The 49,567-nt window shown below is 68.9% G+C and carries 45 protein-coding genes and 7 pseudogenes (1 of these 52 cut by a window edge); 19 read left to right on the forward strand and 33 right to left on the reverse strand.

Annotation, left to right across the window (positions count from 1 at the left end; all coding sequences use genetic code 11):
- Window positions 1-1,767, reverse strand: the 5' portion of a protein-coding gene (locus ACWBNA_RS28270; RefSeq protein ID WP_482707325.1) for an ATP-binding SpoIIE family protein phosphatase. Its footprint begins 396 nt before the window's first position; only the first 1,767 of its 2,163 coding nucleotides appear in the window; its start codon is at window positions 1,765-1,767; its stop codon lies beyond the left edge, outside the window.
- 410 nt (window positions 1,768-2,177) lie between these two features.
- Window positions 2,178-2,392, reverse strand: a pseudogene (locus tag ACWBNA_RS28275) (ATP-binding protein); the annotation flags it as partial.
- On the opposite strand from ACWBNA_RS28275, the gene ACWBNA_RS28280 reads away from it, so the two are divergent.
- Window positions 2,337-3,170, forward strand: a complete 834-nt coding sequence (locus ACWBNA_RS28280) for a DinB family protein (RefSeq protein WP_482707374.1) — start codon at window positions 2,337-2,339, stop codon at window positions 3,168-3,170. The pseudogene ACWBNA_RS28275 and the gene ACWBNA_RS28280 sit on opposite strands and share 56 nt — an antisense overlap.
- A gap of 1,227 nt (window positions 3,171-4,397) precedes the next feature.
- On the opposite strand, the gene ACWBNA_RS28285 is transcribed toward ACWBNA_RS28280, so the two are convergent.
- Both ACWBNA_RS28285 and ACWBNA_RS28290 read right to left on the reverse strand, forming a co-directional pair.
- Window positions 4,398-4,664 (reverse strand): metal-sensitive transcriptional regulator, encoded by a 267-nt coding sequence (locus tag ACWBNA_RS28285; RefSeq protein ID WP_482707326.1) that lies wholly within the window; start codon window positions 4,662-4,664, stop codon window positions 4,398-4,400.
- A 94-nt stretch (window positions 4,665-4,758) separates the two neighbouring features.
- Window positions 4,759-6,915, reverse strand: coding sequence for an MMPL family transporter (locus tag ACWBNA_RS28290; RefSeq protein ID WP_482707327.1), 2,157 nt, complete (start codon window positions 6,913-6,915; stop codon window positions 4,759-4,761).
- 112 nt (window positions 6,916-7,027) lie between these two features.
- On the opposite strand from ACWBNA_RS28290, the gene ACWBNA_RS28295 reads away from it, so the two are divergent.
- Both ACWBNA_RS28295 and bla read left to right on the forward strand, forming a co-directional pair.
- The gene (locus tag ACWBNA_RS28295) at window positions 7,028-7,414 is read left to right on the forward strand and encodes a DUF302 domain-containing protein (RefSeq protein ID WP_482707328.1); all 387 of its coding nucleotides are present in this window, start codon (window positions 7,028-7,030) and stop codon (window positions 7,412-7,414) included.
- Window positions 7,415-8,158: 744 nt separating this feature from the next.
- A complete protein-coding gene (gene bla, locus ACWBNA_RS28300) occupies window positions 8,159-9,130 on the forward strand; it encodes a class A beta-lactamase (RefSeq protein ID WP_482707329.1) in 972 nt (323 codons plus the stop codon).
- A gap of 742 nt (window positions 9,131-9,872) precedes the next feature.
- Here bla and ACWBNA_RS28305 read toward each other — a convergent pair.
- The 3 genes from ACWBNA_RS28305 to ACWBNA_RS28315 form a co-directional block, all read right to left on the reverse strand.
- On the reverse strand, window positions 9,873-10,313 hold the full coding sequence (locus ACWBNA_RS28305) for a tetratricopeptide repeat protein (protein ID WP_482707330.1): 441 nt from the start codon (window positions 10,311-10,313) through the stop codon (window positions 9,873-9,875).
- Window positions 10,313-11,422 carry an LLM class flavin-dependent oxidoreductase gene (locus tag ACWBNA_RS28310; protein WP_482707331.1) on the reverse strand — a complete coding sequence of 370 codons (1,110 nt, stop codon included), beginning with the start codon at window positions 11,420-11,422 and terminating at the stop codon, window positions 10,313-10,315. The genes ACWBNA_RS28305 and ACWBNA_RS28310 overlap by 1 nt, the downstream gene beginning before the upstream one ends.
- Before the next feature lie 85 nt (window positions 11,423-11,507).
- Window positions 11,508-11,969, reverse strand: coding sequence for a MarR family winged helix-turn-helix transcriptional regulator (locus tag ACWBNA_RS28315; protein WP_482707332.1), 462 nt, complete (start codon window positions 11,967-11,969; stop codon window positions 11,508-11,510).
- Window positions 11,970-12,345: 376 nt separating this feature from the next.
- On the opposite strand from ACWBNA_RS28315, the pseudogene ACWBNA_RS28320 reads away from it, so the two are divergent.
- Window positions 12,346-12,420 (forward strand): annotated as a pseudogene (locus ACWBNA_RS28320) (hypothetical protein); the annotation flags it as partial.
- 84 nt (window positions 12,421-12,504) lie between these two features.
- Here ACWBNA_RS28320 and ACWBNA_RS28325 read toward each other — a convergent pair.
- From ACWBNA_RS28325 to ACWBNA_RS28345, 5 genes and pseudogenes are all read right to left on the reverse strand, one after another.
- Window positions 12,505-13,131, reverse strand: a pseudogene (locus tag ACWBNA_RS28325) (PP2C family protein-serine/threonine phosphatase); the annotation flags it as partial.
- Window positions 13,128-13,439, reverse strand: a complete 312-nt coding sequence (locus ACWBNA_RS28330) for a hypothetical protein (protein ID WP_482707333.1) — start codon at window positions 13,437-13,439, stop codon at window positions 13,128-13,130. The gene ACWBNA_RS28330 and the pseudogene ACWBNA_RS28325, both read right to left, overlap by 4 nt.
- Before the next feature lie 67 nt (window positions 13,440-13,506).
- Complete coding sequence (locus ACWBNA_RS28335; protein WP_482707334.1) at window positions 13,507-14,439, reverse strand: PAS domain-containing protein; 933 nt, start codon at window positions 14,437-14,439, stop codon at window positions 13,507-13,509.
- 134 nt (window positions 14,440-14,573) lie between these two features.
- A complete protein-coding gene (locus ACWBNA_RS28340) occupies window positions 14,574-14,708 on the reverse strand; it encodes a hypothetical protein (protein WP_482707335.1) in 135 nt (44 codons plus the stop codon).
- A 410-nt stretch (window positions 14,709-15,118) separates the two neighbouring features.
- Window positions 15,119-15,643, reverse strand: a complete 525-nt coding sequence (locus ACWBNA_RS28345) for a GtrA domain-containing protein (protein WP_482707336.1) — start codon at window positions 15,641-15,643, stop codon at window positions 15,119-15,121.
- Between the two features lie 115 nt (window positions 15,644-15,758).
- Between ACWBNA_RS28345 and ACWBNA_RS28350 the strand changes: the two genes are divergently transcribed.
- A complete protein-coding gene (locus ACWBNA_RS28350; protein ID WP_482707375.1) occupies window positions 15,759-16,163 on the forward strand; it encodes a MarR family winged helix-turn-helix transcriptional regulator in 405 nt (134 codons plus the stop codon).
- A 302-nt stretch (window positions 16,164-16,465) separates the two neighbouring features.
- On the opposite strand, the gene ACWBNA_RS28355 is transcribed toward ACWBNA_RS28350, so the two are convergent.
- A complete protein-coding gene (locus ACWBNA_RS28355) occupies window positions 16,466-16,933 on the reverse strand; it encodes a MarR family winged helix-turn-helix transcriptional regulator (RefSeq protein WP_482707337.1) in 468 nt (155 codons plus the stop codon).
- Window positions 16,934-17,191: 258 nt separating this feature from the next.
- Here ACWBNA_RS28355 and ACWBNA_RS28360 point away from each other — a divergent pair, with 258 nt between their 5' ends.
- The 4 genes from ACWBNA_RS28360 (at window position 17,192) to ACWBNA_RS28375 (ending at window position 19,548) form a co-directional block, all read left to right on the forward strand.
- Window positions 17,192-17,332 carry a hypothetical protein gene (locus tag ACWBNA_RS28360; protein ID WP_482707338.1) on the forward strand — a complete coding sequence of 47 codons (141 nt, stop codon included), beginning with the start codon at window positions 17,192-17,194 and terminating at the stop codon, window positions 17,330-17,332.
- A 35-nt stretch (window positions 17,333-17,367) separates the two neighbouring features.
- The gene (locus ACWBNA_RS28365; RefSeq protein ID WP_482707340.1) at window positions 17,368-17,958 is read left to right on the forward strand and encodes a TetR/AcrR family transcriptional regulator; all 591 of its coding nucleotides are present in this window, start codon (window positions 17,368-17,370) and stop codon (window positions 17,956-17,958) included.
- A gap of 183 nt (window positions 17,959-18,141) precedes the next feature.
- Window positions 18,142-18,519: a DoxX family protein gene (locus ACWBNA_RS28370; RefSeq protein WP_482707341.1), complete on the forward strand. Its 378-nt coding sequence runs from the start codon at window positions 18,142-18,144 to the stop codon at window positions 18,517-18,519.
- Between the two features lie 57 nt (window positions 18,520-18,576).
- On the forward strand, window positions 18,577-19,548 hold the full coding sequence (locus ACWBNA_RS28375; protein WP_482707342.1) for a pirin family protein: 972 nt from the start codon (window positions 18,577-18,579) through the stop codon (window positions 19,546-19,548).
- A 643-nt stretch (window positions 19,549-20,191) separates the two neighbouring features.
- Here ACWBNA_RS28375 and ACWBNA_RS28380 read toward each other — a convergent pair.
- Entirely contained in the window at window positions 20,192-21,892 is a 1,701-nt protein-coding gene (locus tag ACWBNA_RS28380; protein ID WP_482707343.1) for an MFS transporter, read from the reverse strand.
- 560 nt (window positions 21,893-22,452) lie between these two features.
- Between ACWBNA_RS28380 and ACWBNA_RS28385 the strand changes: the two genes are divergently transcribed.
- A complete protein-coding gene (locus ACWBNA_RS28385) occupies window positions 22,453-22,761 on the forward strand; it encodes a hypothetical protein (protein WP_482707344.1) in 309 nt (102 codons plus the stop codon).
- A 256-nt stretch (window positions 22,762-23,017) separates the two neighbouring features.
- Here the strand turns inward: ACWBNA_RS28385 and ACWBNA_RS28390 are convergent, their stop codons facing one another.
- Window positions 23,018-24,427, reverse strand: a complete 1,410-nt coding sequence (locus tag ACWBNA_RS28390; protein ID WP_482707345.1) for an ATP-binding protein — start codon at window positions 24,425-24,427, stop codon at window positions 23,018-23,020.
- 380 nt (window positions 24,428-24,807) lie between these two features.
- Between ACWBNA_RS28390 and ACWBNA_RS28395 the strand changes: the two genes are divergently transcribed.
- The gene (locus ACWBNA_RS28395; protein ID WP_482707346.1) at window positions 24,808-25,692 is read left to right on the forward strand and encodes a pirin family protein; all 885 of its coding nucleotides are present in this window, start codon (window positions 24,808-24,810) and stop codon (window positions 25,690-25,692) included.
- A gap of 214 nt (window positions 25,693-25,906) precedes the next feature.
- Here the strand turns inward: ACWBNA_RS28395 and ACWBNA_RS28400 are convergent, their stop codons facing one another.
- The 11 genes from ACWBNA_RS28400 to ACWBNA_RS28450 form a co-directional block, all read right to left on the reverse strand.
- Window positions 25,907-26,905: a sugar phosphate isomerase/epimerase family protein gene (locus ACWBNA_RS28400; RefSeq protein WP_482707347.1), complete on the reverse strand. Its 999-nt coding sequence runs from the start codon at window positions 26,903-26,905 to the stop codon at window positions 25,907-25,909.
- Between the two features lie 28 nt (window positions 26,906-26,933).
- Entirely contained in the window at window positions 26,934-28,130 is a 1,197-nt protein-coding gene (locus tag ACWBNA_RS28405) for a Gfo/Idh/MocA family protein (RefSeq protein ID WP_482707348.1), read from the reverse strand.
- Window positions 28,131-28,245: 115 nt separating this feature from the next.
- On the reverse strand, window positions 28,246-29,742 hold the full coding sequence (locus ACWBNA_RS28410; protein WP_482707349.1) for a CoA-acylating methylmalonate-semialdehyde dehydrogenase: 1,497 nt from the start codon (window positions 29,740-29,742) through the stop codon (window positions 28,246-28,248).
- 29 nt (window positions 29,743-29,771) lie between these two features.
- Complete coding sequence (gene iolD, locus ACWBNA_RS28415) at window positions 29,772-31,655, reverse strand: 3D-(3,5/4)-trihydroxycyclohexane-1,2-dione acylhydrolase (decyclizing) (RefSeq protein WP_482707350.1); 1,884 nt, start codon at window positions 31,653-31,655, stop codon at window positions 29,772-29,774.
- On the reverse strand, window positions 31,652-32,566 hold the full coding sequence (iolB, locus tag ACWBNA_RS28420) for a 5-deoxy-glucuronate isomerase (protein ID WP_482707351.1): 915 nt from the start codon (window positions 32,564-32,566) through the stop codon (window positions 31,652-31,654). Before iolB ends, iolD begins: the two co-directional genes overlap by 4 nt.
- Window positions 32,563-33,435, reverse strand: a complete 873-nt coding sequence (locus ACWBNA_RS28425; RefSeq protein ID WP_482707352.1) for a Cgl0159 family (beta/alpha)8-fold protein — start codon at window positions 33,433-33,435, stop codon at window positions 32,563-32,565. The genes iolB and ACWBNA_RS28425 overlap by 4 nt, the downstream gene beginning before the upstream one ends.
- A 4-nt stretch (window positions 33,436-33,439) precedes the next feature.
- Window positions 33,440-34,408 (reverse strand): 5-dehydro-2-deoxygluconokinase, encoded by a 969-nt coding sequence (iolC, locus tag ACWBNA_RS28430; RefSeq protein WP_482707353.1) that lies wholly within the window; start codon window positions 34,406-34,408, stop codon window positions 33,440-33,442.
- A 77-nt stretch (window positions 34,409-34,485) separates the two neighbouring features.
- Window positions 34,486-35,343: a sugar phosphate isomerase/epimerase family protein gene (locus ACWBNA_RS28435; protein ID WP_482707354.1), complete on the reverse strand. Its 858-nt coding sequence runs from the start codon at window positions 35,341-35,343 to the stop codon at window positions 34,486-34,488.
- Between the two features lie 72 nt (window positions 35,344-35,415).
- Window positions 35,416-36,321 carry an ATP-binding cassette domain-containing protein gene (locus ACWBNA_RS28440; protein WP_482707355.1) on the reverse strand — a complete coding sequence of 302 codons (906 nt, stop codon included), beginning with the start codon at window positions 36,319-36,321 and terminating at the stop codon, window positions 35,416-35,418.
- A gap of 8 nt (window positions 36,322-36,329) precedes the next feature.
- Entirely contained in the window at window positions 36,330-37,406 is a 1,077-nt protein-coding gene (locus tag ACWBNA_RS28445; protein ID WP_482707376.1) for an ABC transporter permease, read from the reverse strand.
- The gene (locus tag ACWBNA_RS28450; RefSeq protein WP_482707356.1) at window positions 37,406-38,425 is read right to left on the reverse strand and encodes a substrate-binding domain-containing protein; all 1,020 of its coding nucleotides are present in this window, start codon (window positions 38,423-38,425) and stop codon (window positions 37,406-37,408) included. The genes ACWBNA_RS28445 and ACWBNA_RS28450 overlap by 1 nt, the downstream gene beginning before the upstream one ends.
- A gap of 273 nt (window positions 38,426-38,698) precedes the next feature.
- Between ACWBNA_RS28450 and ACWBNA_RS28455 the strand changes: the two genes are divergently transcribed.
- Complete coding sequence (locus ACWBNA_RS28455) at window positions 38,699-39,730, forward strand: LacI family DNA-binding transcriptional regulator (protein ID WP_482707357.1); 1,032 nt, start codon at window positions 38,699-38,701, stop codon at window positions 39,728-39,730.
- Window positions 39,731-40,147: 417 nt separating this feature from the next.
- Here the strand turns inward: ACWBNA_RS28455 and ACWBNA_RS28460 are convergent, their stop codons facing one another.
- Window positions 40,148-40,303: a hypothetical protein gene (locus ACWBNA_RS28460; RefSeq protein WP_482707358.1), complete on the reverse strand. Its 156-nt coding sequence runs from the start codon at window positions 40,301-40,303 to the stop codon at window positions 40,148-40,150.
- A gap of 137 nt (window positions 40,304-40,440) precedes the next feature.
- Between ACWBNA_RS28460 and ACWBNA_RS28465 the strand changes: the two are divergent.
- Window positions 40,441-40,660 (forward strand): annotated as a pseudogene (locus tag ACWBNA_RS28465) (hypothetical protein); the annotation flags it as partial.
- 57 nt (window positions 40,661-40,717) lie between these two features.
- On the opposite strand, the gene ACWBNA_RS28470 reads toward ACWBNA_RS28465, so the two are convergent.
- The 5 genes and pseudogenes from ACWBNA_RS28470 to ACWBNA_RS28490 form a co-directional block, all read right to left on the reverse strand.
- The gene (locus ACWBNA_RS28470; protein ID WP_482707359.1) at window positions 40,718-42,280 is read right to left on the reverse strand and encodes a long-chain-fatty-acid--CoA ligase; all 1,563 of its coding nucleotides are present in this window, start codon (window positions 42,278-42,280) and stop codon (window positions 40,718-40,720) included.
- Between the two features lie 49 nt (window positions 42,281-42,329).
- Entirely contained in the window at window positions 42,330-43,187 is an 858-nt protein-coding gene (locus tag ACWBNA_RS28475) for an SDR family NAD(P)-dependent oxidoreductase (protein ID WP_482707360.1), read from the reverse strand.
- On the reverse strand, window positions 43,180-44,028 hold the full coding sequence (locus ACWBNA_RS28480) for an alpha/beta fold hydrolase (protein ID WP_482707361.1): 849 nt from the start codon (window positions 44,026-44,028) through the stop codon (window positions 43,180-43,182). The genes ACWBNA_RS28475 and ACWBNA_RS28480 overlap by 8 nt, the downstream gene beginning before the upstream one ends.
- Window positions 44,029-44,329: 301 nt before the next feature.
- Window positions 44,330-44,587: pseudogene (locus ACWBNA_RS28485) on the reverse strand (IS5/IS1182 family transposase); the annotation flags it as partial.
- Window positions 44,588-44,703: 116 nt separating this feature from the next.
- Window positions 44,704-44,895, reverse strand: a pseudogene (locus ACWBNA_RS28490) (IS256 family transposase); the annotation flags it as partial.
- A 105-nt stretch (window positions 44,896-45,000) separates the two neighbouring features.
- Here ACWBNA_RS28490 and ACWBNA_RS28495 point away from each other — a divergent pair.
- The 3 genes and pseudogenes from ACWBNA_RS28495 to ACWBNA_RS28505 all read left to right on the forward strand — a co-directional run.
- A pseudogene (locus ACWBNA_RS28495) lies at window positions 45,001-45,408 on the forward strand (aldehyde dehydrogenase family protein); the annotation flags it as partial.
- Window positions 45,409-45,629: 221 nt separating this feature from the next.
- Window positions 45,630-46,094: an aldehyde dehydrogenase family protein gene (locus ACWBNA_RS28500; protein ID WP_482707377.1), complete on the forward strand. Its 465-nt coding sequence runs from the start codon at window positions 45,630-45,632 to the stop codon at window positions 46,092-46,094.
- 103 nt (window positions 46,095-46,197) lie between these two features.
- Entirely contained in the window at window positions 46,198-46,782 is a 585-nt protein-coding gene (locus ACWBNA_RS28505) for an SDR family NAD(P)-dependent oxidoreductase (RefSeq protein ID WP_482707378.1), read from the forward strand.
- Between the two features lie 120 nt (window positions 46,783-46,902).
- Here ACWBNA_RS28505 and ACWBNA_RS28510 read toward each other — a convergent pair whose 3' ends face one another.
- Entirely contained in the window at window positions 46,903-47,025 is a 123-nt protein-coding gene (locus tag ACWBNA_RS28510; RefSeq protein ID WP_482707362.1) for a hypothetical protein, read from the reverse strand.
- 464 nt (window positions 47,026-47,489) lie between these two features.
- Between ACWBNA_RS28510 and ACWBNA_RS28515 the strand changes: the two genes are divergently transcribed.
- From ACWBNA_RS28515 to ACWBNA_RS28525, 3 genes are all read left to right on the forward strand, one after another.
- The gene (locus ACWBNA_RS28515) at window positions 47,490-48,101 is read left to right on the forward strand and encodes a TetR/AcrR family transcriptional regulator (protein ID WP_482707363.1); all 612 of its coding nucleotides are present in this window, start codon (window positions 47,490-47,492) and stop codon (window positions 48,099-48,101) included.
- The gene (locus tag ACWBNA_RS28520) at window positions 48,098-48,508 is read left to right on the forward strand and encodes a DUF6069 family protein (protein ID WP_482707364.1); all 411 of its coding nucleotides are present in this window, start codon (window positions 48,098-48,100) and stop codon (window positions 48,506-48,508) included. Before ACWBNA_RS28515 ends, ACWBNA_RS28520 begins: the two co-directional genes overlap by 4 nt.
- Before the next feature lie 935 nt (window positions 48,509-49,443).
- Window positions 49,444-49,567: SDR family NAD(P)-dependent oxidoreductase (locus tag ACWBNA_RS28525; protein WP_482707379.1), on the forward strand; the 124-nt coding region annotated here is incomplete at its 3' end.

Here is a 49,567-nt window from a genome sequence, read left to right on the forward strand (position 1 = left end):
GAGCAGCAGGGTCACGTCGTCGCGTCGGCGCACCGGCGCGAGCACCGAGACCAAGCGCCGCGCGGCCTGCTGCAGGGAATCCCAGGGGTGGACCGTGGACAGGGCGTCCGCCAGCCTGCCGATGCCCTCGTCGATCGATGCGTCGGGATCCTCCACAAGGCCGTCGGTGTAGAGGGCCAGCAGCGAGCCCGGGGGTGCGGCGAACGCGTGCACGTCGAACGGCTCCCGCAGCGCAAACTCCGCGCCCAGGCCGGGGTGGGGGCGGACCGCGAGCTGGACGGCCGGCCCGTTCGGGCGCATCAGGATTGGGGGTAGATGGCCGGCGCTGGACAACACCACGTGGCGGCTGACCGGGTCGTAAACTGCGATGCAGCAGGTCGATCCGAGGGCGCTGTAGCCCGCCGCCAGCCCGGACTCCGCGTCGTCCAGCAGCGTTACGGTCTCGTCCAAGTGCTCCAGCACTTCGTCGGGCGCCAGCCCCGCTGACAGCAGCGCGCGGGCCTCCATGCTCAGCTGCCCCATGGTTGCCGCAGCTCCCAGGCCGTGCCCGACGACATCGCCGACCACCAGCGCGGTACGGCCGTCCGGCAACGGAAAGCTGTTCACCCAGTCACCGCCGACGCCCGCGCTGTCGGGGGTCGCGGGCTGGCACAGGCTGGCAGTCTCGACGGTGTCGTCACTGGTCCGCGGCAGCAGCCGACGCTGCAACGCCAGCACCTGCGTGTGCTCCCGCTGGTGCTGACGGGCCAGATCGACGTGGTGAGAGGTCCTGGCCACCAGTTCCTGCAGGTCGAACAGCTCGCTGTCACCGAACGGGCAGTCCGCCCGCCGCCAGACTTCCGCCACGCCCAGAACCACCGGCGGCGGGCCGTCCAGGACCAGCGGTATGCACGCCACACCCGCCGCCCGGTCACCGGGCACCACGGCACGTACCAGCCGCGGATTGCCGAGTACCCGCTCGATGGCCTCCCGGTCGGGTATGACGACGGCCTGCGCGGCATCGTCACGCCTGATCGTTTGCGACAGCAAGCGACTCGCATCGCTGGGTAGATCGTCGCCCGGAGTCACGAAGCCCTCGGGCCACGCCCGGTCCGGCACCAGGGCCGCACGTCGCAGTCGGATGCGCCCCTGCGGCTGCTCGGCGACCCCCTCGCCCGTCCACACGGCGAAGTCGAGGTCGACGGCGGCCACGTCTCCCCAGGCCAGCAAAGACTCCGCCAGCGACTGCGCGGTCTCGCCGATGTCCAGCGAGGTGCCGATAGCGGTCTCGGCGGCATACAGGTGCAGCCTCCTGGCCATGGCGATCAGGGAGACGGTCAGTCCCTCCTGAGGCGCCGCGGCGGCCAGGATGCTCATCGAGACCACCAGTTCCGACCCGTCGCTGCGCCGCAGGCGCTGGACCCGGGCGACGTGCGCCTCACCGGTCTCGAGGACCTGCCGCAGCCGCCGTGTGACCGTCGGTACGTCCCCGGGAGGCAGAAGATCGGCCAAAGGGCGCCCGGACACGGCGTCCAGCCCCGCGAATACGGGGGCGTCCAGATTGCAGCGGGTGATTCTCAGATCCCGATCCAGGTTGACCGCGCCGAGGATCTGCTCCTGAGGGCCGGGGATCGGATTGGCGTCTCCGCCTTGGCGGACGGTGCGGTCGCCCTGCGAGTCGGCACAACCGGCGGCCGCCGCCGTCGCGCCGCGCGGGATGTACTGCCCCAAGGCGCTACTGACCATGTCGAACGGCGACGAAGACGAGGGGGAGGATGTGGAGTCCATGCGGCTCTCTCAGTTCGCTCACCAACCCCGGCACAGCGCCGGGGCCGTGCCAGAACCCGTGCGATAGGGTCCCGAGATTCCTGAGCGCACACCTCATTCAATACCACCCGGCGCCGCTTGCCCACACCGGCAGACCGCGCAGTGAACGCAACTGCGCATGCGCAAAGGCCACGCGATCATGTCGTACCCGCCGTCGCATCCATCCCCCTATGCACATACGGTGCGGTGATCGCCCCCCAGCCGCTCACACACCTGCCGCCACAGGCGATTCAGCGCCAAGCTGCAGGCCCGACCGCGCGCCCCCACCGGCCCCGACCACACGCACTCCAGCCCCGACCACGGCAGGTCACACGGGCGGCGACGTCCGCGACGTCGACCCGTTAGCCCGCGCGGCGCGGGCTGGGCGCCAATCATCGAGCGCGCCGAAGGGTCTGGGCGGGGCGGGGCGGGGCGGGGCGGTAGGAGTGTGTGCCGATCTCGATGATGTTGCCGCCGTAGGTGAGCCGGTCGACGATGGCCCGCGCACAAGCGCGCGTCGGCGAAGGTCTTCTTCACCGGAGAAGGATTCGTTGCAGGCGATCGCGACGCTGTTGCGTTCTTCGCGCTCGGTCAGGACCTGGAAGAGGCCAAATCAAGCCGGGGAGGCCCGCTTGTCGGTGCTCGGACCTAGTATGCGGAGCATGACGCGCTATGTCGACGAGGATCTGCACGGTGCGGAGTTCCGCGAGTGCGATCTGACCGGGGCACGCCTGATCGGCGTCGTCATGCAGGATGCCGTGATCGACGGGCTCATCACCAACCTCGTGGTGAACGGTGTCGAGGTCAGCGAGTACGTCGAGGCAGAACTCGACCGGCGTCACCCGGTGCGGGTGCTGATCCGCTCCCAGGACCCGGCCGATCTGCGCGAGGCATCGCGTCAGCTCCATGCCGGCTGGACCGCCACGATCGAGCGAATCCGCCGTACGCCCGGCATCGAGCGCCGCAGCGTGAACGACGAGTGGTCGGCGGCGCAGACGATGCGCCACCTGGTCTTCGTCCACGACTCGTGGTTCCGCCGCTGCTGCCTGGGCTCGACGGAGCTGTTCACGCCGATGGGCATCGGGACGACCGTCGAGCCCTACCGTGGAGCTCACGGGCTTGACCTCTCGCTCGATCCGGCCTTCGACGAGATCGTGAGCGTGCGTGACGCACAGGCCGCCGAGCTCGAGGCCTGGCTCGACGAGGTCACCGCTGTGCAGCTCGCATCGCGAGCGCCGGTGCCCGACGACGATGTCTGGCCGCCGTACGCCCGGGGCCGCTTGGTGCGGCAGTGCCTTGGCACGGTACTCAACGAGACCTTCGAGCACCACCGCTTCTGCGTCCGCGACCTCGACCTGATCGAGGCACAGGACGCTGATGACTAGGTGTTTTGATCCCTGGTCGTGAGGTGCGTGTGCCTGGATGATCTGAGTTGCGGGATTTGGTGGGACGGCTCGGCAGTTTTGCCGGGAGTGTGGTGATCCGCTGCCGCAAGCGATGGCGGCGAAGGCGGTGTTCTGCTCGGGTCGGTGCAGGTCACGGCAGCGGCGGAGGCATCAGCGGACCCGGCAGAGGGTGGCCGCGATACAGCGGGGAGAGCAGGCGGAGTGCCCAGTGTGGACGGTGGAGGTGAAGCGGTCGAAGGCGGCGGTGTACTGCTCGGACCGTTGCCGGGTGCGGGCCTGCCGCCAGCGGCGGCGTCACGGAAGCGCCGTAGCCGAACGCCTCGCGAACACCTCGAACACCTCGAACACCCGAGGTTTCGTAAAGTAGTTGGGAGCGAATACGAGCGCTTCGAGCGCCCCTGGCGCAGGCCCTGCCCCGGCGTGCCGCGCGCGCGACCGACGTCACCGAGCCGAGCCCGACAGCCAGTTCGATGCGAGAAGCGCCTACTGATATGCCGGTTGAGGAGGCCGACGCACTCACGCAGCGCAGACGTCGGGCAATCGGCACGCTCTGGTCTCCTGGTCGAGAGTCTCCCCCCGTCCGGCCCGCCGAGGCGTCATCTGGCTACGGCGCTACCCTGCGCTCCCTACGGGACCGAAACCACGAGAACAGGGACCCGGCGGTTACCACCGACGCGGACGTCACCGCAGTGGTCAGCCAACCCCGGTAATCGCCCGTGAGATCAGTGACGAAGCGCATGATAAGGGTGAAAACAACCCAAATCGCCAGCCATCGAGCCGTCTTGGCCATTCGCCTCTGCACTCGCACAGTGTGAGCGTACTGGTGGGCCTTAGGGAGAACGCCAGTCCTCGATCTGTCGTGCTCCACACGAGCCACAGACGGTCTCCCTGTCGGGAAACTGCCGACGACATCCGGGGCAATGAAACGCTGGCGGCCCTGCGTCTGCCTGATCACTCACCGCCACGTCCAAAGGCTTTGTCAGGGCCAGCTAAGCCGGGGGTATCCACGAAAGGGACTCCGCTGAACGGCTGTCCCTCGCGAACCCCGCGCGATCGAGCACGTCACCGGGTCAGAAAAGGCCGGAGTAGCCATCCAAGCGGGCCCGGCTCGTTGTCCGCAGACCGCGATCACGTGAGCCCCGTCGCGCTTCAACGCCCGACTCCATCCGGACTCATCCTCCGGCGTCCGCCCTTCGTCGGTCCGTGTCAGGCGAGGGTGAGGAAGAGTTTTTCGAGTTCGGCTTCGCTCATCGGGGGTGTGTCCTCGTCCGCGGCGGCCATGCACTGGCGCATGCCGCTGGCGACGATTTTGAAACCGGCGCGGTCCAGGGCGCGGGAGACCGCGGCGAGCTGAGTGACGACGTCCTTGCAGTCGCGGCCGGCCTCGATCATGGCGATGACACCGGCGAGTTGCCCCTGGGCGCGGCGGAGGCGGTTGAGAACGGCGGTGCTGGCTTCCTCGTCGACCTTCACGGGCGATCCTCCTGGTGGATTTCTACGCTCGATCGTACCCCCTGGGGTATCGGTGGCCCCGGCGCGGGGCTGGGGCCACCAGGGGCGGGGGTGGTCAGTCGTGGGAGAAGCGGATGTCGGGCAGGACCCTGCGTAGCCACGCGGGGCTCCACCACGCGGCGCGGCCGGTGAGGCGGAGCAGGGTGGGGAGCAGTACGAGTCGGATGAGGAAGGCGTCGAGGAGAACGGCGGTGCCGAGGACGATGCCCATCTCCTTGGGCGGGAGCGGTTCGGCGAGGGCGAAGGTGAAGAAGACGGCGACCATGACGCCCGCTGCCGCGAAGATGACGCGGCCGGAGTGAGCGAGGGCGGCGGTCATGGCCGTACGGGGGTCGCCCGTGTGCTCGAAGTGCTCCTTGGCGGAGGAGAGCAGGAAGACGGTGTAGTCCATGGCGATGGCGAAGATCATCGCGAAGAAGAAGACTGGACCCCAGCCGTCGAGGAATCCCTGCGGGTCGAAGCCGAGCAGTCTGGAGCCGTGGCCGTTCTGGAAGATCAGCCGGGCGACGCCGAAGGCGGCGGCGGTGGCGAGGAGATTGGTGAGCACCCCGAGGGCTGCGATCAGCGGGGCCTGGAGGGCGATGAGCAGCAGGACGAAGCCGAGGGCCAGGATGACGCCGATGACCAGCGGGGCCTTGTCGTCCAGGGCCTGTTGGAGGTCGAGGTTTTCCACGGCCGCGCCGCCGACCGACGCCTCGCTGGGGAGTTCGGCCCGGAGGGTCTTGACGGTGCTCTTCAGTGACGCGTCGGAGGGGTCGACCGACGGCATGGCCTGGATCAGACTCCAATGCGAGCCGTCGGCGGCCGGCTGGGCGGGCAGGACGGCGGCGATGCCGTCGGTGGAGGTGAGGGTGCGGGCTGTGGCCTGCGCCTGGGCGGTGGGCGTGACGATCTGGAGCATGCCGGGGGCGCCCGTGCCGAGGGCCTGCTGCACCATCTCGTAGCCCTGCCGTGAGCTGTCGGCGGCGGGGACGACGGTGATGGACGGCATCGCGGTCTTCAGCCCGAACACCGGGACAGCGAGCGCGAACAGGACCAGCAGTGCGGGTACTCCGTAGCGCAGCGGGTGCCGCCATAGCTGCTCGCCCCAGGCGCCGAAGCGCGGGGAGACGACCTGATGGGTACGGGCCCGGGGAAGGGCGAGCTTGTTGACGCGCGGGCCCAGCTTGCCGAGGACGGCGGGCAGCAGAGTCAGGGTCGCGGCGAGCACGAAGACGACGGAGAGCATGATGCCAACGGCCATGGTGCGGACCGCTGGAGCGGGCACGAGCATGACCGCGGACAGGCTGACGAGCACGGTCAGTCCGGACAGCAAGACGGCCTTGCCGGCGGTGTCCATGGTCTCCTGCACCGCGCGGCGTGGGTCGTCGTGGCGGGCGAGGGCGCCGCGGAAGCGGATGACGAGGAAGAGCGCGTAGTCGATTCCGAGCGCGAGGGCGAACATCAGGGCGAAGTCCATGGCCCAGATGGAGATCGGCGTGACATGGCCGATCAGGACCAATGAGCCCACGGAGGCGGCCAGCCCGGCCATGGTGAGCAGCAGGGGCAGGCCGGCGGCGACGAGCGAGCCGAAGGCGAGCACGAGGACGATCAGGGTGACCGGCCAGGACAGAATCTCGGCCTGGATCATCGCGTCGAGGTTGGCGGTGTTGAAGTCGCTCCACATGACGGATGCCCCAGTGGCCCGTACGGCGATGCCGTTGGTGGACAGCGCGCGCAGCGGATCCTTCAGGTCGTCGGAGGCGCGCACCATGTCGTCCGGGTTGGCCTTGGCGCCGGCCAGCAGTACGGCGGTCCTGTTGTCCCGGCTGATCGTCACCGCGGCCCGAGGCTGGACGACCCCGGAGATCCGCTCATCAGCGGTCAGCAACTGGGTCGCCTTGGCGAGCACGGTCTGCACGGCGGGGTCGGTGACCGGCCGGTCGGCGTGGACGACGACCTGGATGGCGGTGGAGCCGGTGCCGCCGAAGTGCTGCTGGGCCAGCTCCCGGACCGCGACGGATTCCGATCCGTTGCTCTGCCAGCCCGCACCGGACAGTGCGGTGGTCACCTGCGGCGCGAAGGCACCGAGCACGGCGACCACAATCACCCACCCCGCCAGCACGGTCCTGAAGTGGCTCGCCGTCCAGTCGCCGAGGCGCCCCAGCGGGCCGGGTGACGAGGGTGGGGGCGGTGCGGCTTCGGTCTTCGGGGCGTGGTCGACGCTCGTCATGGAATCCTCCTGATACCCCGGGGGGTAATTTGATCTGCGACGACGAGCGTACCCGATACCCGTGGGGGTATTATTGAGTCACATACGCACGCTGCCCATCACCGGAGAACCCGTGAGCTACGACCGCACCGTCAGCCTGACCAGCGACTTCGCCACCACGGTCGCGGCCGTACGCGAAGCCCTCGCCGCCCAGGGCTTCGGCATCCTCACCGAGATCGACGTCACAGCCACCCTCAAGGCCAAGCTCGGCCACGACATGGAGGACTACCTGATTCTCGGCGCCTGCAACCCGTCTCTGGCCCACCGCGCCATCGAAGCCGACCGCACCATCGGCCTGCTGCTGCCCTGCAACGTCGTCGTACGCCGACAGGGCGACCGCACGCTCGTCCAGGCCCTGGACCCCGACACCATGGTCACTCTGACCGGTCTGCCCGCCCTGCAGCCCGTCGCACAGGAGGCTGCTGCCCGCCTGGACGCCGCCCTCGCCTCGCTCGCCTGACTGCCCGTGATCCCTGCCTTGCGAGGCACGACCGGACACGCCGCTGTGGATTGTCGCCAGGCACGGGCGGCCCCCTCACGTCCGATCGGCCCCTGGCGAGGATTCGCGCGAAGTGGCAGATCTTCGGGGAGCGCCGGCCGCCGGGCCGGGTTTTACAGAAGCTGGACGGCGGCCGCGCACCTCCCCGTCGGGGGGTCATCCACGCCGTCGACTGCGAAGAAGCACCCCCGGGACACCGGCCCCTCCCCCGACCACAGCCGGACCAGTCTTCACCTGGCGGGTTTTCGGCTGGATGAAGTCGGTGTCGACGCGCTCGCGGCGCCGACGGCCAGTGGCGACATCCCGCACGCTGGCACCGCACCTGCCCCGACCTCTCCCCCGCCGACGTCCCCGACGCGACGGCGCCGCCGCACTGACGCGGCACGGGCGCGGCGGCCGGGCCGACGCGCAACCCGGCTGCGCGCGCCCCGATACCCGGACGCATCCGCGCCGCCCATCCCGCTTGTCGCCTCGGTCAGCCGTCACCTCCGACCGCCGACGGCCGGCCAGTCGAGGCGTCATGAGGAGCAGGACGAGAGGCACCACGAGGGACATCAAGAACGGAACATCGCAGGTTGCTCCAGTACTTGCTGCGGAAGACGCCGTCCGTGGTCGGGACAATCGGCGGACAGCCGAAGCGCCGGATCAGGCCGACTTCGCGAATGGACGTGACGGCGATCAGAAGTTTCTGATCTTCTCTTCGGCATGACATCACATATCCGACTGCGACTGGTGTTAGGGGCCGCGGCATCAACTTCTGCGCTGCTGGGCGGCCTCGCTTATGTGACGGGTGCCGTCACCGGCGAGACGAGCACCTCCATCGTCGCCGCCCGGCCGGGGAGCAGCGCCCCCTCCGACTCCGCCCTGCGCAGGACGCTGCAGGAACTCGAGAAGTCCTACGACGGGCGTATCGGTGCGGTGGGCATCGACCTTGGGACCGGCAGAACGGTCGGCTACCGGGCCGACGAGCGCTTCCCGTTCAACTCCATGTTCAAGGTGTTCGCGTGCGCGGCAGTGCTGCACAAAGCGCGCACCAGCGACCCCGGGCTGATGGACAAGGTGGTCCGCTGGAAGCCTGCCGAGATGGCCGAGCTGACCGCGAACTCCCCGGAAACGACTGAATACACCGACACCGGCATGACACCAGCACAGCTGTGCCGCGCCGGGATCACCAAATCCGACGGCTTCGCGGGCAACACACTGCTGAAGCAGATCAGCGGGCCGCGCGGGCTGACCGAGTTCTTCCGCGCGACCGGTGATGGGACGAGTCGCCTGGACCGACCAGAGCCTGGGCTGACCGAGTGGAAGCCCGGTGAAAAACGCGACACCACCACCCCCGCGGCGGCCGCACAGACCTTCACCAAGCTCACCACAGGTAAGACCCTCCATACCCGCGACCGTGCGCGACTGGTCGGCTGGCTGAAGGCCAGCCTCACCGGCGCCAACCGGATCCGGGCCGGACTCCCCCAGGACTGGACAGTCGGCGACAAGACCGGAACCGGCGGCGCGAGAAACTACGGCACCGCCAATGACCTGGCCCTCGTCTGGACACCCCGCTCGAACGCGCCGATCGTCTTGTCGGTGTTCACCAACCGCAACCTCAACAACACCCCTCACGATGACAAGGTGATCGCCTCCACCGCGACCGCGCTGGCCAAGGCCCTCGGCAGGTTGTGACCGGCAGTTCCCGCCACTACTAGAGCGAGTTCGCATGGACGGGAAACCGCGCTGGCCAGGCCCGTCCGAGCAGCGCGCCTGGCGCGCCTTCATCGGCATACATCCGCAACCTCCCAGCGCGCAGGCTGCAGGCCGCGGGGAACCTGTCCATTGAAGGGTGGCCAATGGCCTCAACACTCTGATGCGCCGCACCGCACGCCACTGCCGCGGCGCCGAAGGGCAGGTCGAAGGGGAACGTGTTCGGGTACGACTCGCGCTGGTGCTCATCGACCAGCAGCCGGAGATGCCTGCGCGAATACCGGACTACCCGAGATCGACCGTGACTCCCTGAATGCCTACGCCGACGATGCCGTTGCCATCCGCCTCGCCGTTCGCACGGCGGGCCGGCGCCGCTTCATCACGCTCGATCCGGGGACCGAGATCTGCCCGGCCTTCACGGTCGTGGAATGGATGCCGGCCTCAGGACGAGGTTCCGCACGGACGCGGTCGCGGCATCATCAGGGAGGCGCATGACGCGGCGGTCGAGCAGATCATCCAGGTGGCAGCGCGCCCAACACGGCCTTCGCCCACGCCGCGAGGCGAGCCTCGGCTGGTCGTCGCCGCTGGGAGGGCGGCCATACGGGAGATCTACGGCTGGCGCCGGGCGGAGTTGAAGAGGCTCGACCCTGGCCTGACGAAGGCCGCAGGGCATGTGGGAGGGGCACCGGTTGACCGGTGCCCCTCTTCCGCGTACACGCTCGACTCAGTTCTCGGCGGACAGCTCGCCCGAGAAGGCGGCAGCCATCCGCAGCCAGGGCGCCGCCTCGTCTCGGCGCCCCTGGCGTTCCAGGGTGCGCCCCAGCATCAGGTGGGCGTAGTGCTCCACCGGATCGCGGTCGATGACCTGACGCAACTGCTCCTCGGCCCGCCTCAGTTGCGCGGAGTGATAGTAGGCCCGGGCCAGCAGCAGCCGGGGACCGGTCTGCTCGGGGACCTCTTCGACGACGACGGCCAGAAGACGGACGGCACCGATGTAGTCCCGGTCCTCGAAGAGCAGTTGAGCTCTCTCCCAGCGCTCGAGGACGGTCTCCTCGTGCGGCCCGCCGACGCCGTTGTCGAACAGGTGCAGGGCACTGGCCCAACGGTCGGGCGCGACTCCGCCCTGCGCCGGGTAGGCGTTGAAGGTGTCGACGTTGTCGGTCATCAGTTTTCCCTTCCTGCCGGCTCCTGGGCGAGACCGGCGCCGCGAGCGGCGAGCAGCGATACATGGGTGGGGGCGTCGGGCACCTCGGCCGGCCGGCTCTTGGCGAACTCCTTCCGCAGGACGGGCACGACCTCCTCTCCGAGCATGTCGAGCTGCTCCAGCACCGCCTTGAGCGGGACTCCGCCGCCATCCACCATGAACAGCTGGCGCTGGTAGTCACCGGCGTACTCGCGGAAGGACAGCGTCTTCTCGATGACCTGCTCCGGGGTACCGACGGTCAGCGGGGTGTGCTCCATGTACTCCTCCATGGACATCCCGCCGCCCATCACCGGGGAACGGTCGAAGACCGGGCGGAACTCGCGTATCGCGTCCTGGGAGGTTCGGCGCATGTACACCTGGCCGCCGAGGCCGACGATCGCCTGCTCGGCGCTGCCGTGACCGTAGTGCGCGTACCGCTCCCGGTACAGGTCGATCATCTTCTGGGTGTGCTCCTTCGGCCAGAAGATGTTGTTGTGGAAGAAGCCGTCCCCGTAGTAGGCGGCCTGCTCGGCGATCTCCGGGGAGCGGATGGATCCGTGCCAGACGAACGGCGGTACGCCGTCCAGGGGCCGCGGCGTTGCGGTGAACCCTTGGAGCGGCGTGCGGAACTTCCCCTCCCAGTCCACGACGTCCTCGCGCCACAGCCGGTGCAGCAGCGCGTAGTTCTCGACGGCAAGGCTGATCCCGTCGCGGATGTCCTTGCCGAACCAGGGATACACCGGGCCGGTGTTGCCGCGGCCCATCATCAAGTCCACGCGCCCGTCCGCCAGGTGCTGGAGCATCGCGTAGTCCTCGGCGATCTTCACCGGGTCGTTCGTGGTGATCAGCGTGGTGGAGGTGGACAGGGTGATGCGCTCGGTCCGGGCGGCGATCCAGCCCAGCATCGTGGTCGGCGACGACGGCACGAACGGCCGGTTGTGGTGCTCGCCGGTCGCGAAGACGTCCAGGCCCACCTCCTCGGCCTTCTGCGCGATGGCGACCATCGCCTTGATCCGCTCGTGCTCGGTCGGCGTACGGCCCGTGGCCGGGTCCGTGGCGACATCACCGACGGTGAAGATACCGACCTGCATCGTGATCAGTCCTTCCTGAGTTGATACATCAACTACAACACCATAACTCGCCCCGGCGCATCCGTATTCCGGCTGCACCCGTCAGTCATTGCCGGGCCCGGGCCACATCAGCACTGCTCCTTCTCCAGGCGCTGACGATGCGGTCCGCCACGCGGGCGAAGGTCAGAAGTTCCTCGCGAGTCAGGGGCTCGATGAACAGGCGCCGAACCTCACTGACATGCCGGGGCGCGGCTTCCGCAATCAACTCTCGCCCCTCCGGCGTGATGACCACGAGCGCGCCGCGGCCGTCCGCGGGACATTCCTGCCGGGCCACCAGGCCGCGCTTCACCATGCGGGAGACCTGATGCGACATCCTGCTCTTCTCCCACTCCAGGCTCCTGGCCAGATCCACATGACGGCGGCCATCGGGCGCCTCCGAGAGGTGGACCAGCACGGCGTAGTCGTAGCCGGACAGGCAGGACTCCGACTGCAGACCGCGGGCCAGGCGTCCACCGAGTCTTCGGCCCCCCGGAGGGAGACGCCGGTAGAGCCGGCCAACATCAGCCATACGCGGGCAAGTCGGTACTGCAGCTCGGCGTACTGGCCGTCTGGCGGGACAACAAGCTCTTCACGACGACACGTCATTTAGTTGACACATCACCATGGCTTCCCTATGTTCCTGGGCGACGATCCCGCAGACGAAGCAACCAAGAGTCCGCGACCCCCGGCCGGGGCGCGGACCACACCGGAAGGAACCACCCCCATGTACATCATCGCCGCCGTCCTCAGCGTGCTGCTCGCCCTTGTGTCGCTGGCCGCCGGCGCTCCGAAGACCATGCTGAAGGGCGATGTGTCCGCGCAGCTCCAGTCCCACATGGGCCTGAGCGCCGGGCTGGTCCGCTTCATAGGAACTGGCCGAGGTCGCCGCGGTCGTGGGCCTGGTCGTGGGGATCTTCTGGCAGCCTCTGGGCATCGCGGCAGCCGTCGGCTTCGGGATCACGATGATCGGCGCCGTGGGCTACCACTCCAAGGCCGGCGACTACGCCGACCCCGCCACCCGCGGAAACGCCATGCTCCTCGCGGACCGGCGGTTCGCCGATGTCTGCGAGGACGGAGCGGCCCAGCGCGTCCAGGGAAACACCGGAACGGCAGTGCGAGGCGAGCGCGTCCGTCAGACGGCGTGGACCGGCGTCGAGGTCGGGGTCCTGACAGCGCACCAGACCCTTGGTGTACAGGGCGAGGGTGCTGCCGGACTCCAGGGTGACCGTGGTGACCTCGAACGGCATGCCGCCGACGCCGAGCGGTGGCCCTGGAGAGATCGGGATGTCCTGTTCGGTGCCGTCGGGGCGGACGGACACCGGCGGAGAGTGACCAGCACTGGCGACGGCACACTGACGGCTGACCGGGTCGTAGACGGCGTACAGGCAGGTGGCATTCAGTGTGTCCCGGTGCTCAGGGGGCGCCTCGCCGGCCAGGCGCTGTACGAGACCGTCGAGGCGGGTGAGCAACTCGCCGGGATCGAGCTCCAGGTCGGCGAGGGTGTGGATGGCGGCGCGCAGTCGTCCCATCGTGGCGGTCGCGTGCAGACCGTGCCCGGCGACGTCCCCGACGACCAGGGCGAGCCGGAGCGAGGCCAGGGGTATGGCGTCGAACCAGTCGCCACCGATCTCGGCTCCGCCGGCCGCGGGCCGGTAGATCCCGATCGTCTCGGCCGCCGGCGTGTCGGTCATGGCCCGCGGCAGCAGACGCTCTTGCAGAGCGGCCGCCACCCGGTGCTCCCGCGTGTAGCGGCGGGCGTTGTCGATGGCCAGTGCGCCTCGGAGGCGATCTCCGTGGCCAGGTCGACGTCCTCCTCGGTGAACGGGGCCGGATCCGTCAACCGCCACACCTGAAGGTCACCGAGGATCAGGCCGCGCGCGTACAACGGTGCGATCACCACCGAGTGCCAGTCTTCGGGCAGGAGCTCGATCAGCCGGGAGTCACTCAGGAGCGGTAGGAGTTCGTCACGGGTCAACACGAGCGTCTCGCCGTGTTGCATGCCGCGCAGGGCTGGGTGATCCAGGAACGGGGGCAGGGACTCCCCTGGGCCGACGTGCCCCGGCCACTCACCCGTCGCAGAGGCCACAGCGCGCAGGTGGAGGTCTCCGCCACCGAACATCTTCGGGGGCTCGTCCCCTTCCAGCGCTGCCTCGGCGAGGTCGGCGAATCCCCATGTCGCCCAGCCCTGGTACCACCGCTTCGGTCAGTTGTTGCGCGGTGCGTGAGACGTCCAGCGAGCCGCCGACGCTGATCGCGGCCTCTCGGAGGAGATCCAGATGCCGACGGGCCCGCCGCTGCTCGGTCGTGTCGGTGAAGAAGGCTGCGACGCCGGTCGGGTGCCCCCCTTCGTCCTCCAGCCGGACGGCGGACAGACTAAGGCTCCGCTCCCGCCCGGGTGCCTGCGGGGCCCGCGTCCGCTTCTCCTCGCCGACCAGCGGTACGCCTGACTCCAGCACCTGGCGCAGCGAGGCCTCGATGTTGTCGGCGTCCTCGCCGTGGAGGATGTCCCGCAGCCGGGCACCGGCCTGTGCGGGCGGCCCGCCGGACCTCTCGGGGAGGATGTTGGTGTGCAGGATGGTCAGGTCATGGATACCGACGCCGATCCCGTCCTGGGAGAACAGCGCGCGCAGGAGCGACGCGCCGAGATCCTGTTCGCGCACTCGTTGTGTGGGGGCGGCCAGAACCAGCAGTTCGGCGGAATCCTCCAGTCGGTGCACACGGAAGGTGACATCGACCGTGCCGCCCTGGCGGTGCCGCAGCAGGGCCCGGCCCCCGGCCGGCAGCCGGGTGCCCTGCAGGGGTCCCGCGCATGACGCATCGGAGGCATCGGCAATCAGGTCCTCCAACGGCCGGCCCTGGACATCCGCGGCGTCGTAGCCCACAAGCTCCGCGGCCGCCAGGGACCACTGGCGTACGGTGCCGTCATCGTCGAGTACGGCGGTGGCGAGGGCGTCGAGCGTGAAGGACCCACTGCCCGCATGCCCGCTGAGTCCGCTCATGGCACTCCTCGCTCGGCTCGGCACCTCGCTGTACTCCACCGGGGGGGCTGTTCCCATTATCGCGTTCTCGGCATCCGCGCTGGCGTGGTTACGCCCTCCGGGGCCCATTGACGTCCCCGGTGCTTCGCCTCAGCTCACACCCTCATCTTCGAGGCGTTCTCGGCCAGCCAGTCATCGAAGTTCTTCAGCGCCGAATGGAGATCCCGCAGCCGGTCCAGGTCACGGACGCCGGTGAACTCCTGGTCGAAGTCGCCGTAGTACTGGAACATGTTGCCGATCTCGTCGCCCTCCGGGAAGCCGAGGGTGCGGAAGACGTCGTAGGGGACAGCCTGAAGGCTTACGGGTTCGCCAAGCCGACCGTGTGGCCGATGCCTTGCTCGCCGCCCTTGAGAATGGCGTAAGCGGTGCGGCCGATGTCGGCCACGTCAACGCCGGTCGGCAGCACGGTCGTGTGGTGGCTGACGGTGGTGGGCGATGCCGGAGCGGCGGGCGGCCTCGGTGGTGGTGGCACCGCTGGCGGAGGCGCGTTGGCCCACAAGTAGCCCGGTCACCGGTCACCGGTCTTGAGGTGCAAGGCTTGAGGGGGAGCCAGGTGCCTCCCCGTTGCTTGGACGCCTTTCCCGGTGCGGAGGGCGGCATGGTGCGCAGAGCTTCGCGGCTTGGCCGCCCGGCGTAACGGTCAGGCGGCACGGAAGAGCATCGCGAGGGCGGCCGGAGCCGCGGTACGGGCCATGGTGGTGTGCACGGGACGGACGGTGCTGACGGGGACCGCGGCCTGTGAGCGGTTCCGCGCGAAGACGACCAGGCGCAGCACCGCGAACCGCCCGACACCGACGAGTGCGGAGGCAGACAGATAGACGACCTGCTCAAGCACCGCATCGGGCGTCGCCACCAGCAGATGCAGGACGAGCACCGCCACAGAAGTCACCGCATACGCGACCGCCGCGGACCCGGCCGACTGCACATGCTGGAGCCGAGTCGCACGCCCGCCCGCGCCGAAGGTGAAGCGTGCGTGGAGCTCGGTGGCGAGGAGCGTGGAAAGCACGGTGATCAGGGCGTTGGCCAAGGCCCAGGGAATCAGGGAGGCAAGGGTCGCCACGGCGAAGCTGGAGGCGAGCCCCACCCCACCGCCGCTGAGCACGAAGCGGGCGAAGGCGGTGAAGGGACCGGGTGCCGCCTGCTGCCGACTCTGCATAGTCTCCATGATCCGCGACCCTTTGGTTGATGCATCATATTTATATGTGACACATCAACGTCAATGGGCGCCCAGACCCTAGAGATCGTCTTCCTCCGTCGCGGCCGGTCCCCTCCGTCACGCGATCTTCCGCGTGACCCGCGTGCACCGCATGCTCGCCGGGCAGCTGCTTCGCCGCGTCGGCCTCCACCCCGGCCAGGAACTGGTCATGATGCAGCTGTGGGACCGCGGCCCTCAGCGCCACACCGACCTCGTCCGCCTGCTCGGCTCCGGCGCCGCCACCATGACCCGCACCATCCAACGCCTGGAGAACGCCGGCTCCGTACGCCGCCGCCCCTCTCCCTGCGACAAGCGGGCCACCATCGTCGAGCCCACGGTCGCCGGCAACGCCCTTCGGGAAGAGGTGGAGCGCGCGTGGCTCGAGGCCATCGTCGTCAACGAGCTGGCCCCCGACGAGCAGGCCGAGGCTCTTGAGGTCATGGGCCGGATCGAGGACAGGCTCACACGGGCCGCGGCACGACTCGACTGAGGCACCGCACGACGGATCCGGAGCCGCCACGCGGATCCGGGCTCAGCCGTCCGCCGCCGTCTTGGTACAAGACGTCGGGCGGTGCCGGGGCGGGACGAGGGCCAGGATCATTCCGTCGAGCATGGCGGCCGGCGCGATCAGGAAGGAAGCCGTCCTTCCCTCGAAACAAACCGCACCCATCGACGATCCACTCCCCCGCTGTCTTCGACGATCCCCCCCGCCTGCCTGAAAGGGCCTCTGGCTTGGAGGCCCAGGACAATCTCAGGACGCCTTCGCCGCCAGGCAGAACTGCGGTCGGCCGATCAGGCGGGGTCCTCGTCCAGCTTCGCCACCACTCGCTCGGAGATGTCGGCCAACATCCGCAGCTCCGCCGGGGTCACATGGTCCAGGAACAGCTCCCGCACCGCCTCCACATGCCGCGGAGCCGCCGCCTCGACCGCCGCCCGCCCGGCATCTGTGATCACCACGAACGCTCCCCGCGCGTCATCGGGGCACTCCTCACGCACCACAAGCCCCCGACCGGCCATCCGCGCGATGTGGTGGGACATCCGGCTCTTCTCCCACTCGAGCGCCCGGCCCAGATCCTGGTAACGCTGCCGCCCGTCCGGCACATCGGTCAGATTGACCAGCACCGCGAAATCCGCGGCCGAGACGTTCGACTCGCTCTGCAACATGCGTGCCAGACGGCCCCCCAGCCGCTCGTGCAACCGGACAAAGCCCCGCCAGGCGCGCTGCTCCTCTGCCGTCAACCACCGCACTTCTTCATCCATACACCGAGTGTAGAGGAGTTGATGGGTCACCAAGTTGGACGGAGCCCAACCCATCGACCATGGCATGTCCCTCGGTCAGGACGCGTACCGCGGCGTCCACCGCGTCGCCGAGACCGCGGCGCGCAGCTCGGCCTCCGTGGCCTCGGGTGCGGCACCGTCCTCCACAGCGGCCTTGGCCACGGCCAGGGCGATCTCGCGGGCCGCGTCCGATGACCCCGCACCTCTTGAGCTCGGGCGTCCTCTATCCCATCGGATCGGATGCCAGACGCCCCGTGCGTCCTCGACGTCACCCCCGACGGCCTCGCCCTGGTGGAGACGGCCATCGGAGTCACCTACGAGGAGATCATCGCCCGCACCGCCGCCCCGGTGCGTGTCGACGATCTCTCCGCAGCCTCCTGAGCGGAGTCCTCCTGGGGCCACGCCCGATGAAACGCATGGTCAAGAACACTCGCCCCCGGGAGCGCCCGCCGAAGGACACGGCGGACCCCGCCCCCATGGAGGACGTTCTCCAGGCCGCCCTACACTCCTTCGCCACCCACGGTTTCAACGGCGTGTCCGTGCGCACGCTCAACCGCGAACTCGGTGTCAGCCACAACCTGCTGCATCAGCGGTACGGCTCGAAGGAGGGCATCTGGTACGCGGCCGTGGACTGGGGCTTCGGCCACCTTGTGACGAAACCGCTCGCCGCCGACGACGCATCGGCACCGCCGCTGGACCGGTTGCGGGCGTTCATCCGAACGTTCATCCACGTGGCCGCCGAACATCCTGAGCTGCTGCGCCTGATGAACATCGAGGGCGGAGAGTCCAGCGAGCGGCTGGACTACATCGTCGAGCACTTCATCGAACCGCAGCCGACCCGGTTCCGGCACATCTGGCAGCACCTGGCCGAGCGCGGGGAGGGCAAGGACGTGCCTCCCAGGGTGATGTACTTCCGCCGGCTCAGCCGGATTCGCGGTCCGGGTAGACGGGCGCGCCCGGCTGCCGGCGCCAGGACTCGTCGAGGCCACCCGCGTCTACCGCGTTGAAGCCGAGTTTCTCGATGAGGTCGCACAGCGGGCCGTCTCGTCGTTACGGGGATCTTCCCTTTTGGAATGGTCACCTCAACCCGTGCTTGACATGTCATCTACCTCCCTCTAGGTTAGATGATACATCAACCAACACATGCGGGACCGCCTCCGCGGGACCACCACCGATCACCTGGGGTACCTGTGAACGTCGCTCTGTGGGCTGTCGCGGCCCTGCTCGCTCTTGTCTTCCTCGGTGCCGGCGCTGCCAAGCTCGCCCAGCCCAAGGAGAAGCTCAGCGCATCCCCCTCCATGGGCTGGGCCGAGGACTTCTCCCCGGCGATGATCAAGACAATCGGCCTCTTGGAGGTTCTCGCCGCACTCGGGCTGATTCTGCCCGCGGCGGTGGACATCGCTCCGGACCTCGTTCCCCTGGCCGCCTCCGGCCTGGCACTGACCATGTTCGGCGCCGGCATCACACACAGCCGGCGCGGGGAGTTCCATTCGGTCGTCATGAACGTGGTCCTGTTCGCCCTGACCGTCTTCGTGGCCTGGGGCCGGTTCGGTCCGCACTCGTTCTGACCGACTCGTTCTGACCGCACTCGTTCTGACCTCACCTGACAGCGAAGGAAAGCCCTCATGCCCGCGATCACCGTGGACGACGTGCTGGTCCTGCCCCGCCTGCCGGAGCTGGACCCGGCCGGCACCGCCTTCCGGCCCGTCCGCAGTCTGACGACCGCCCAGACCGGCTTCGAGGGCGAGGGCTTCCCGGTCCGCCGCGCCTTCGCCGGAGTGCTGCCCACCGAGCTCGACCCGTTCGTACACATGGACCACATCGGCGAGGTCGAGCAGGCCCCAGGAGAACCCCAGGGCACCCCGTGGCATCCGCACCGGGGCTTCGAGACCGTCACCTACCTCATCGACGGCGCCGTGGAACACCAGGACTCCAACGGAGGCGGCGGCCTCATCACCGACGGCGACACCCAGTGGATGACCGCAGGCTCCGGAATCCTGCACATCGAGCAGCCTCCGGAGTGGCTGGTCCAAAGCGGTGGGGTGGCCCACGGCGTGCAGCTGTGGGTCAACCTGCCCCGCGCCAAGAAGATGACCCCGCCCCGCTACCAGGACATCCGCGGCAAGCACACCGGGCTGGTCACCACCCCGGACGGCGGCGCCCTGATCCGCGTGATAGCCGGCGACATCGCCGGACACACCGGCCCCGGCGTCACCCACACCCCGATCACCGTCGCCCATCTCACCATCGAGCCCGGCGCCCAGGTCGACCTGCCGTGGGACCCGTCCTACAGCGCACTGGTCTACGCCCTGGCAGGTCACGGTACGGTCGGCACCGAAGCCCGCCCCATCCAGGAGGGCCGGCTCGCCGTCCTCGGCTCCGGTGACGCGCTGCGCCTGACGGCCGACCGCGCCCAGGAGACCCGCTCCCCCAAGCTGGAGCTCTTCGTGCTGGGCGGCCTCCCGATCCGCGAACCCGTCTTCCAGTACGGCCCGTTCGTGATGAACACCCGCGAAGAGGTGCAGCAGGCGTTCGAGGACTACCAGGCGGGGCGTTTGGGCGTCATCCCCGCCGAGCGCCTCCCCCACACGTCCTGAACCTTTCCCGGCACTGGTCGGCGGAACCAGTACGCGGGCAGGGCCGGCCAGGCCGTGGCCATGCGGCCGGTTACACCTTCTGCCTCGGCCACCCGGCGCTCCCAGCGGGTCGAGCGCCACCGGCTGAGCCCGCGCGCCTTGGCGGTAGCCCGCGCTCGGGCGCGCGGCAGCTACGAGCGGCCTGCGGGTCGTGCGGGAGGTCACTCGCGGGGGACATGTGCGGTGGACGCGCCGAGTTCGGCCGGCCACTCATGGGCGGCCTCCGCGACAGACAGCACATCAGCTCCCACCACGTGATCAGGAACGACGTCGACAGCGCCGAGGCCACGGCGTACATGTACGCCTCACACGGGGTCTATGCGCCTGTCGGAGTGGAGAACCCGTAGACGATGCGCGGCTCGTGCGACATCTCCATGCGCCGCACAAAGACGGTTGGCGCATGAGTCGGCTGCGCGTGCACCGGTGGGACGAGGCCGGCAACAAGCACGTCATCCGCACCTCCCGGCAGCCGCGACTCCCTGCAGGCGATGGCGAATCGACCGCGTGCAGGGAGCAGGACGCAGGGGGTGATTTGCCTGCGACCGCCCCGGGGCCCGGGCGCCTCAGCCGCGCCCGGGCCCCGGCGCACCAGCAGAACCACGTGTCAGGCCGGCGCCGTGGCTTCCCGGGTCGCGTCACCTCCGATCCGTGCCTGTGCAAAGCCCCCGGCGAGGTCTTCGGCGAGCAACCGCTTGGCGATCGAGTCGAGGGCCGCGCGCAGTTCAGGGGTGGCGGGGCGGCCCTGGTCGCGTTCGAGGTGGTCCGCGAGCCAGTTCTCCCAGCCCTGCGCGATGGCATGGGCCTGTTCGTCCCCCTGCGCGGTGAGCGAGTAGAAGTTTCCGTCCTGGCTGACGTCGCCGCTGCGGATCGCCGCGTCGAAGGCCGGCTGCAGGACCTGTTCGGGCATGTGATGGCGGGAGGCGATCTGGCTGAGTTTGGCGTAGCCCAGCAACCTCGTCCAGAGGGCGACCTGCATGACGGTCCACGCGCGCCCCGGGTCGAGCCGGGAGCCGGACAGGGCGAGTGCGTCCGCGTACGACATGTGGCCCGCCTTTCGCAGCAGGGCTGAGATCTGCCGCTCCAGGGGAACGCCGACGCCGTCGACCGGGGCCCCGAATGCGCCGTCGAGGTCGGTGGAGGCCATCCGGGCACTGTCGCGCAGGGTGACCTGGCGCAGGAAGAGCGCCACGACGAACCCGAGCAGGGCCACTGGCACCGTCCACAGGAAGATCCTGCCCATGGAGTGAGCGCAGGCGTCGATGACGGGAAGGGCGGCGGCATCCGGGAGTTGGTGCAGGGCCTGCGGGGACTGGGCCGCTCGGGCGATCTGTTCCGCGGGAGCCGCGCCGGTCGTGGCCGCCTGCCGGATGCCGTGCGCGAGATCCGACTCGAGGGAGTTGGCGTAGATGGTGCCGAAGACCGCGGTACCGAAGGCGCTGCCGAGCGTGCGCAGGAAGGTCACGCCGGACGTCGCGGTGCCGAGGTCCTTGTAGTCGACGGTGTTCTGCACGACGATCGTCAGAATCTGCATGCTCAGGCCGAGACCGGCACCGAGGACCAGCATCAACACCGACTCCAGCCAGGTGGGGGTCGACCGGTCCATCAGCGACAGCAGGTACAGCCCGACCGCGGTCACCAACGTGCCCACGATGGGGAACACGCGATACCGGCCGGTCTTGCCGACGACATTGCCGCTGTACAGCGACGTACCCATCAGACCGATCACCATCGGCAGGGTGCGTATCCCGGAGTACGTCGCGTCGGCACCGTCCACGTACTGCAGAAAGGACGGCAGGTACGTCATCGCACCCAGCATCGCGAAACCCACAATGAAGGACAGGACGGCGCACACGGTGAAGACGGGGTTCTTGAACAGGCGCATCAGAAGCATGGGTTCTGCGGCCTTGATCTCCACCAGGCAGAACAGCACCAGCGACAGCAGTCCGCCCGCGAACAGGCCGATGATGAGGGGGGAGGACCACGCGTACTCGCTGCCGCCCCAACTGGTCGCCAGAATCAGGGCGCTCGCACCGAGCGCGACGAATGCGATCCCCAGGTAGTCGACGATCGGTTTCACGACCGCCTTGACCTGCGGAATATTCTTCATCGTCAGGATGACGACGACGAAGGCGACCGGCACGTTGACGTAGAAGCACCAGCGCCAGGAGAGGTGATCGGTGAAGAAGCCGCCGAGCAGCGGGCCGAGGACGGTGGAGGCACCGAACACGGCGCCCATCGCACCCTGGTACTTGCCGCGCTCGCGCAGCGGGATGACGTCCGCGATGAGGGCCGTGGCGGTGACCATCAGTCCACCCGCGCCGATGCCCTGCACCGCCCGGGAGGCGCAGCCGGGCCTCGATCCCGAGCGACCAGTCCGTCGGCGCCGTACTCGTGCGCTCGGACAGCCACTCGAGTACGTCATCGACAGCCCCCCGGTCACCCGTGCGGGCCGCCGCCTCCGCCAGTTCGGGCACGACGAACGGTCCCAGTCCGCACGGGTCGTGTTCGAACACCTCCCGGGCGGCGACGAGCGCCTCACCGTGGCGGCCGAGGCCGTTGTGGAGCACCGCGCGCATACAGCCTGCGAACGGCGTGACGGCCCCGTCCCCCTGACCAGGCGCCGCCCGTTGGCTCGCCTCGGCCAGCTCCCGCACCCGCGTCTCCTGCCCGCGCCACGCCATCAGCATCATCTCGGGAAACGGAAAGTAGGGGGTGCCCGTCGCCTCGGTGAGGATGCAGTACTCCGCGATCACCTCCCGCGCGCTCGCGAACTCTCCGGCGAGAACCTGCCCAAGGCCCAGGACGTTGAGCGCGACCCGCAACTGCCCCATCGCACCTGTCCCGCGAGCGACCCTCGCCTGGCGCGTGGCGATCGTGAACGACGCCTCCGCGTCCCACAGTTCCATGGCGAGGACGACCGCCGCCCTGCCGCTCACCAGCCGACCCGAGTCGCCGTCAGGTCCACTGATCATGCCCAGTGCCTCGGCGAGCATCGGCGCCGCCACCGTGTACCCCTTCGTGGCCCGCGCCACCCAGGCGTCGAGCAACACGTCGGCCGTACGCGGCGGTTCGGGAGCGGCAGGCGCGTTGCGCGCGGTTTCCGCGACCGCAGAGAAGCTGTTCGAGTTGTCCAGAGCGTCGCCCAGCGCGGCCGCCACGAGCGCCTCCAGGTAGATCTCGCGCGTCAGGGCGGGATCGAACGGTTCCCTGCGCCGGGCCGCGCCGAGGAGGATCCGGGTCGCTTCGGGCATGCGCTGCTGCTCCAGCGCGATCCGGCCGCGCAGGTGCTCGCCCTCGGCCGTCCGCAGGGCGTCTGCCGGACCCGCCTCGGCCACCTCCAGCAGCCTCAGCGCGTCGAGGGGGGCGTCGGCGTCGAGCTTGGCGCAGGCTGCCGTGAGCATGCGCTGCGCGCGGCGCGCGGGATCCGGTGTCAGGATCGCGGCGTGTTCGAGGAACGCCGCCGTCGCGGTGAGGCACCGCGCGCCAGTGCGCGGTCGGCGGAACGCTCGAGTTCCTCGGCGATGTCCTCGTCGGGCCCCGTCGCGGCCAGGGCGCGATGCCAGGCGCGGCGGTCGGGCTCCTGTTCGGGATCGGTGGCTTCCGCCAGTGCGTGGTGTGCGTCCCGGATTTCCTGCGGTGAGGAGGAGTTGGTCAGCGCCGAGCGGACCAGCGGGTGCCGGAACCGTACATGCGGGCGGACCTCGATCAGGCCAGTCTCAATGGTGGCGGTTACGGTCTCGCACGGAATGCCGAGCAGCGCAGCCGCCCGGTTCAGCAGCGCCAGATCGCCGACGGGGTCGACGGCAGCGAGGAGCAGCAGGCGTCGGAGCTCGATCGGGAGCGCGTCGATCCGGCGCCGGAAGCTCTCCTCGATCTTCTTCGACAGGGGCCTGGCACCGCGCCGTATCCCCAGGCCGCCGGCGATCTCCGCCGGCGACATCCCACGCAGCAGCTCCAGCAGGGCCAGCGGATTGCCGCGGGTCTCGCTGATGACCTGGTCGCGGATCCGTTCGTCCAGCGGCCCGGTAGCCACCGAGTCGAGCAGTGTACGGGCGTCCTCGTCCCCCAGCCCCTCGACGACGAGTTGCGGCAGACCCGCCAGGTCCCGGCTCGGCCGACGCGTGGTGAAGACGAGCCCGACCGACTCCCTCTCCAAGCGGCGGGCGACGAACGCGAGCACCTGCGCCGAGGCGCGATCGAGCCATTGCTCGTCGTCGATGACGCAGATCAGCGGCTCTTCCTCGGCGACATCGGCAAGCAGGCCCAGGACGGCCAAGCCCCCGAAGAACCGATTCGGCGCCTTTCCCGGGCTGATACCGAAGAACGTACGCAGGGCGTCGCTCTGCGGCACCGGCAGGCGGTCCAGCCGGTCCAGCATGGGCGCCAACAGCTGGTGCAGCGCGGCGAACGGCAGATCCATCTCCGCCTGGACACCGGTGGCGCGCACGATGCGGACATCCGATGTTCTGTCAACCAGCCAGTCCAGCAGTGCCGTCTTGCCGACGCCCGGCTCACCACTGACGACGAGGGCGCGACTCTCCCCCGCACGAACGGCGTCCACGAGGGCGCCGAGGGCCTCGCGCTCACGGCGTCGACCGATCAGCCGCGTACAACTCCCGCCCACAGCCGGACGGAAGTCCCTTGACGATGTTGACCGGGCGTCTCCCATACGGCCCAACAATACCTTGGGCCAAGGCATGTGCCGGATGCCCTTCCGTCCCTCATGACCAGGTAAGACTTGTCCAGGGGCAGGCCAGAGCAGGACGGTCTCGCGGGCACCGGTCGACGTCGGGCATGCGGTGCGGCACCTCCGCTCATGGGCAGAGGCGGTGACATACATCCGACCTGTTGCCGCGTCAGGAACCCGTGTGAAAGCCCAGCCGCACCCGTGCTCCGCTCCGCGCGAATTGCCTTGCGCAGACCCCCGCTTTTGGTCGCCGCTGATGACATGTGCCCAGCGAAGCCGCGGGCCGCACCTGAGCGCAGGCGCCTGCCCCTGGCGGCGCCGCGCCCGCGCGACCGACCGCCACCGCCACCGCCACCGCCACCGCCACCGCCACCGCCATCTGGGAGAACGTCTGCCAGGCCTACAGATACCGGGCACCGAGTCCTCGTCTCCGTCTGGTCTCACCGCAATGGTCGCCAAGCAGTTGACGCATCATCTAAAAGGTGCTTGACTCGCACAACACGTCAACGTCACGGGTTGTGCGGAGGCACATGATGCAGGCCCAGCAGCAGATCTCGCGCCGAACCGTTGCCCGGATCGAGGACAGGATTCATCTCGGTCCGGACGCTCAGGTCGACGACAAAAGCCTGATGTTCTCTCCCCAGGCCCCGGCGCTGACCGACCCTTTCCTGGTGTTGGTCGACGACCTGTTTTCGGAGCCCGGCTTCGAGTGGCACCCGCACCGTGGCTTGGAGACGGTGACGCTGGTACTGGACGGGGTGTTGGAGCATGGCGACAGCATCGGGAACAGCGGCACACTGACCGCTGGAGACATCCAGTGGATGACCGCCGGTCGCGGGATCATCCACCGCGAACTCGCCTTCCGCAATGAACGCGCACACATCATGCAGTTGTGGGTCAACCTGCCGGCCGACAAGAAGATGGTCGACAGCCGCTACCAGGACCTGCTTGCCGCCGGCCGGCCGGCCATCGACCACGACGGTGCCCACATCGACCTCATCTCCGGCGCCACCGGCGGCCTGACCGGCCCGGCACTCACCCATTGGCCGATCTCCGGCTCGGTGATCACCATGGAGCCCGGCCGGAGCCTCGACCACGCCCTGCCCGGCCAGGACCGAGCGTTCTTCACCGTGCTCGCCGGCGCCGTGAGCATCGCAGGCCGCACCGTGACCGCGGGGCAGACGGCCTGGTCCGATCCTCTTCCGGACGCGGACCTGTCTGCCATCGGGCTGCGAACCGATGACGGCGACGCCGCCACCGAGATCCTTACCTTCAGTGGGCCACCCATCCGACAGCCCGTCGCGATGGGCGGGCCCATGGTCATGAACACCCGGGCCGAGATCGAGCAGGCGTTCCGCGACTTCCACACCGGCAGGTTCGGCGCCGTCCCGCGCCAGGCCCGGCTGCAGTACCGATGACTTCAGTAATCCCTCTCGGCACGACTCTTCAGCAGGACGCTATCCGGATCCCAGGGATCGAGCCCCGAGAGAGGGTAATGGCCTGCGCTGAAGCGTCACCACCGCCTGTCACGCGCGGCTCGGACGCAGCCGGTCAGGCCCTTGTCTGATACTGCCCCCTGTGGTCCGACGGACGCCGCCGACCTGGTTCAGCTCTATGGGGATGACGACCTGGTCAAAAGGCTGCCGCCGCGCTGTGCAGGTTCTTGGCGGCCAGGGCGAGCCCTTCGGTCTGGGAGTAGGCGGCGTCCTCGTGCTCGATGTTCACGGCCATGTCGGGGTCGATCTCGGCGAGGGCCCGCAGGAACTCGGTCCAGAAGGGGACGTCGTTGCCGAGGCCGACCGCGACGAACTTCCAAGCCGGGTTCTCCGGCCAGGCGTTGCACCAGAAGCCGTACCCTGTGGGCACCTTGCCGGGCGCGTCGGCCGGCACGCGGGTGAACGACGTGTCGAGCACGCCGCGGATGTCGGCGCCGGGGCAGAGCGTCGCGTCCTTGGCGGCGGCGTGGAAGACCAGCGGGCCGAGCCACTTGACGCAGGCGACGACGTCCATGCCCTGCCACATCAGGTGGGAGGGGTCCATCTCGGCACCGACATTCGTCAGGCCTCCCTCGTCGACGAGCCGCTTCAGCGTGACGGGAGAGAAGACGAGATTGTGCGGGTGCATCTCGATGGCCACCCGGACGTCGTTCTCCCGGGCCAGAGCGTCGATCTCCTTCCAGAACTCGACGGCCACGCCCCACTGGTAGTCCAGGACGTCCATGTACACGCCGTCCCACGGGTTCACGACCCAGGAGGGGTACTTGGCGTCGGGGTCCGAGCCCGGCGTACCGGACATGGTCACGACGTGCTTCACGCCGAGCAGGCCCGCGAGACGGATCGTTCGACGCAGGTCGTCGGCGTGCTTGGGGCCGACACCCGGGAGCGGATTGAGCGGATTGCCGTTGCAGTTGAGGCCGGTCAGTTCCATCCCGCGGTCGGCGAAGGCCGCCAGGTACTCCTCGCGCGCGGTGGCCGAGGACAGCAGCAGATCGACCGGGCAGTGCGGGGAGGGGATGAAGCCACCGGTGTTGACCTCGACAGACGTCAGACCGTTCCCCTTGAGGATGTCGAGCGCCTCGGCGAGGGCGCGGTCGTGCAGACAAGCGGTGTAGGCACCGAGCTTGAGGGCCATGTTCGTGCTCCTTGGATACGTGCGCAGGTCAGGCGGCGGGCGGAACGTCGACAGCGGCACCACCGTTGCGCGAGGACTCGACAACGGCACGGATGATCTCCATGGTCCGCAGCGCGTCGGCGAACGTGGCGCAGGCCGGCCGCGCGTCGGCGACCCCCGCAACCTGGTCGAGGAAGGCCCGTGCCTGGTAGGTGAAGTGATCGGCGTTGCTTGCGCCCACACCCGGCGCCTCCATCGGAACACCACCCGCGAAGTACGGCAGCTGCGGGCCGACGATGATCTGCCGGGCCCCGCGCGTACGGGCCTTGGGCTGCGCGTCGTCGAAGAGGTACTCGGCAGACCGGTGCTGGTCGAACGCGGCCCGCCCGCCCACGCCCAGCACATCGAAGGCGAGCCCGTTGGGCAGGCCGAAGCCGGTGCGCGTCACCGAGAAGGTGCCGACCAGACCGGACTCGAAACGGGCCGTGAAGGAAGCGGTGTCCTCGTTCTCGACTTCGCCCACCTCGTCGGAGACGGGAGCGGCGTTGTGCCCGACGACCGCGCCCAGCGGCAGCGGCCGCTTGGTGATCTGCGTCGACAAGAAGGCACCGGAGACCGAGGCGATGGGCCCGACGACGTACTCGGCGGCGTCGATGATGTGCGAGCCGATGTCCCCGAGCGCACCGGAACCGGCGCCGCCCTTGAACCGCCAGGTCAGCGGCCCGTTCGGGTCGGTCGCGTAGTCGCACCAGTAACGACCGCTGAACAGCGTCGGATCGCCCAGCTCACCGGCACGCACATGCTCACGGATCGCGGCGATGCCGGGCGAACGCCGGAAGGAGTACCCGACGGCCGTCACCACCTCTGCACCCTTCTCCAACTCGGCCATGGCACGGGCGTCTTCGAACGACCCGGCCAGCGGCTTCTCGCACAGCACATGCTTTCCGGCAGCGATCAGCGCCTCCGCGATCGGACGGTGCAGATCATTTCCCACGACGATCGAGACCGCGTCGATCGTCGGGTCCTCGACGACGGACTCCCAGCTCGGCAGAGCCTTCTCATAGCCGTAGCGGCGGGCGGCGTCGGCGCCGAGTTCGGCGTTGGCATCGGCGATCGCGGCCAGCCGGACGGGCGGCAGACCGGCCCCGAAGACCGTGTTGACGTTGCGGTATCCGGCAGCGTGACTGCGGCCGGCCATGCCGGCGCCGATCACTGCGACGGAGAGGGGTTTGGCGGACGTGGTCATGGCGGTGTCCTTCAAAGGAGTAGGGAACAGGCGGCGAACCTGCCGACGGAAGGCCTGGAGTGCGTCGTCCCTGACGTCCGTGGCGACTTCCTGGCGAATGGTCTGCGGTCGTCTCTCAGTCGGAGGTGGGGAAGTTGAAACCGGCGGAGAGTTGCTGGGCGGGCTGCGGCCAGCGGGTGGTGACGACCTTGGGGCGGGTGTAGAAGCGGAGGCCTTCCGGACCGTGGATCGGCGAGTCACCGATGAGGGAGTCCTTCCAGCCGCCGAAGGAGTAGTACGACATCGGGACCGGGACCGGGACGTTGATGCCGATCATGCCTACCTTGATCTTGCGCTGGAAGCGGCGGGCGGCCTCGCCGGAGGCGGTGAACAGGGCGGTGCCGTTGCCGTAGGGGTTGGCGTTGATGAGGTCGATGGCCTGGTCGAGGGACTCGGCGCGGACGATCGCCAGGACCGGGCCGAACAGTTCCTCCTTGTAGGCGTCCATCTCGGTGGTGACGTGGTCGAGGAGGGACGGGCCGGTGAAGAAGCCCTCCGCGTGTCCGTCGATCTTCAGGCCGCGGCCGTCGACGACGACGGTGGCGCCCTGGGCGGCGGCGGTGCCGACGGCGTTCTCGACGCGTTCCTGCGCGGCCTTGGTGACGAGCGGCCCCATCTCGGTGCCGGGGGCGTCGCCGGGGCCGACCTTGATCTCGCGGGCCTTGCGCTCCAGCACCTCGACCAGGGCGCCTGCCGCGCCGCCGACCGCGACGGCCACCGACACGGCCATGCAGCGTTCGCCGGCCGAGCCGTAGGCGCCGGCGGTGATGTGGTGGGCGGCGAACTCCAGGTCGGCGTCGGGCAGGACGACGGCGTGGTTCTTGGCGCCGCCGAGGGCCTGGACGCGCTTGCCGTGCGCGGTGGCCTGCTCGTGCACGTACCTGGCGATCGGGGTCGACCCGACGAAGGAGACTGCCTCGATCCCCGGGTGGGTGAGAATGGCGTCGACGGCGTCCTTGCCGCCGTGCACGACGTTGAAGACGCCGTCCGGGAGGCCCGCCTTCTTGTAGAGCTCGGCGACGAAGTTGGCGGCGGACGGGTCACGCTCGCTGGGCTTGAGGATGAACGTGTTGCCGGTGGCGATGGCCATGGGGTGCATCCACAGCGGGACCATCGCGGGGAAGTTGAAGGGCGTGATGCCCGCGACGACACCGAGCGGCTGGCGGAAGTTGTGCACGTCGACGCCGCGCGAGACCTGGTCGGAGAAGGAGCCTTTGAGTACGTCGCCGAGGCCGCAGGCGAACTCGACGACCTCCCGGCCGCGGGTGATCTCGCCGCGGGCGTCGTCGACGGTCTTGCCGTGCTCGGCGGAGATGATCCGGCCGAGTTCTTCCTCGTGCGCGACGAGGAGCTGACGGAAGGCGAACATCACCTGGGTGCGCTGGGTGAGAGAGGACTCCGCCCAAGTCTCGAAGGCGGCGGAGGCAGCCTGCACGGCGGCGTCCACGTCGGCGGCTGTGCCGAGGACGACCTGCGCCTGCTCGGTGCCGGTGGCCGGGTTGAAGACCGGCTGGGTGGAGGTGGCGGCGCCCCGGGCGGGGAAGCCGTTGATCCAGTGCTGGATGGTGGTCACGGTGCGGGTTTCCTTCAGGGACGAGGGTGTTACAGGTAGTGGCGCTGGGCCTGCTTGTGGGCGGCGTACGTGTCGTAGGCGGTGCGCGTGGTGTCGAGGGCGGAGGTCTGGCTGACCGGGACGTCCCACCAGCCGTGGCCGGGCGGGTTGGGCCCGTACAGGTCGGTCTCCACGTGCACGACGGTGGTGCGGGTGGCGGCCTTGGCCTTCTCCATCGCCGCCCGGAACTCCTCCACCGACGTGGCGTGCAGGACGTCCGCGCCGAGGGAGGAGGCGTTCGCAGCGAGGTCGACGGGGAGTACGTCACCGTCGAGCTGTCCCGTATCCCCGTTGCGGAAGCGGTACTTGGTGCCGAAGCGCTGTGAGCCGAGCGCCTCGGAGAGGGCGCCTATGGAGGCGAAGCCGTGGTTCTGGACGAGGACGATGATGACTTTCAGGCCCTCGGAGACCATGGTCACGATTTCCTGAGCCATCATCAGGTACGAGCCGTCGCCGACGAGGACGACGACCTCGCGCGACGGGTCGGCCGTCTTCGCGCCGACGCCGGCGGCGATCTCGTAGCCCATGCAGGAGTAGGCGTACTCGACGTGATAGGCCTTCGGGTCGCGGGCCCGCCACAGTTGCTGCAGATCACCGGGCATCGATCCCGCCGCGTTGATCACCACGGCCCGGTCGTCGAGGACGTCGTTGAGGGCGCCCAGGATCTGTGTCTGGGCGGGCAGGTCACCGGTGTTGCGGCCGGGCGCGAAGCACTCGTCCTCGATCTCCCTGGTCCGTGCGATCAGTTGACGGGTCCGCCGCCGATACGACGGCTCCACCTCCCAGTCCGTGAGCGCTCCGGCGAGGGCCTGGAGGCCGAGCCGCGCGTCGGCGACCAGCGGTTCGGCGGAGTGCTTGACGGCGTCCAGGCGGGCGACGTTGAGGTTGACGAAGGTGATATCTGGGTTACCGAAGACGGTGTGGCTGGCGGTCGTGAAGTCGGAGTAGCGGGTGCCGATGCCCACAATGACATCGGCCTCGCGAGCCAGCTCGTTGGCCGCGTAGGAGCCGGTGGAGCCGATGCCTCCGACCGCGCAGGGGTGGTCCCAGGGGACGGCGCCCTTGCCGGCGTGGGTGTCGGCGACCGGGATGCCGGTGGCTTCGGCGAAGGCTCGCAGTTCGGTCTCGGCGCCGGAGTACACGGCGCCCCCGCCTGCGACGATCAGCGGCTTCTTCGCGTTCCGCAGCAGCGCCGCGGAACGCTCGATCGCGGCCGGCTCCGGTACCGGGCGGCCCACATGCCACACCCGGCGCCGGAAGAAGGCGACCGGCCAGTCGTACGCCTCCGCCTGCACGTCCTGCGGAAGCGCGAGGGTGACGGCGCCGGTCTCGACCGGATCGGTGAGGACCCGCATGGCCGCAAGCGCGGCCGGGACGAGCTGTTCGGGACGCGAGATGCGGTCGAAGTACTTCGATACGGGCCGGAAGGCGTCGTTGACGGTGACATCCCCGCCGCGGGTGTCCTCCAGCTGCTGCAGCACCGGGTCGGCGGCGCACGTGGCGAACATGTCGGACGGCAGCAGCAGGACGGGCAGGCGGTTGGTGGTGGCGAGCGCCGCACCCGTGATCATGTTCGTCGAGCCGGGCCCGGTCGACGCCGTGCAGGCGAAGGTCGCCAGCCGGTCGCGCATCTTCGCGTAGGCCACCGCGGCGTGGACCATGCCCTGCTCGTTGCGGGCCAGGTAGTAGGGCAGGTCGGCCTCGTGGGTGGTGGCGGCCTGGAGCAGGGCCTGCCCGATGCCGGCGACGTTGCCGTGCCCGAAGATGCCCCACACGCCGGGGATCAGGCGCTGTTCCTGGCCGTCGCGCTCGCTGTACTGGTTGGCGAGGAAGCGCACCAGGGCCTGCGCGGTGGTGAGACGGACGGTGTTCATTGCGCGTTGAGCCCTTCGAAGGGAAGCCGGTCGTCGATGTCCTGGGACTCCCAGGTCGTCCGCACCCAGCCGTGCGCGGGGTCGTCGCAGATCAGCCAGGCGCGGTCCTGGCCGGGGCCTGCCATGACGTTGAGGTAGTAGAGGTCGTAGCCGGGCGCGGCGACGGAGGGCCCGTGCCAGCCGTGCGGGATCAGCACCGTGTCCCCGGAGCGGACCTCGGCGAGCACGTCGATCGGCCGTTCCTCGGTGCCGTAGACCCTCCCCCACGCTCGGCTTCGCTCGCGCGGGGGCACCCCCAGGTAGCCGAAGCCGTTCTCGCCCGCGACCTCGAAGTAGTAGATCTCCTCCAGCTCCGATTCGACGCCCGGGCGGGCTTGGTCGTGTTTGTGCGGCGGGTAGGAGGACCAGTTGCCGCCGGGCGTGAGCACCTCACACACCAGCAGCTGCTCGGCGTCGAAGGTGCCGGGCAGGCAGTAGTTGTTCACCTGGCGCGAGCAGGCGCCGGCGCCGCGCAGTTCGACGGGCACGTCTTCCTTGCGCCCGTACCGAGCTGAGTGACCTCCCTGCTCGGTACGGGCGGAGGGCAGCGCGAACCTTCCACCGTTTGCGCTGCTGATCAGGGCCTCCGACGCGCGCGGCAAGTACGCGAAGTCGGTGACCGAGGCGAACACGCCCGCCCGGCCCGCGAGTTGGAAGGTCTTGGCGTCCGTGGTGACGGTGCCGGAGCCCGCCAGCGGCAGGACCAGGAACTCGCAGTCATGAGTGGACAGGGCGTGCGCCTCCCCCGGTCCCAGAGTCAGGATCCTGAGGCCGGAGTATCCCCAGCCCGCCGACTCGGGCGTGACCAGGAGGTCGTAGGGGCCGTCGGCCGAAGTCCCCCTGGGCAGGTGGTATTTACTCCTCCCGGTCACAGCAGGCTCACCGCCTTGTCCACCGCGCCGGCGACGTCGCCGCCCGCGGGATAGAGGAGAGAGCGGCCCACGACCAGGCCCTGCGCGGTGGGCTGTCTCAGCGCCTTGCCCCAGGAGGCGAAGGCCGCCTCGGCATCCTTGACCTCGCCGCCGAGCAGAAGGGCGGGCAGGGTGGAGGACGCCAGGACACGTTCCATGTCGTCCACGACGGGCAGCTTCAGCCATGTGTAGGCGGTACGACGGCCCAACCCCGAGGCGATGCTGACCGACTTGATCACGGCGTCGGTGGAGAGGTCGTTGCTGATCCTCCCGTCCTGCCAACCCGACAGGAACGGCTCCACCAGCGCGACGAGCTGACGATCGTTGAGCTCGTCGACGGCGCGTGCGGTGTTCTGCAGAACGGACGGGGTCGCCGGGTCGTCGAGGGCGATACGGGTGAGCATCTTGCCGCCGTCGAAGCCCATCGCGGCGATCGTGGCGGCGTCATAGCCGGTGAACCGGTCGTCGATCTCGAACACCGACCCGGCAAGACCGGCACGGTTCATCGAGCCGAAGACGCTCTTGCCGTCCAGGACGCCGAGCAGCAGCAGGTCCTCCAGGATGTCGGCGGTGGCCAGCACACCGGTCACGCCGGGCCGCTCCAGGGCGACGCACAGACGGTCCAGCAGCTCGAAGCGGTCGGCCATGGCGCTGGGGTCGCCCCCGACGCCGTTGGCGCCACGCGCCGGATGGTCAGCGGCGATGATCATGGCTTTGCCGTGCTCGCCGAGCAGCGAAGACGCTTTCACACGGCGTGCGGCTGCCGCGGCGATGGCGCCGGGGTCGCCCACCCGGGCGGACACGATCCGGCTCAGGTTGTCGGACAGCACGTCGTCACGCCTCTCGTTCGGTGGGAGCGGGGGTTGCCTCGCGGAGCCTGGTGTCGACCTCGGCCTCGGTCGGCATGGCGTCGGAGCAGGACAGCCGGCCCGCGACGATGGCACCGGCCGCGTTGGCGAAGGCCACCGTGCGGCGCGTGTCCCAGCCGGAGAGCAGGCCGTGGCAGAGCGCGCCGCCGAAGGCGTCACCGGCGCCGAGCCCGTTGACCACATCCACCGGAACCGGCGGGATCTCGGCGACCGACCCGTCCCGGTCCATGGCGAGCACACCCTTGGGCCCCTGCTTCACCACGGCCAGCTCCACCCCGGCAGCCAGCAGCGCCTTGGCGGCCGCGTGAGGCTCGCGCTCACCGGTGGCGACCTCGCACTCGTCGAGGTTGCCGACCGCCACCGTGGTGTGCCGCAGCGCCTCGGCGTAGTACGCGCATGCCAGGGACGGATCCGCCCAGAACATCGGCCGCCAGTCCAGGTCGAAGACCGTCGTGCTCACCTTCGCCCGGTGCGCCAGCGCGGCCAGCGTGGCCGAACGGCTCGGCTCCTCGCTGAGTCCCGTACCGGTCACCCAGAAGATACGCGCCTCCCGCACCGCGCCCAGGTTCAGCTCACCGGCTTCGATGTCCAGGTCGGGCGCCTTCGGCAGCCGGTAGAAGTACAGCGGGAAGTCGTCCGGCGGGAAGATCTCGCAGAACGTCACCGGCGTCGGCGCGATGTCCGACGTACCCACGAACCGGGCGTCGACGCCGTACCCCTCCAGCGCCTGCCGGACGAAGTCCCCGAACGGGTCCCGGCCGGTCTTGGTGATCACGGCGGCGGAGTGGCCGTACCGGGCGGCGGCCACGGCCACGTTCGTCGGGCTGCCGCCCAGGTACTTGCCGAACGAGGTCACCTCCGCCAGCCCCACGCCCGTCTGGAGCGGATACACGTCCACTCCCACCCGGCCCATGGTCAGCACGTCGAACGGCATTTCTCTGGTTTCCCTTCGTTCCGGAGACTCCGGTGATGATCGAGTTCAAGCGCTTCAGACCGCTGGGCCGCGACCCGTCACGACCAGGTGGTCAGGTACTCGTCGATCTTTTTGCGCATGAACACCGAGGACTCCTTGGCGCGTTCTTCCCAGGCGAACACGCAGGCGGTCAGCGTGCCGTCGAAGCCGTTCGCGCGCAGCTCACGGAAGAGTTCGTCGAAGTCCACCTCGCCCTGCCCCATATCGAGGTGCTGGTGGATACGGGCCGCTGTGCCGGGCGGGTTCAGGATGTAACGGTTGCCCGAGGACGCCGTGTGGTCGAGGGCGTCGGCCAGGTGGACGTGGGTGAGCAGGTCGCCCGCGTACTTGATGATGCCGGGGGCGTCGTCGCCGATGTGGAAGGTGTGCGGGGCGCAGTAGAGGAAGGTGACAGCGGGGTTGTTGATGCCCCGGATCAGGTTGATCGCGTCGTAGCCGTTCTCGATGAAGTCGTCCGGGTGCGGCTCCAGCGCCAGCTTGACGCCCTCGCGCTCGAACACCGGCAGCAGCTCGTCCAGCGACTTCCAGAACTGCGCCTCACTGCGGTCAGGGTCCTCCGGGCGCCCGTTGAACTCCGAGATCATGCTGTCCACGCCGAGATCGGCGGCGATCTGGATCGAGCGCTTCCAGTACCGTACGGCGGCCTGCCGGGCGTCCTCGTCCGGTCCGGACCAGCGGAACAGCGGCAGCAGCGAGGTGATGCCGACACCCGCCGCGTCCAGTGCCTTACGGAACCTCCGCACCGTCGCGTCGTCCACGCGCGGATGGCGGAAGAAGGGGATGAAGTCCTCACGGGGAGACAGCTCGATCCACTCGTAGCCCAACTCGGCCACCACGGACGGCAGTTCGAGGAGGGGTACGTGACGGATCATGTACGGGTCGAGGGCGATCTTCATGGGGAAATGCCTTCGGATCAGGGTGACGGGGCGGAGTGTCGCTGTCGCCGTACGCGTGCGGCGACGCCGTTGTCAGGGAGGTGAGACCTCGGGCGGGGCCGCCAGGGGTGCGGTGAGGTCTTCCGCTTCCGGGAGTTCCTCGACGTCGAGGCCGCGGACCTGGGACAACTCGTGCTTGAGTGCGGCGAGTTCGGTGCCGCCGGCCATGTGGTTGGTGAGCTCCTCGAGCGTGATCTGGCTGCGCTCGGCGGAGAGTTCCATGGTGCCCAGGCGCAGGACGCTGAAGTGGTCGCCCACCATGTAGGCGTGGTGCGGGTTGTGGGTGATGAAGATGACGCCCAGGCCGCGGTCGCGGGCGGCGGCGATGTACTTCAGCACCACACCGGACTGCTTGACGCCGAGAGCGGCGGTGGGCTCGTCGAGGATGAGGACGCGGGCGCCGAAGTAGACGGCGCGGGCGATGGCGACGCACTGGCGCTGGCCGCCGGAGAGGGTGCCGATGGGCTGTTCCAGGTTGTCCAGGACGATGCCCATGTTGCGCAGTTCTTCGTCGGCGGTCTTCTTCATCTTCTCGATGTCGAGACGGCGCACGGGCCAGGGACCGCGGGTCATCTCGGAGCCGAGGAAGAAGTTGCGCCACACCGGCATCAGCGGGACGGTCGCCAGATCCTGGTAGACGGTGGCGATGCCCCTGCCCAGCGCGTCACGCGGGGTGGAGAAGCGCACCGGTTCGCCGTCGACGAGGAACTCGCCCTCGGTGTGCTGGTGCAGCCCCGAGATGATCTTGATGAGGGTGGACTTGCCGGCGCCGTTGTCGCCGAGTACGCACGTCACCTGGCCCGGGTGGACGCCCAGGCTCACCCCGTGCAGGGCGCGGATGTTGCCGTAAGACTTGCCCGCGGCCTTCAGCTCGACGACGGGGGCGTCGTCCTGGGCTTTCGTGTCCTTGGTGAGGGTGTTGTCGTGGGTCGTCGTCATGGGGTGGGTCACCTCCGGGTCGCCGCGCGGCTGACCCACAGATTGATGAGGGTGGCGCCGAGGAGCATCACGCCGAGGAAGGCCTTGAACCAGTCGGGGTTCCAGCCGGCGTAGACGATGCCCTGCTGGACCATGCCGAACATGAAGGCGCCGAAGACGGGGCCGATCGCCGAGCCGTAGCCGCCGGTCAGCAGACACCCGCCGATGACCGCCGCGGCGATGTAGATGAGCTCCTGGCCCACGCCCTCGCCGGACTGGACGGTGTTGAAGGAGAACAGCTGGTGCATCCCGACGAACCAGGCACCGAAACCGACCAGCATGAACAGCGAGATCTTGGTGAAGGTCACGGGCACACCGACGGCCCGCGCGGACTCCTTGTTGCCGCCCACCGCGAAGATCCAGTTGCCGTACTTGGTACGCAGCAGCACCCAGGTCGCCAACGCCGCGAAGACCAGCCACCACACGACGGTGATCTTGACCTGGACACCGCCCACCGCGAAGGACGAGGCGAAGAGCTCCCGGGCCTGATGGAAGCCGTCCATGTCGCTGATGTCGTCGCTGGCCACGTTGCCGGTGATCAGCTTGGTGACCGCGAGGTTGGCGCCCTGGAGGATCAGGAAGGTGCCCAACGTGACCAGGAAGCTCGGCAGGCCGGTCCTCACCAGCAGCCAGCCGTTGAAGAAGCCGACCGCCAGGGACACGACCAGCGCGGCGATCACACCGACCCAGACGTTCGTGGTCAGCTGGAAACTGAGCATGGCCGCGGTGAGCGCCGAGGTGATCACCGCGACACCGGCCGAGAGGTCGAACTCGCCGCCGATCATCAGCAGCGCCACCGGCAGCGCCATGATCCCGATGGTGGAGGACTGGTACAGGATGTTCGCCATCGAGTCGCCGTCGCGCACCGGCGGAGCGGCCACCAGGAAGAACACCCACACCGCGAGGGCGCCGAGGAAGACGCCTATCTCGGGGCGGGCCAACAGGCGTACGGCCAGCGGACGTTCAGCGGTCCGGCCGTCGGTCTGCTTCGGGCCGGAGGCCGGCGGTGTGGTCACCGCCGGCGCAGCCTGTCGGGTCACGCTGATCACCGGGTTCCCTTGGCGGCGAACTCGGCGACGGCGTCGACGTTGGACTTGTCGACGAAGGCCGGGCCGGTCAGCACGGGCTGCTGGCCGCCGCCGCTGAAGTTGCCGTTGGTCTTGTAGAGCCAGAGGGAGTCGACCGCCAGGTAGCCCTGCAGGAAGGGCTGCTGGTCGACCGCGAACTGGATGGTGTCCTTCTCGATGGCGGACACCAGGGCCTTGTTCAGGTCGAAGGTCGCGACCTTCGCCTTGCCGCCCGACTCGGACACCGACTGCGTGGCGGTCAGCGCGATCGGCGCGCCGAGGGTGACGACCTCGTCGATCGAGGAGTCCTGCTTCAGCTTGGCCGTGATGGTCGACTTCACCGACGGCATGTCCGTGCCGTTGACGTAGAGGATGTCCGTCTTGCCGCTGAAGGTCTTCTTCACTCCGTCGCAGCGCTCTTGGAGGTTGACGTCGCCCTGGGCCTGGATCACGCACAGGGCGTGCTTGGCGCCGGTGCCGTTGAGTTTGGAGCCGAGGGCCTCGCCGGAGACGGACTCGTCCTGGCCGAAGAACGACAGCAGGCCCTGCTGCTTCCAGACGCTCAGGCCCGCGTTGAGGCCGACAACGGGGATGCCGGCCTTCTCGGCCGCGGCGACGACAGCCTTCAGTGCGTCGGGCTTGGCGAGGGTTACCGCGATGCCGTCGACCTTCTGGTCGATCGCGTTCTGCACCAGGTTGGCCTGGTCGCCGGCGTTCTCGTCGTTGGAGTAGATCAGCTTGATGTTGTCCTTCGCCGCGGCGGCTTCGGCGCCCTTGCGGATGGTGTCCCAGAAGGTGTCGCCGGAGGGCGCGTGGGTGATCATCGCGATCGTCATGCGCGGTGTGGAGGCCTTGCCGGCGGAGACGCCGGCCTCGCTCTCCTCGGCCTTCTTCCCGCCCGAGCTGCTGGAACAGCCCGCGAGGGTCAGGGCGGCCGCGGCGGCCACCGCTACTGCGGGGACGAGTCTGCGGGAGCGGGGAAGCGGTGTGCGGGTCATGGGCGTGCACCTCACTGTGCATGGTGGGACAGGGGGTTCGCGGATTTCGGGTGGGCCGCTGGAGAGGAGTGGCGATCAATGCCTCGGGAGCAGGTGATGGAGCGAGGAGGCCATGTCCAGGTGCCGAGGCCGTTGTAAGGCCTCGTTGTCGCTGACCGAGGCCCTTTAGGACATCAGGACAATTTAAAGCGCTTTAAGTCCTGGTACTATCAGCCTTGTTTCGTGATCGTGTCAAGGGTGTTGCACGAGGAGATTTGCCGCGCGGAGGTACAAGTGGACGACAGTGGTTCCCTGCGTCACCGCAACGGCGGGCACAAGCGTCCGCGGTTGGAGGACGTGGCCGCGCGGGTGGGTGTGTCCACGGCGTCGGTGTCCCTGGTACTGCGCGGCGTGCCCGGCCCCAGCGAGCGGACCCGGCAGCGTGTCCTCAAGGCGGCTGCCGACCTCGGTTACCAGGTGGACCGCACCGCCAGCACCCTGGCCAGCAGACGCAGCCGGCTGCTCGGTGTCATGGTCGACATCCGCAGCCCGTTCCATGCCGAACTGGTCGAGCACCTGCACACCGCGGCCGAGGAGGTCGGCTACGACCTCGTCCTGAGCACTCTCACCCGCACGCGCGACGAACAGACCGCGGTGGAGACACTGCTGGCTTTCCGCAGCGAGGCACTGATCCTGCTCGGCCCGACCTCGCCCGCCGACATCCTCGCCGCTCTCGACAACAAGGCCCCCGTCATCGCCGTCGGCCGCCGTATCGCCGACACCGCCCTGGACGTCGTACGGACCGCGGACGACGACGGCGTGGGGCAGATCGTCGACCATCTCGTCGGTCTCGGCCACCAGGAGATCGTCTACGTCGACGGCGGCAAGGGTGTCATCGCCACCGACCGGCGCCGCGGCTACCGCACCGCCATGCGCCGCCACGGCCTGGGCGAGCACATCCGGATTCTCACCGGAGACCAGACCGAGGCTGCCGGCGAGCACGCCGCCCGCCACCTCCTCGGTGTCCCTTACCTGCCCACCGCGGTCGTCGCGTTCAACGACCAGTCCGCCATCGGTGTGCTGGCCGCCCTGACCCGTGCCGGCGTCGCCGTCCCGGGCCAGGTATCCGTCGTCGGCTACGACGATGACACGCTCTCCCGGCTGAGCTGCTTCAACCTGACCACGGTCAGCCAAGGCGCCCAGGAACAGGCCCGGCACGCGGTGACCGCCGCGGTCGAGCGCCTCGACCAGGACCGCACCGAACCCCGCGAGGTGGTCCTCACCGCACGCCTCGTCCTGCGCGGCACCACGGCCGAACCTGCGTGACACGGGGAATCGGAGTGGGCGTTCGACGACCCATAACGGGAGCACCCGATGACCATCACTCCCGCTCCCCCGATCGCGGAACCGGACCCCTCCGCCCTGACACCTGCCCCGGCGGACTATTCGGCCCGGATTTGCGTTGCACGGGTCGTGCATTTCCGGGGCGGGGGGAGAGCCCAGATCCCTGAAGGTCCATGATGTACGCGTCGTAGCCCTTGGCTGCCAGGGCCTGCGCCCAGCTGTAGCTGGTGTCCGGGCTCGGGGAGCTGCCCTGCGCAGGGCGCACAAGTAAGGAAGCGGTGGGCCGGCATTGCCGGTCAGAGGCACTTCCCGCTTACCCGGCCGCCTGCCCGGACAGCCCGCTTCATGAAAGCGCGAGGCCCAACAGGTGCTTCTCAGGTCGTTGCCCCTGAAGGCTGGTCACCCAAGGCGCTTGAGCAGGAGCCCGAGCGTGTCGTCGGCTGAGTTCATTCGGGCGATCTCCTGGGCCACCGTCGCGGCGCCGTCGGCCACTGCCTGATCGGCCAGCACCTGCGCGACCGCGTCGCCGACCTGGTTCGCGGCATCGACGAGCACGGCCGCCCCGCCGCGGCGGCCCGCGCGGCATTGACGGGCTTGTCCAGGCCCATCGGGAACAGGACCATCGGCCGGGCAGCGCTCAGCGCGGACAGCACACTGCCCGCTCCCGCGGAGGAGATCACGACGTCCACTCCCTGAGCCACGCCTGCTGGGATCCCGACGAGATCCGCGACGACCTTCAGGCATACGTCGCCGAGAGACTCGAACGGGATCGACCAAGGGGCGCAAAACAGTTACGGGGATCCGGCAGGGGTGCTGATCGTCGACGACACCGGGTTCATCAAGAAGGGCACGGCCTCGCGGGTCAGGACGCCCCAGGACCAGGGTCTCCCGTATTCCGAGCCCGCCGGCCGAAGCCGGCCCGTCGGTGAAGGGGCACCGGGCGACCGCGGCACACAGTTGCGGAGCCTTCTAGGACAGTTCGCGCTTGAGGATCTTCCCGGTGGCGGTCATGGGCAGGGCGTCCACGAACTCGACGATGCGCGGGTACTTGTAGCCTGCGAATTGCTCCTTACCCCAGGCTGTCAGCTCGGCCTCAGTCGTACTGTCGCCGGCCTTCTTGACGACGACGGCCTTGATCTCTTCCCCGTGACTTAGGTGCGGAACTCCGATCACAGCGACCAAGGAGACCGCGGGGTGCTCCAGGAGCACCTCCTCGAGCTCGCGCGGGTAGACGTTGAACCCGCCGCGAATGATCATGTCCTTGGACCGGTCGACGACGAAGTAGAAGCCGTCCGCGTCCTTGCGAGCCAGATCTCCGGTGCGGAACCATCCTTGGTTGATGGTCTCCGAGGTGGCCTCGGGGCGCTTGTAGTAGCCCTTCATGATGTTGTAGCCCTTGATCGCGATCTCCCCGACCGCGCCGGGGTCGTCCTCCACATCCGACCAGTCATCGTTGATGAGCTTCATCTGGACCCCGGGGATGGGCCGGCCGATCGATCCCACACGGGGCTCCTCGCCATACGTGGCGAATGACGCGATGGCCACCGTCTCCGAGAGCCCGTAGCCCTCGAGGATCGTCACACCGAAACGTTTCTTGAACTCTTGGTGGATCTTCGCGGGAAGCGCGGAACCACCGGACACGGCGATGCGCAGGTTGGCGGCCAGTCGGGCGACGTCGACGCTGTCGTCGAGTGCCTCGAGCAGGCCCCAGTACATGGTCGGTACGCCGCCGAAGAACGTCACGTCATGGTCGCCCATGAGCTCCAGCGCCTCTCGGGCGGAGAACCTCGCTTGCAGGACGAGTGTGCCGCCGAACCCGATTGCGCCGTTCTGGATGACCATCTGGCCGAAGGCATGGAAGAGCGGAAGGACGCACAGGTAGACGTCGGGTGTCGCGGGGTCCGACTCGAAGAGCCGGACACCGGCTCTGGCGATGTCGTACACGTTCCGGTGTCTGAGTTCTGCACCCTTGGGCTGCCCGGTGGTCCCGGACGTGTAGAGGATGACCGCAGTGTCGTCGTCGGCGCGCTCGACCGTCTCGAACGTCTCTGGCTGCCCGGCGACAGCGGCAGCATAGATCTGGTCCGGGGTGACGCCGTCCACAGATGCGCCGCTGCCGATGAGGAAGAAGTGCGCGGCCCGATCGGCGTCCTGAAAGGCCGACCATGCCTCACGCCCGATCGGGAGCTCTGGACTGCCTTCGAAGGCGAAGTACGCCGTCGCGTCGGAGTCGTTGAGGTGGTAGGCGATCTCACGCGCCTTGAGGAGCACGTTCAACGGCACGACTACCGCGCCGGCCTTGAGGATCCCGAAGTAGATCGTCGTGAACTGCGGGATGTTCGTGCAGGACAGGGCGACCTTCTCGCCAGGGCGAACGCCGCGCTCGACCAGCAGGTTCGCTACCCGGTTCGACGCCGCGTCGAGTTCCGCGTAGGAGATCCGATCGCCACCGGAGACGATCGCCGTGCGCGCCGGGTATCCCGACGCGGTGTGGGTCAGTAGGCCGGACACGTTCCGGGTCGAACTCGTCATCAATGACTCCTGGTCTGTGCGTAGTCGGGGCACCGCGTTTTTCCTGACATCAGGTGGTCAGGAAGTCCTCGCCCTCCCGCGCGTCGAGGCGGCCGAGGATGCTCTGGACGGTGCGATCCCGCGCCAGGGTGGAGTCCATCCGCGGTGCGATGATGCCGCGGACCTTCGAGACCACGGTCCATCTGCGCGGACGAAACACCTGCACATCCCGGCGACACAAGCCCTCGACGACGGCTTGCGCCGCTTGCTCGGGGCTGATGCGCTTGCGCAGGAACCTCGGTTGGGTGCCGAGCAGTGCCTGGGCTACTGGATCCTCGTCGAGGCCCTGCCGGGTCATGTCTGTGTTGATCACGGCGAAGTACGCGGTCGTGACGCTGACGCCATGAGCGGCGAGCTCGACCCGCAGTCCACGGCCAAGCTGCTCGACCGCTGCCTTGCTCATCGCGTACGGGATGGCACCGGACCCGTTGACGAACGCGAACACCGACGAGATCAGTACGATTCGACCACGGTTGTCGATGAGGCCCGGAAGGGCAGCACGGACCGTGTTGAGCGCACCCCCGACGTTCACGTCGAAGAGTCGATCGACCAGCGCAGTCGAAGCCGCCCGGAGGGTCGCGCCCCGCCCGAGTACACCTGCGTTCGCGATCACGATGTCCAGGCGGCCGGCGTCCCTGACGACGGTCTCGACCGCTCGGGTCATGTCGCCGAGGTCCGTCACATCGGCGACCAGGTAGGTGACCCGCTCGTCGATCGCCTCGCCGCCAGCCGGGCGGTGCAGATCGATCACGAAGACCCGAGCACCGGCGGCAGTCAGGGACCGCACGGTCGCAGCGCCCAGGCCCCGGCCGCCGCCGGTGACGAGGGCGACCTTTCCGGCTATCGAGCCGTCGGACCTGTCAGTCACGGAGGAACTCCAGAACGTGGGGGACGAACTCCAGGTGGTGCTGGAATACGCCGCCGTGCCCGGAGTTCGGATAGATCTTCAGCTGGGCGTTCGGGATGCGGCGGGCCATGTCGGCCGAGTTGCTGCTCGCGACCATGAGGTCGTGATCACCGTTTGCGACGAAGACCGGCTGGGTGATCACCGACAGGTCGTCGGGTTCGTGCAGTCCGGCCGCGCGGATGGCCTTCAGCTGCGCGCGTCGAGCCTGCAGGGAGATTTTTTCGTCGCGATTCTGAGTGCGTTCCTTGAGTCGGGTGAGGTAGTCCTTCGCGGCCCGCTTGCCCTCGGCGTCGCGCGGGAAGAACAGGAACGTCCTGGCGTCTTTCAGGGTGAGCGCGGACTTGACGTATGCGCTGACCGCGACCTTGTTGATCTCCTTGATGCCGCCGCCTCCGCGGGGACCGGTCCCGGCCAGAATGATCCGGCGCACGAGCTCGGGGGCCTGCAGGGCCACCATCTGTGCGACTCCGCCGCCGAGCGAGAACCCGAGGAGATCGACCTCCTCGAGTCCCATCGCACGGATGAAGGCGACGGCGTCGCGGCCCATCTCCTCGAGGTCGGGCGGCACGGATCCTCCGGATGCGCCGACCCCTCGGTTGTCGAACGTGATCACCCGGCGGCGGGCAGCTATGCCGTCGATGATCCTCGGGTCCCAGTCATCAAGGACAGCCATCAGGTGGTGCAGGAACACCACCGGAACCCCACCGGTCGGACCGAGTTCGCGGTAGGCGAACGGCACCCCTCCGACGTCGATCGTGCGGGTGGGTACGTCGATCCACTTCATGCTCTTTGTCGTCTTCATCTGACCTCACCGGATACGGCGCGAGGACCGCGGCTCCGTGCAGTTATATTACGATCAGTCTTCTTACGGTTGTAATACATACACGCGAGAGCGGGGCAGGGGCAAGGGCTCTGCACCCACTGAGTGGGGGTCGTCACCGAAGGCTCCGGTCCGATCAACCATCGCGAAGACGTCTCGACCTTGCGCTCTCTTCCAGACGAATTCACCCGGCGCGAGTCGACACCAGCCCGAGCGGACCTATGCAAAAGACGCCGACGGTAGGTGCATCTCTGCGAGATCTCACCGAACCCGGGGCGGTTCAGCTCTTCATGATCCGCGAGTCGGGGTCGGTGAAGTTGGCCTGGGCCTCTTGGCCGGGCCTGGGCGGCGGCTTTCCTGCCGGCAGCGATGACGGCCTGCTCGTCGCTGTTGCCGGCGCGGTCCTGGCGGCGGCGTTCTTGTCCTCGGCAGGCCTGCGGGCTTTGCGGGCGGCCTCGAACTCGATTTTTGCGCGGGCGGCCTGCAGTTGGGCGCGGCACTTTTCGCGGCGGTCGAGCTCGGCGGGCAGGTCCGTACCGCGCGGCCAGGGACGAAGGCGGACAGGTAACGCTTCTACACGGGCGGCGACGCCCCCGGATTCTTCGGCTTCATCCCGCAGGCCTTCCTTGCCCCGTTCCCCGGCATCCGGGTCAACACGGAGTTGCCGCCGTTCTTGCCTACCAGATCATGCCGGTCATAGCCGAAGTGGTCGATGACCTCGCCCTCCAGAGCCGACTCCAGGAGCCGCTTCGTCAGTTGCTGCAGCAGACCCTCGCCGGTCAACTGCCGTCCTTCCGCCTGAGCGCGGCCCACCAACTCCTCGATCAGCTGGTCATCCACCACCTGCACCGCATGCGGGGCAGCTACCTCTGCACTCTCGTCCCCAGCGAGGCGTTACTCGCCATCAGCGCATCCCCCATGTGCGCGCTGATCACCCCGTGGAACTTCCCCCTCATGATCGCGAGTTGGAAGATCGCACCGGCCCTCGCCTGCGGGAACACCGTGATCGTCAAACCCGCGGAACAGACCCCGATGACCACGGTGCGGCTCGTCGAGTTGTGCCGGACAGCCGGTGTGCCGGACGGCGTCATCAACCTGCTGACCGGCGGCCCCGAGGCCGGCCGGGCCCTGGTCGAGCACCCCGGCGTGGACAAGGTCTCCTTCACCGGTTCGACCGAGACCGGCAAGGACATCGTCCGGGCCTCCGCGGGCAACCTCAAGCGGGTCTCGCTCGAACTCGGCGGCAAGGCACCGAGCCTCGTCCTGCCCGGCGCCGACCTGGACGCGGCCGTGACGGGCTGCCTTCAGGGCGCGCTCCTCAACAGCGGCCAGGTGTGCGCCGCCTACACCCGGTTCCTCGTCCACCGCTCCCTCGCCGACGAGTTCGCCGAACGCTGTGCCAAGGCCGTCAGCGGGATGCGACTCGGCGCGGGCAGCGCGCCCGACACCGAACTCGGCCCCCTGGTCACCGGCGAACACCGTGACCACGTCCACGCACTCGTGCGCAGCGGGGTCGAGGAAGGCGCCCAACTGCTCGCCGGCGGGTCCCNGCGGGCAGCGCGCCCGACACCGGACTCGGACCTCTGGTCACCGGCGAACACCGTGAACACGTCCACGCACTGGTGCGCAGCGGGGTCGAGGAAGGCGCCCAGCTGCTCGCCGGCGGGTCCCCCGTCGACGACCTGCCGGGCTTCTTCTACCAGCCGACCGTGTTCACGGGCGTGCGTGACGACATGCGCATCGCCCGCGAGGAGATCTTCGGCCCCGTGCTGTCCGTCCTGCCATACGACGACGAGGACGAGGCCGTCGCCCGCGCCAACGACACCGAGTACGGCCTGGCGGCGGCCGTATGGACCCGCGACGTGGGTGCGGCGCACCGCGTGGCGGGCTCCATCCGCGCGGGCACGGTGTTCATCAACATGCCCAACCCCGTGGACGCCTCCGCCCCCTGGGGCGGGTTCAAGGCCAGCGGCTGGGGCCGGGAGATGGGCAGCGGAGCCATCGATGCGTACACGGAGGTCAAGAGCGTGTGGACCTCACTCGCCTGAGGTGCCCGCCCATCGCGGACAGGCAGCNCGGGTTCAAGGCCAGCGGCTGGGGCCGGGAGATGGGCAGCGGAGCCATCGATGCGTACACGGAGGTCAAGAGCGTGTGGACCTCACTCGCCTGAGGTGCCCGCCCATCGCGGACAGGCAGCCCCCGCCGGCGCTGATCGACGACGTGGTCGCGCACTTCGGCGGCCTGGACATCCTCGTCAACAACTCGGCGATCTCGATGGCTGGCACGGTGGACGACCCGGATGCCGACATCGCCGCACTGGACCGGATGCACGCCACCAACTACCTCGGCGTGATCGCCGTCATCCGTGCCGCCTCCCGAGTGCTGCGCACGGGCGGCCGCATCGTCACGGTGAGTTCCGGACTGGGCTCCCGGGTCGGTGCCCCCGGCCTTGCCGACTACTCGGCGACCAAGTCCGGGATCGAGAGGTACACCATGGGCGTCCCACGCGACCTCGGGCCCCGGGACATCACGGCCAACGTCGTGGAGGCCGGACTGATGGAGGGCGGCATGCAACCGCCGGACCCCGAAACCCTCAAGGCCCTGGTCAGCTCGCTGTCCCTGCAACGCATGGGGCACCCCGGCGAAATCGCCGCGGCGATCGCCTTCCTGGCGAGCCCTGCCGCGTCGTACGTCACGGGCGCGGTGCTGGACGCCCACGGCGGCTACAACGCCTGAACCCGAACCCCTGCCGCGCGCCCCGAAGGACACCGCGCCTTCGGGGCGGGCATCGCCGACGACCCGCGACAAGGCGTACGACTCGAAGACTGTGCGCGGTGAACTGCGACGCCGCTGCATTCAGGCGCTGATCTCCCACAAGGGCTCCCCGAACATCAAGGGCCTGGGCAAGCTCCGCCAGTCGCCGAACAGATCGCCCCGCTCCACCAGTTCAAACGCCTCGCGGTCCGCTGGGAGCGACATACCGAACTCCACGACGCCTTCATCCCGTCGGCTTGCAGCTTCGTCTGCTGCACTCGCCTCAAGAAGACCGGATCGTGATCGCGTCACGAGCTCCAAGGAGAGCGGCTCCTGACGAACGATCTTCTCCGCGGACTGCCGCCCACGACCAGGGTGAGTCCGCCGAGTACGGGTCACAACAGCCCTTCGACCCGCGCCTTCAAGTTGGCGGAGGCTCACTGCACCTCGCGCGTCGTATCAATGCACGACGGTGCGTCTCTCTCGTCCATGACCTGCTCCCCCGCTTCCAGCCCTATCAGCAGATCCACGGAGTACCGGAACTGTTCCAACTCGCGGCCGCCAATACTCCAGCCATGGTTGTGGATCTTGGTGGGCCGCCAACGACAAGCGGCCGGGTCCAGGAAAGTCGAGCGGAGTGAGTACTCACTCATTGACGGAGTGAGTACTCACTCCGTACCCTCGGAGTCATGACAGCACCTGAGGAGAACCAGACCACCCGCCGCCGCGCCCCCGGCATGTCGCCGGAGCAGCGGCGCGCGATGATCATCCAGACCGCGATCCCGCTGATCGCCGAGTACGGCGCCGCAGTGACGACTGCGAAGATCGCCCGCGCCGCAGGCATCGGCGAGGGAACGATCTTCCGGGTCTTCGCCGACAAGGACGAGCTGCTGCAGGCCTGCATGGCCGAGGCGCTCTCCCCCGAGCACGCGGTCCGCGAACTCGACGCGATCGACGTATCCCAGCCGCTGCCCGACCGGCTCGCGGAGGCGGCCGAGGCGCTGCAGGCGCACCTGTCCAGGATGGGTGCGATCGCCGGCTCGCTGGGGCATCGCGGCGGCAAGCACCCCGGCACGGTGCGCGGCGCGGGCCGCACCGAGTCGACGACCCGTATCCGCTCGGCCCTCGCGGAGCTCCTGGAGCCCGACAAGGCCGCCCTGCGCCGACCGCCGGAGCAGATCGCGGCCCTCTTCTTCGGGCTGCTCTTCACCCAGCCGCGTACGGAGGACGAGCCCGACCTGACCTCGCAGGAGCTGGTGGAGGTCTTCCTGCACGGCGCGCTCTCACAGGGCGCCAAGTGAGCCCGCGGAGAAGGCGCCTGGGGGCTACGACCCTGGCCGTCCTGGCCCCCGTCCTGGTGTGGCTGGTCGCGAACCCACTGCTGGGGCACCGGCTGCGGATCGCCGGCGGCGAGCAGACGCTCGACATCGGCGCCGTGCCCGTGGGCGTCGTCGCACTGCTCGCGTCGCTCTCCGGCTGGGGACTGCTGGCCGCCCTGGAGCGGTTCGGGGCGCGGCGCGCCCGCGCCATCTGGACCGGGGTGGCCGGCACCGTACTGGCCGCTTCCTTCCTGCCGTTCATCGGCGACGGCATGGACAGCGGCACCCGGGTCTCCCTCGCTCTGATGCACCTGGCGGTGGCGGCAGTGCTGGTTCCGGGGCTGGGCGGCAGGCCGCCCGTGGCGGGAGCCGACGCCGCCAAGAATTGACGCCGGCACCAAGTACGCCTGCGACAGCACCAGATGGAGGCGGCCCTGCCAGAGAGTCGCGCGGCCGGGGATGACCGTCCCCCGCGATCCCGCCCGCGGCCGGTTTCCGGGACTCCCCACCGCGTGATTGATCGCTCCGGCTGCTCCGTCGAGGCGTCTCCGTTGGGCAGGAACAAGCCTGCCTGATCAGGGTCGGGCTTCTGCAGCCCCACAGGGCGGCAACCGTGACGATCAGCATGTCTGCACCGGACGGGACTTACGGTCAGCTGCGCCCTTCGTACTCGCCCTGGATCATGCGGCGGAGTCCAAGTGGGACGACTACCGGGCGCTCGTGGGCTGGTGGTCCGGCGGCCGCGTACTGATCCGTTGCCGCTCGGGCGGTGATCTGGGCATTTTCCCGAGTCGTCGCGCAGCCACTGACTTGCCGGACGACCCCGCGCCGGGGCACTGGGTCGCGGGGGAGAACGGCCGCGGCTTGTAGAAACGCTGTTGAAAATCCAGCCCTGCGCATCTTCGACGAGGGGCACAAGGGCGATTGGACCGTTCGGCTCGCTGCGTCAGCTCGTGGGGGCTACGTGCGCTGTGTCGCGGGGCCTGTCATGACAGGCCGCCCCTTGTTTCCTGGCGGTAGGGGTCTCTTGCGATGCACGCAGGACCGGAGCTCGGGGTTCGCCGACGCGGCAGCCAGGAGGACATGTAGGTAGAAAAATCAGCAAAGCGGGCCAAAAAGAGACCATGCACAGAAGCTCAGCCGGCGGTTCCGGCTCATCGTCCGCCCGTGATCTTTCCCGTACCGCACCCACGTTTGCCGGATCCTCCTCAAATCGCCGGACGTGACCACTTGCCATCGACCGGCGATCACTTTATGGTCGTACGAACATAAGACATACGACCGTAAGACATACGGACGTATGTCAAAACCAAGGGAGCTCGTGATGGCGGCAACTCGGCCGGTGGCACTCGTGACAGGTGCCTCGTCAGGGATCGGCAAGGAGACGGCCCGCGCCTTCGCCGCGGCGGGCTTCGAGGTGATCGGCACCGCTCGCAACACCGCGCGGG

This window comes from Streptomyces sp. Q2 (assembly GCF_056820935.1).

Coding starts and splice junctions, on each gene's coding strand:
- ACWBNA_RS28290 (WP_482707327.1), bottom strand. CDS start 6,915: ATGACGAGCGTCGACCACGCCCCGAAGACCGAAGCCGCACCGCCCCCA.
- bla (WP_482707329.1), top strand. CDS start 8,159: ATGACATCACATATCCGACTGCGACTGGTGTTAGGGGCCGCGGCATCA.
- ACWBNA_RS28305 (WP_482707330.1), bottom strand. CDS start 10,313: ATGACCGACAACGTCGACACCTTCAACGCCTACCCGGCGCAGGGCGGA.
- ACWBNA_RS28310 (WP_482707331.1), bottom strand. CDS start 11,422: ATGCAGGTCGGTATCTTCACCGTCGGTGATGTCGCCACGGACCCGGCC.
- ACWBNA_RS28315 (WP_482707332.1), bottom strand. CDS start 11,969: ATGGCTGATGTTGGCCGGCTCTACCGGCGTCTCCCTCCGGGGGGCCGA.
- ACWBNA_RS28330 (WP_482707333.1), bottom strand. CDS start 13,439: ATGCAACACGGCGAGACGCTCGTGTTGACCCGTGACGAACTCCTACCG.
- ACWBNA_RS28335 (WP_482707334.1), bottom strand. CDS start 14,439: ATGAGCGGACTCAGCGGGCATGCGGGCAGTGGGTCCTTCACGCTCGAC.
- ACWBNA_RS28340 (WP_482707335.1), bottom strand. CDS start 14,708: ATGTTCCAGTACTACGGCGACTTCGACCAGGAGTTCACCGGCGTCCGT.
- ACWBNA_RS28345 (WP_482707336.1), bottom strand. CDS start 15,643: ATGGAGACTATGCAGAGTCGGCAGCAGGCGGCACCCGGTCCCTTCACC.
- ACWBNA_RS28355 (WP_482707337.1), bottom strand. CDS start 16,933: ATGGATGAAGAAGTGCGGTGGTTGACGGCAGAGGAGCAGCGCGCCTGG.
- ACWBNA_RS28360 (WP_482707338.1), top strand. CDS start 17,192: ATGCCAGACGCCCCGTGCGTCCTCGACGTCACCCCCGACGGCCTCGCC.
- ACWBNA_RS28365 (WP_482707340.1), top strand. CDS start 17,368: ATGGTCAAGAACACTCGCCCCCGGGAGCGCCCGCCGAAGGACACGGCG.
- ACWBNA_RS28375 (WP_482707342.1), top strand. CDS start 18,577: ATGCCCGCGATCACCGTGGACGACGTGCTGGTCCTGCCCCGCCTGCCG.
- ACWBNA_RS28380 (WP_482707343.1), bottom strand. CDS start 21,892: ATGGTCACCGCCACGGCCCTCATCGCGGACGTCATCCCGCTGCGCGAG.
- ACWBNA_RS28390 (WP_482707345.1), bottom strand. CDS start 24,427: ATGTATGTCACCGCCTCTGCCCATGAGCGGAGGTGCCGCACCGCATGC.
- ACWBNA_RS28395 (WP_482707346.1), top strand. CDS start 24,808: ATGCAGGCCCAGCAGCAGATCTCGCGCCGAACCGTTGCCCGGATCGAG.
- ACWBNA_RS28400 (WP_482707347.1), bottom strand. CDS start 26,905: ATGGCCCTCAAGCTCGGTGCCTACACCGCTTGTCTGCACGACCGCGCC.
- ACWBNA_RS28405 (WP_482707348.1), bottom strand. CDS start 28,130: ATGACCACGTCCGCCAAACCCCTCTCCGTCGCAGTGATCGGCGCCGGC.
- iolD (WP_482707350.1), bottom strand. CDS start 31,655: ATGAACACCGTCCGTCTCACCACCGCGCAGGCCCTGGTGCGCTTCCTC.
- iolC (WP_482707353.1), bottom strand. CDS start 34,408: ATGCCGTTCGACGTGCTGACCATGGGCCGGGTGGGAGTGGACGTGTAT.
- ACWBNA_RS28435 (WP_482707354.1), bottom strand. CDS start 35,343: ATGAAGATCGCCCTCGACCCGTACATGATCCGTCACGTACCCCTCCTC.
- ACWBNA_RS28440 (WP_482707355.1), bottom strand. CDS start 36,321: ATGACGACGACCCACGACAACACCCTCACCAAGGACACGAAAGCCCAG.
- ACWBNA_RS28450 (WP_482707356.1), bottom strand. CDS start 38,425: ATGACCCGCACACCGCTTCCCCGCTCCCGCAGACTCGTCCCCGCAGTA.
- ACWBNA_RS28470 (WP_482707359.1), bottom strand. CDS start 42,280: ATGACGAGTTCGACCCGGAACGTGTCCGGCCTACTGACCCACACCGCG.
- ACWBNA_RS28480 (WP_482707361.1), bottom strand. CDS start 44,028: ATGAAGACGACAAAGAGCATGAAGTGGATCGACGTACCCACCCGCACG.
- ACWBNA_RS28510 (WP_482707362.1), bottom strand. CDS start 47,025: ATGTCGCTCCCAGCGGACCGCGAGGCGTTTGAACTGGTGGAGCGGGGC.
- ACWBNA_RS28515 (WP_482707363.1), top strand. CDS start 47,490: ATGACAGCACCTGAGGAGAACCAGACCACCCGCCGCCGCGCCCCCGGC.